The organism is Devosia equisanguinis (assembly GCF_900631955.1).
Taxonomy (GTDB): domain Bacteria; phylum Pseudomonadota; class Alphaproteobacteria; order Rhizobiales; family Devosiaceae; genus Devosia; species Devosia equisanguinis.
The window spans coordinates 1-55,455 of sequence record NZ_UZWD01000026.1; the positions used below are offsets into that span (position 1 = coordinate 1).

Consider the following 55,455-nt stretch of genomic DNA (forward strand, 5'->3'; position numbering starts at 1 on the left):
CCTCCCTCCCCCCCCACGCGAGGGTAGCGTCGCTCGGCCCGAAGGGCGGTAGCAAAGCTGGGGTGGGGGTCGCCTTGGCATTCTCCAGACCGCTCCCCGCGCGACGCAAAGCAAGACTGCAAACCAGTAAACCCCCTCACGGCTTCGCCTCCAGCGGTGTCGCCGGAGCAGCAGCCGAACGGAAAGCCGCTTCGACCAGTGCCATGGTGTGCCAGGCGTCCTCCACCGAGGTGACCAGCACCTCGTCTTCGCCCGCCGCGAAGCGCTGCAGATTGCTCATCGTGCCGATAAAGGCATGCGGGAACCAGCCGCCCTGCAGCGGCACCTGTGCCCATTCCTCTCCCTTGCGGACAATCCAGAACTCATCCGGCTCGCCCTCCGGATAGTTGAGCAACAATCCGAGCTTGACCATGGCCGCGCCGTCGCTGCCTTCGAAGCGGAAGCTCGCATCTTGGAACTTGCGGCCAAAGTCATGGTGGTGGTTGATCGACAGCGTCGTCCGCGCACCCTCGGCAAAATCGATCAGCGCGCTGGTCCGCGTCTGCGCCAGGTCGGTCGATGGATGCCCCATTGTCCGCGCATGCACCCCGACGGGATTGCCCTGCAGCGCCCGCAGCAGATCGAGATAGTGGATGGAGTGCACCGCGATCTCGACGCGCGGCATGCCTTTGAGAAACGGAAACAGCTGCCAAGGCGTCACGAGGTTCAGATGCACCTCGGTATCGATCAACCGGCCGAGCCAGCCGCGCTTGAGCGCATCCTGCACCGCCAGCATCATCGGCGCGAAGCGCAGTTGGAAATTGACAGCCGCCGTGAGCCGCTTGGCCCGACAGAGCTTCAGGATCGCCGTCGCCTCGTCGAGATCGCGTCCCATCGGCTTTTGCAGCAAAACCACCGCGCCATCGGGCAGTCGTTCCAGCACCGACAAATGCGCGGCAGGAGGCAAGGCGAGGTCATAGACCGCGCCCGGCGTCGCAATCGCCTCTTCCAGCGTGGCGAAGGCGGGGATGTCCCACTTGGCAGCCAGGCTGCGCGCCCGCTCACCATCGATGTCGAAGACGCCGGCCACCGGAAATCCGGCCAGTCGATAGGCCGGCAGATGCGCGTCATTGACGATGCCACCGGCGCCGATGATGACGATGGGGCGGGGGGCTGCCGGCAAGGGCCAGCTCTGCAGCAAAGCAGAGGTGTCGACGGGCACGCTGTCCTCCTCCTCGACCTGTCGAGGTTCATTCTTATGTGAATAATCTTTTCACATAAGAATGATTGAGGCAAGCACCAAACGCCGTTCAGAAACCGTTCATATCGCGGTCAGACTCTGCGCCTCCGCGCTCAATCGAGATGAAATACTTCCTCGGTGCCCGCCCACCAGTCGCCCTCGGCGCGTGTCGCTAGCGGCGCCTGCATCGGCATGCACACCGCCCACCATTCCTGCGTCCGCGGATCAGCCGCCATCGCAGCCATATCGGCGTCGTGGTCCGTCCCGACATATTCGTAATAGGCGAAGAGCAGGTTCTCCGGTTCGCGCAGAAAGATCGAATAGTTCTTGATATTGCTGGCTTTTATCTGCGCCAGCACATCAGGCCAGACGGCAGCATGCACCCGCTTGTAGTCCGCAATCTGCTCCGGCTTGAGCCCGATCACCGCGCCATAACGTTTCATTCCCTCGCTCCTCGCTATCGTTCTGCGCACACCGCCAAAGCCGCGCGACCCCGCAGGTGTCCGCGCGAGTTTCGGCTAAGCCTCTATAAAACCTTATAAATCCGTTCCGCATTGCCATGCAGCAGCTTGGCCTGCTCCGCTTCGGAACAATCCCGGATAATCTCCCAGGTCGCTTCTACCCAGCGGGTTAGGCTGCCGGTTAGCGTCACCACCGGGTGGTCGGAACCCCAGACCACCCGGTCCCAGCCGAAGCTTTCAATGACATGTTCGACATAGGGACGGATGGTTTCGACGGTCCAGTCGGCGCCAGAATAGGCCACGATCCCGGAGATCTTGGCATTGACATTCGGTAGCTTGGCGATCTCGGAAATATAAGCTTTCCAAGGATTTAGACCAATTCCAGTGACATCGGGCACGCCGCAATGGTCGAGGATGAAGGTTACCTCCGGCGCCTTCTCAGCCAGCGTCTTGCCGATCGGCAACTGGTCGTGACGCACGCAAAGGTCAAAGCTCAGCCCATGCGCCGCCAGCCGCCTGATATTGTCGGCGAACAGGGCTGACTGGCTCAGCTCATCCGGCGCCTGGTGCAATATGCGCCGCACCCCCTTAACCCCTGGCTTGGTCGCCAGTCGTTCGATTTGCGCCGCAAAATCAAGGCTTTCCGGTCGACATGCCGCAATGGCACCGACGATGCGGGGCAGGGTGAGCACATAATCGGTCTCTGCCTCGATGTCCTTTTCGGCGACGTCGACTTCCATATGCAGCGCCGATTCGATCCCCAGCGGCACCGCCTCCGCGAAATAGGCCGCACTGGTCCATTCCCGATTGATCGCTGGCGCACCAGACAGCCACGGATAGGTGAAGCGATCCGGGTAGACCAGATGCAGATGCGTATCGAGTATGCGCATGAAATTCCTCCAGATTTTTGGGCGGCCGCTGGCCGCTTGCCGCGTTCAGCTGCCGTTGGAGCGTCGCGAAATCTCGTGCCCAGCCTGCTGCAGCAGCTTCAGCACGGTCGGCATATTGGGTGCATCCAGCTTGTCGAGACGCTGCGTATAGGGGCAGGTCAGCACCGCGATCACCGTGCCCAGCGGCCCGAAGATCGGCACCGACAGGTTCGAAACGCCCGAAACCTGGGCGCTGGGCATCATCTCATAACCCTGCTCCCGCACGCCCTCGAGCCGCGCCTCCAACCCCTTCGGCATTTTCTCGGGCGTGCCAAGGTCTTGTTCTTCCAGCATCAATCGCCGCTCTTCCGGCGTCGAAAAGGCCAGGAAGACATGGCCTGAGCCGGTATTGACGAGGCTGATGCGCGAACCGACGCGAATAGACACGTTCCAATAGCCGGGCCCATCCACCTGGGCGATCACCACCAGCAGATTGCGGTCCTGCACCACCAGATGCACCGCCTGCTCGGCATGCAGCGCGAAATTGCGCAGCACCGGCGTGGCCTGGCTGATCATGCGGTGCATGGGCGGCCGCTGATGCGCCAGCTCGAACAGTTTCAGCGTGATTTCATAACGATCTTCAGGCGTCCGCCGGACATAATCGCGCCGCACCAGCCGGTCGAGCATGCGGTAGATTTCGTTCGGTGTGCGGTCCAGCGCCTTGGCGATCTCCGCCTGGCTCAGTCCGTCCGCCGTCCCCGCCAGCAGCTCGATGATGTCGAGCCCCTTGTCGAGCGCCGGTGCGCGATAGCGTTCGCTGTCATCCTCGATGGCCAACTCGTCCTCCAAATATCTGTCCGGCTATCTCACGTTCCCGCCGCTTCGTCACCGCCGCCATCCGCCCCGCCCAAAATACCAATGGTGCTCACCCCACCACAAACCCCTCAAACCGCCGTTGACTGAACTAACATGTTTGTGCTTACCTACGAATAGACTTTTCAAATATGGATGATCAAGCTCAAAACGAGCCGGGCGTCCGAAAGGGTCTGTGGAGGAAAATCTATGGCAAACAAGACTTTGGCCGGGGCGCTCCTGGCTTCGTGTGCGCTTGTCGGACTCGCTGCTGGCGCGTCGGCGCAGGAATTCAACTATGGTTCGTTCCCGGGCTACACCCTCAAGGTCAAGCTGATCGGTGGCACGCAGTACGAAAAGCTCTATACGCGCATTCCCGAATGGGAAGCGCTGACGGGTGCCAAGGTCGAGATTGTTTCGTCCAAGAACCATTTTGATCTGGATCGCGAAATCAAGCAGGATATCGCGACCGGCCAGATCACCTGGTGCGTCGGCTCCAACCACACTAGCTTCGCCCCGCAATATGGCGACCTCTATATCGATCTCAAGGACTATATACCCGCCGAAGAACTGGCGAAATATGTCCCCGGCACGCTGGCCTCGGCCGAGGTCGATGGGCGCCTCGTGCAGATTCCGCGCGTCACCGACGTGTCCAATCTCTACTACCGCAAGGATCTCTACGAAGATCCGGCCAAGCAGGAGGCCTATAAGGCCGAGTTCGGCGTCGATCTGGCGCCGCCTACGACCTATGACGAGTTCAGGCAGCAGGTCATTTTCTTCGCCGAGCCGCCGAACCTTTACGGCACTGCCTTTGCCGGCAAGGACGAAGGCATGACCGGCCGCTTCATGGAAATCCTGCGCGCCAATGGCGGCGACATGTTCGACGAGAACTGGAACCCCATTTTCAATTCGCCCGAAGGCGTGGCTGCCCTGCAGTGGTTCATCGACATCTACAAGGCCGGCGCGGTGCCCGCTGGTACCGTGAATTACACCTGGGATGATATCGGCCAGGCCTTTGCCGCCGGCCAGCTGGCGCTTGACCTCGATTGGCCAGGCTTTGCTGGCTTCTATTCTGATCCTTCCGCCTCCACCGTCTCCGACAAGCTCGGCTTCGCCGTGGCTCCGGTTGGCTCTTCGGGCAAGCGCGGCGCCTGGTCAGGTTCGCATTCGTTCTCGGTTACCGAGGCCTGCGATAACAAGGAAGCGGCTGTTTCTCTGGCCGTGTTCCTCACCAATGACGAAAGCGAATTGATGGAAGCCCAGGCCGGCAATCTGCCGACCCGCTCGGCCACCTTCGACGAAGTCGTGCCGTGGTTCCACGAGAACAACAAGCCCGCGCTGGCCGAGATGTTCTCGGTGTTCCAGGCATCTTTGGCTGAAGCCCGCACGCCGCCGCTGGTGCCGGAATGGATCGAAGTGTCCAACGTGCTCTGGCCGCAACTGCAGGCCGCCATCGTCGGCGAAAAGACCGCCCAGGAGGCCTTGGACAAGGCGGCCGATGATGCGCGTGTCATCCTCGAGGACGCTGGTCGTCTCTAAGGTCTGAAACCATCGAGCAGGCGGCCCTCGCATCGAGGGTCGCTTCGCTCCCGCCTCCAGAGGCCCTCCCGATAGATGGCATCAGTGGCGCGCATTGGCGTGACGCTGCACCGTCGCCCATCAGGGCATGGTATCGATCAAGCCATGCCAGACCCGATCGGGTCATTTTGCAAGGGACTGAAGTGACAGCGACCGCCGAACCCTATTCCCGGCCGACTGCGAAAGAGGGCATTACTGCCTTTTTCCGTTCGCCTGCGGCAATCCCCTATCTGCTGCTCCTGCCGGCGATAGTCGTCATTCTCGCGGTTGTGCTCGTGCCGCTGCTGGTATCGTTCTGGACCAGCTTCACCAGCTACAATCTCACCAAGCCTGATACGCTCTACAATTTCGTCGGCCTGCGCAATTATCAGCGCCTCCTGGGCAATGAGGAATTCTGGTGGGCTTTTGGGCGCACTTTCCTGTTTGTCACCATCACGCTCAATCTTGAAATGCTGCTGGGCCTTGGTCTGGCGCTGCTGATCAACAAGATCACCTGGGGCCAGCGCACCCTGCGCACCATCATGATGTTCCCCATGATGTTCTCGCCCATCCTGGTCGGCTTCCAGTTCAAATACGTGTTCAACGACTCCATTGGCCTCGTGAACAATGCGCTGTTCGATCTTGGCATAATCAGCCAGCCCATTCCCTGGCTGGTCGATGGAACACTGGCAAATTTCTCCATCATCTTTGCCGAAATCTGGATGTCGACTTCTGTCTTCGCCATTCTGCTGCTGGCGGGCCTCATGGCTCTGCCCAAGGAGCCGATCGAGGCGGCAAAAGTCGATGGCTGCAATCCCTGGCAAGTGTTCCGTCACATCACGCTGCCCTTCCTCATGCCTTTCGTCTATATCGCCATGACGATCCGCTCCCTCGATGTGGCGCGTGCCTATGACATGATCCGCATCATGACCAATGGAGGGCCGGCCGGTCGCACCGAGCTGATTTGGACGCTGATGACCCGCACCGGCTACCAGAACAGCCAGATGGGCATGGCCAATGCCATGGGCTACGTGTCGATCATCCTCTCGATCGTCTTTACCTTCTACTTCTACCGCAAGCTCACTGCGGCGCGGACCTTCATGGGAGGTGCGCAATGAGTGCCAACGGCCTGACCATCGAAAAGCCTTGGCAGCGGTGGCTGATCCGGCTTGGCGTGTTCGTCGCCATGCTGATCCTGACCGTACCGGGCCTCTGGGTGGTACTCACCGCCTTCCGCCCGAATATCGAAGTGCTGGCGCGCCCTGCCATCTGGATCCCGCAGAACTGGACACTCGACAATTTTCAGCGTCTCTTCGGTCTATCCACAGCGCAGCAAGGCCTGCCGGTAGCGCAGTATTTCGTCAACTCGCTGGTGATCTCGCTGACCTCCACTTTCGTGGCGATCATAGTGGGCATGGCTGGCGGCTACGCATTCGCCCGCTATCGTTTCCGCGGCAAGGCAACATTGTTCCTCGCCTTCATGCTCAGCCGCACAGTTCCGGGCGTGGCGCTCAGCCTGCCGCTCTTCATCATCTGGGCGCGGTTGGGCATCATCGACACCAGTCTCGGGTTGATCCTGGTGTATATGGCCATCAACATCCCCTTCACCATCTGGCTCACCGATGGCTTCTTCCGCCAGATCCCGGTCGATCTCAGCGAGGCCGCCCAGATCGACGGCTGCACGCCCTGGCAGGCCTTCTGGAAGATCGAATTTCCGCTGGCCCGTTCAGGCCTCGCCTCTGCTGCCATCTTCGCTTTCCTCACCTCCTGGAACGAATATGCCTTGGCCAGCCAGCTCACCCGCACCACGGCCAGCAAGACCATGCCGGTCGGTCTCATGGATTTTACCGCCCAGTTCACCGTGGACTGGACCGGCATGAGCGCCATGGCCGTGCTGATCATCATCCCCGCCCTGGTGCTGACCTTCATCGTGCAGAAGCACCTGATCGCCGGTCTCACCTTCGGCGGCGTCAAGTAAGGAATTCCGATGGCACAGGTACGCCTCGACAAGGTTCGCAAGAGCTACGGCAAGCTGGAGACGGTGCATGGCATCGACCTCGAGATCGCCCATAACGAATTCGTCGTTCTCGTCGGCCCCTCCGGCTGCGGCAAGTCCACCACTTTGCGCATGATCGCGGGACTGGAAGAGATCAGCGGCGGCACGATTTCCATCGGCGACCGGGTGGTCAACGACCTGCCACCGCGGGCGCGCAACATCTCCATGGTATTCCAGTCTTACGCGCTCTATCCGCACATGACCGTGCGCGACAATCTCGGCTTTGGGCTCAAGATTGCCAATATGCCGCCCGCCGAAATCGATAAGCGCGTGACCGAGGCAGCCGAAATTCTTGGCCTCGGACCCTATATGGATCGCCTCCCGGCCAATCTCTCCGGCGGCCAGCGCCAGCGCGTCGCCATGGGTCGCGCCATTGTCCGCAATCCCGACGTCTTTCTCTTCGACGAGCCGTTGTCCAATCTCGATGCCAAGCTGCGCGGGCAGATGCGCGTCGAGATCAAGAAGCTGCATCAGCGGGTCAAGACCACGGTCATTTACGTCACGCACGACCAGGTCGAGGCCATGACCCTGGCCGACCGCATCGTCATCATGCGCGATGGCCATATCGAGCAGGTGGGCACGCCCAGCGAGGTGTTCGAGCACCCGGTCAATACCTTCGTCGCCGGCTTTATCGGTTCGCCGCCGATGAACCAGCTCGATGCCGTGGTCAAGGACGGCAAGGCCGTGCTGTCGGATGGCGTCGCTGTGCCGCTGCCGAGCGGTTTGGCAGTGGGCGAGGGCCAGCAGATCGTGCTTGGCTTTCGTCCCGAAAGCCTCGCGCCGAAGGGGCATTCCCTTCACACCGAAGACGGGGCGCTCACCATTTCGCGCCCGGTGACCATCGCCGAGCCGCTGGGTACTGAAACCATTCTCTTCGTCGAAATGGGTGGCAAGGACGTGCAGGGCAAGATGCTCAATCCGCGCGTCGTGCATCCCGGCGAGGAGCTGACTTTCACCCTCGATCTGACCCGGCTGCACGTATTTGACCGGGCGAGCGGCAAGAGCGTACGGGCATAAAGATGGCCAGAATCGTTCGTGTCGAACTGGTGATGGTGGACCTCAAACCCAAGGTGAAGCGGGTCGACGCAATCCAGAGCTTCGTCAGCCAGGAAACGCCAATCGTGCGCCTCACCGACGCCGATGGTGTCGTTGGCACCGGCTATAGCTATACAATAGGCACCGGTGGGCACTCGGTCATGGCGCTGCTGGAGCGGACCCTGGCACCGGCGATCATCGGACGCGACGCCGACGAGATCGAGGCGATCTGGCGCGATCTGCTGTTTCTCACCCACGCCACTACGGTGGGCGCCATCACTGCCATCGCCATGGCGGCGGTCGACACTGCCCTGTGGGATCTGCGATGCCGCAAGCTGGGCCTGCCGCTGCACAAGCTCGCCGGTGGGGCGCAAAAGGCCATTCCGCTCTATACCACCGAGGGTGGCTGGCTGCATCTGGACGAGGCAGCACTGGTCGAGGACGCTCTCAAGGCTAAGGCCGACGGTTTCGGCGGCTGCAAGCTCAAGGTTGGCCGCCCGATCCATGAGGACGTCAAGCGCATTGCCGCGGTGCGCGAGGCGGTGGGGCCGGGCTTCGAAATTTTCACCGATGCCAACCAGGCCTTCAATCTCGACCAGGCCATCCGCCGCTCGCGCGCTTATGAGCCGCTCGATATCGGTTGGCTCGAGGAGCCGCTACCGGCCGACGACATGTCTGGGCACATCCGGCTCAGCCAGCATACCAGCCTGCCCATTGCGGTGGGGGAGAGCGTCTATTCGGTCAGTCACTTCCGCGAATATCTGCAGCACAACGCTGCCAGCATCGTCCAGGTCGATGTCGGCCGCATTGGCGGCATCACCCCCTGGCTCAAGGTGGCGCATATGGCCGAGACCTTCAACGTGGCTGTGTGCCCGCATTTTCTCATGGAACTGCATGTGAGCCTCTGCGCCGCAGTGCCCAATGCGCGTTGGGTGGAGTATATCCCGCAGTTGGATGACCTCACCACCGAGCGCATGCGTATCGAGGCGGGTAAGGCCATTCCTTCGGAACAGCCGGGCCTTGGCATCGCCTGGGATTTTTCGGCTATCGACCGGCTTGCCGTCGCCGGCAGCCGCAGCACCATTCAATAGGACAAGACAATTGGCTGACCTTACTGGCAAGATCGTTCTCATCACCGCCGCTGCGCAGGGCATCGGTCAGGCCTCGGCCCTGGCCTTTGCCCGTGCCGGCGCCAAGGTGATCGCCACCGATATCAATGCCGCCAAGCTGGCCGAGCTCGAAGGCACGGCCAATATCGACACCCGCGTGCTCAACGTCCTGTCGGATGATGACGTCAATGCTGCTGTGGCGGAAATCGGCCATATCGATGTGCTGTTCAACTGTGCCGGCGTGGTCCATGCCGGAACCGTTTTGGAGATGAGCGACAAGGATCTGGATTTTGCCTGGGACCTCAACGTCAAGGCGCAGATCCGCACCATCAAGGCCATCCTGCCGCAGATGCTTGAGCGTAGGGATGGTGCCATCATCAACATGGCCACCGTCGCCAGTTCGGTGAAGGGCGTCCCCAACCGCGCCGCCTATTCCATCTCCAAGGCTGCCGTCATCGGCCTCACCAAGTCGATTGCGTCTGACTACACCACCTCCAATATCCGCGTGAACGCCATTTGCCCCGGCACGGTGGAAAGCCCGAGCCTGCATGAGCGCTGGCACGCCACCGGCGATTTCGACGCTGCGCGCAAGGCCTTCATCGCTCGCCAACCCATCGGCCGCATTGCCCGCCCCGAGGAAGTGGCCGATCTGGCCGTCTATCTGGCGGGTGCCACCTACACCACCGGCCAGATCCACGTCATCGATGGCGGCTGGACCGCCTGAAGCCGCGCCGCCGGATTTGAGACTGAGCTCGTGCCGCCGCCGGGGGGACGGCGCTCGGGTTGGCCGACAGGCACAAACCAATCATGCCGCCCCTTTTCTCAGTGAGGACAGGGGCGGACGAGCCGACGGCCGGTGCAAATGCCCGACCGTCCCACTTCAGAGAATAGCAGCATGACCAAGATCACCGCCCTTACCACCCACGATTTGCGCTTCCCGACTTCTCAGTCGCTGGATGGCTCGGATGCGATGAATCCCGATCCCGACTACTCGGCCGCCTATGTGGTGCTGGGCACCGATGGCGCCCATGAGGGGCATGGGCTGACCTTCACCATCGGTCGTGGCAATGAGGTGGTGTGCACGGCCATCAAGGCGCTGACCGATCGTGTCGTCGGCCTGGACCTCGCCTGGATCGCCGAGAATCCCGGACGTTTCTGGCGCCATGTCACTGGCGACAGCCAGCTGCGCTGGATCGGGCCGGACAAGGGCGCCATGCATCTGGCCACTGGCGCTGTGGTCAATGCGGTGTGGGATCTCTTGGCAAAGGAGGCCGGAAAGCCGGTCTGGCTCTATGTCGCCGAAATGAGCCCGGATCAGCTCGTTTCCATCATTGATTTCCGCTACCTCACCGACGCCATTACCCCCGAAGAGGCTTTGGCCATCTTCAAGGCAGCAGAGGCCGGCAAGGCTGACCGCATCGCCAAGCTACGTCAGGAAGGTTACCCCTGCTATACCACCTCGGCCGGTTGGCTGGGCTATTCCAATGAGAAGCTGACGCGCCTCGCCACCGAGGCGGTGGAAAGTGGCTTTACCCATATCAAGATGAAGGTTGGCCGCGACCTCGAAGACGACATCAGACGCCTGGAAATTGTCCGTTCGATCATGGGGCCTGATCGATACCTGATGATCGACGCCAACCAGGTCTGGGAAGTCGACCAGGCGGTCGAGTGGGTCAACCAGCTCGAGCGCTTCAATCCGTACTTCATCGAAGAACCCACCAGTCCCGACGATGTCGAAGGTCATCGCAAGATTCGCGACGCCATCGCCCCGGTAAAGGTCGCTACCGGCGAGATGTGCCAGAACCGCATTCTCTTCAAGCAGTTCATCACCCGAGACGCCATCGATGTGGTTCAGATCGATGCCTGCCGCATCGGTGGCCTCAACGAAGTGCTTTCTGTGCTGCTGATGGCGGCCAAATATGGCAAACCGGTTTGGCCGCATGCTGGCGGCGTCGGCCTCTGCGAATATGTGCAGCACCTGTCGATGATCGATTATCTGGCGGTCTCGGGCAGCAAGGATGGCCGGGTGATCGAGTTTGTCGATCACCTGCACGAACACTTCCTTGATCCCTGCACCATCAAGAACGCCGCCTACATGCCGCCGGAGCGGGCCGGCTTTTCCATCGAGATGAAGCCTGACTCCATCGCGCAGAACACCTTTGCAGGATAAGGCTCCGCCACCGCTCACCAAGGTGCCTGTGTGACGACGAGACGCGCTCCCGGCTGGGGAGCGCGCCACAAGACGGGTTGTTCTGTCACCGATCTTGGCTAGGGTCGTTGCGACGATAAACCAAAGCCTTGGGGTGTTCATGGCAGTAAACGCGGCGCCTGCGAAATCGGTGGTCATTGTCGGCGGTGGAGCCAGCGGCGTGCTGCTCGCGGCTCATCTGCTGCGCAGCGACGATCCCGATCTGCGCATCACCTTGATCGAAAAGCAGGGGCGTTTCGGCCAGGGCCTGGCCTATTCGGCGCTGCAGCGCGATCACCGCGTCAACGTCCCGGCACGCGGCATGAGCGCCTTTGCTGACGAGCCTGGGCATTTCTGGACCTGGTTGCAGCAGCATCAGCCCGGCAAATACGCCAGCTCATGGGTCTTCGTTCCGCGCCGCCTCTACGGCACATACCTAGAGGACGTACTGCGCCAGGCCGCCTCGCGCATCCCCGGCCGGCTGGTTGTGCTCTCCGAAGAGGCCGAGGCCCTTGAGACACGAGGCAATGGCGTTTCTGTTCGCCTTGGCAATGGCACAAGCGTAAGCGCACGCTGGGGTGTGCTCGCCGTTGGGCACGAGACCCAGCCGGCACGGGGCAGGGGCATAGCTGTGCGCGCCGGGTCGGATCAGGATACGCCGCTCGATCCCGACGCCCCAGTGATGATCCTTGGATCCGGCCTCAGCATGGTCGACGCCTGGGTGTCGCTCTCCGAAGCGCGCCACCGTGGCCCGATCACCGTGGTGTCGCGCAATGGCCTCCTGCCGCTGGCGCATAAGGACGTGTCGACCCTCGAGATCGACGCGGCTGATGTTCCCTTCGGCAAGAGCCTCTCGGCACTGACCCATTGGTTCCGCAAACTGGTCCGAGATACCGAGGCGCTTGGCGGCAACTGGCGCAGCGTCGTGGATGGCCTGCGCCCATACAACCAGCGCCTTTGGCAGAGCTGGCCCAAGACGGAGAAGCGGCAGTTCCTCCGTCATATCCGCCCGTGGTGGAACGTGCATCGCCATCGCCTGCCGCCTGACCTGCATGAAGGGCTGGTGCGGGCTATCGAGGCGGGACAGGTGCGGCTGGTCGCGGCCGAATTCATGGGGATCGAGCGAGCCGGGGAGGGCGTGCGCGCCACCATCCGACCGCGCGGTTCCGCCGCCAGGCAGTCGCTCGATGTCGCCCGCGTTTACGATTGCGGTGGCGTCAGCGTCGATGTCCGCGCTAGCGCCAACCCGATCATCCAGCAGCTGATCCACACCGGCGCGGCGCGTCCGGACCCCATGCATATCGGTCTCGACGTCGATGACAATTGTGCGCTCATTGCCGAGGACGGCACCGTCTCGCCTCGGGTGCGTGTGGTTGGGCCGCTGACGCGCGGACGGTATTTCGAAATCGAAGCTGTTCCTGACATCCGCGTGCAGTGCGCCGCTCTGGCCAAATCGCTGTTGGCGCCGTCCTGATCAAGGCAAGGCCGTTCTTTCGATCTGTCGGGGGCCAGGCAAAAGGATTTTCTAGCGGAACGGGAAAACTCGGCCGCTGCTTCCTTGTGAAACTCTACCCTGTCGCTAGGGTTTGCTGAGTTCAGCAGCGGCAGGCCGATGACCGGTTCAACAGCGATTTTTCATGACTGCAGCGGGGCAGGGCGATGAGTGCGCGCACCCGGTTTCGCCAGCCCAATGTCATTCCCGGCTTCGGGCTGACCTTTGGCTTCACCCTCGTCTATTTTTCGCTGATCATTCTGATCCCGATGGTGGCGCTGGTCTTGCGCGCCACAGGGCTGGGTTGGAGCGGCTTCTGGGCAGTGGCGCTCGATTCGCGTGTGCTGGCTTCCCTGCGCACCAGCTTTGTCACAGCGCTCATCGCTGCCGGCATCAATGTGGTTTTCGGTACGCTGATCGCCTGGATCCTCGTGCGCTATCGCTTTCCGGGCCGGCGCATTGTCGACGCCTTCGTCGATCTGCCCTTCGCGCTGCCCACTGCCGTGGCAGGCATTGCGCTGACCGCAATCTATGCACCCAATGGCTTTGTTGGCCAACTGGTGGCGCCGCTCGGCATCCGCATCGCCTATACGCCGCTGGGCATCACCATCGCCATGATCTTCATCGGCCTGCCCTTTGTGGTGCGGACCATCCAGCCCATTCTCGAAGAGACCAGCCACGAGGTCGAGGAGGCGTCGGCTACGCTCGGCGCCAACCGGCTCCAAACCATTTCGCGGGTGCTGCTGCCGGGTCTGGCCCCCGCCATCCTCACGGGCTTCGCACTCGCCTTTGCTCGAGCGGTTGGTGAATACGGCTCGGTGATCTTTATCGCTGGCAATATTCCCTTCGTTTCCGAAATCACGCCTCTACTGATCGTCATCCGCCTCGAGGAATACAACTATGCCGGGGCGGCGGTGATCGCGACGATCATGCTGGCAATTTCCTTCTCCATGCTCTTCGTCATCAATCTGATCCAGGCCTGGAGCCGCAGGAGATATGGCTATGGCAACTAGGCTCGCAGCGCGGCGACAGCCTTCGCCCACCAATGAACCGCTCTGGGTCAGAGTGACGCTGATCCTGGTAGGCATGGTGTTTCTGGCGCTGTTTCTGGTTTTGCCGCTGATTGCGGTGTTTTCAGAGGCATTTCGCCAAGGTTTCGGCGCCTATTTCGCCGCACTCAATACCGCAGATGCCCAATCGGCCATCCGGCTGACGCTCTTGGTCGCCGCTATTGCCGTGCCTCTTAATCTCGTTTTTGGCGTCTGCGCCTCCTGGGCCATTGCCAAGTTCGAGTTCAAGGGCAAAGCCTTTCTGATCACGCTGATCGATCTGCCTTTTTCGGTGTCGCCGGTGATCTCTGGCCTGGTCTATGTGCTGCTCTTCGGCACCGGCAGCGTGCTCGGCCCCTGGCTGAAATCCTACAATATCGAAATCTTGTTCGCCGTGCCCGGCATCGTGCTGGCCACGATCTTCGTCACCTTTCCCTTCGTCGCACGCGAGCTCATTCCGCTGATGCAGGATCAGGGCAATGGCGACGAAGAGGCAGCTCTGTCGCTGGGCGCATCAGGCTGGCAGACCTTCTGGCGCGTTACCCTGCCCAATATCAAATGGGGTCTGCTCTATGGTGTCTTGCTCTGCAACGCGCGGGCCATGGGCGAGTTTGGCGCTGTTGCCGTGGTTTCGGGCAAGATCCGCGGCCAGACCACCACCATGCCGCTGCAAGTCGAGATGTTCTACAATGAATATCAAGGCACCGCCGCCTTCGCCTTGGCGTCGTTGCTGGCCCTCCTTGCCCTTGTCACGCTGGTGCTTAAGACCACCCTGGAGTGGCGCTTCGGTGCTGAATTGGCCGCCACCGGCCGCGGCCATTGAGGCGAGGTATCGAGGCCTTGCCGCAGGGTTAGTCCCCGCGACAAGGCGCATTCGATCGTCAGCTCACGCGAACCAGGTCGTTCCCGGATACTGATGCGCCCGCGCCACGTCCTCGTTGAGTTCGAGGCCGATGCCCGGCCGATCGGAAAGCTTGATCTTGCCGTCCCTGATGATGTCGCCGCCATCGGTGATGGTCGACCAATAGTCGCGATGGAACCAGTGGAATTCCAGCACCAGGAAATTGGGGATCGTGGCACAGACATGGGCCGATGCCATGGTGCCGATGGGCGAGGAGACGTTGTGCGGCGCGAAGGGGATTGAGTAGAGATCGGCCAGTTCCGCAATCTTGCGGCATTCCGACAAGCCGCCGCATTTGGGAATGTCGGGCATGATGATATCCACCGCCTGCTGTTCGAGCAGCTTGCGGAAGCCATGGCGCAGATAGAGGTTCTCGCCGGCGCAGATCGGCGTCGACGTGCTGCGCGTAATCTCCGCCATGACATCGATATTCTCCGGCGGGATTGGTTCTTCAAGCCACATGAGCTGGAGATGCTCGAGATCGCGCGCCAGGCGGATGGCGCTGTGCTTGTCGAGCCGCGTATGCAGATCGCAGGCGACCTCGACGTCCTTGCCGGCAGCCTTGACCACCATTTCGGCCAGTTCGACCATGCGGTCATGCTCCCACTTGTTGGGAGTCATGTTGAACTTGTCTTTGACATACCAGCCGGTTTCGCTGCCGGTGTGTCCATAGGCGCGGATGTCGAGATCCACCTTTAGTGCCTTGAAGCCGGCCTCGAGCACCTGGTCCACCTCGCGCTGGACCTCGTCCATGTTCATGCCGGGCGAGACCTCGCAGTCGCAATAGACGCGGATATCGTCGCGGAACTTGCCGCCCATCAGTTCATAGACCGGCACCTCGAGCGCCTTGCCCTTGAGATCCCAGAGCGCGATCTCGACGCCGGTAAGCGCGGTGATCAACGCACCGGCAAAGCCGCCTTCGAACACCAGGCTCCGCCTGATATCCTCAAAAATGGCGTCAATGGCGAAGGGATCGCGCCCGATCAGCATCGCCGCCATTTCTTTCTCGATAATGGCGATGGCCTGGTGGCCGCCATGCACGCATTCCCCCAGCCCGGTAATGCCGGCGTCAGTTTCGACGCGAACCCACAAATGCATGCAATGGCCGACCGTCGCCGCCGTTTTGACGGATGTGATCTTCACTCCGATGTCTCCTCAAAGCCTTGCCTAACCCTGGTCGGACAAATCCCGATCCACGGCCTCCTCCGCCGAATCCTCGAAGAATGCGATGCCGATATGCAGGTGTGACTGCAGGGCATACTGGTATCGGATCCGGTCCCTCTGCTCCAACGCGTCGACCACGGCAGCGTGCTGCTCATAGGTGTCGCCTGTGAAGTTGTGCAGTTCTTTGGCCCGCTCCATGATCCGGATGATCACCGGCTTCATGATCCCATAGACGTCGCGCACCGCGCGATTGTCGAGAATGGACACAATGCGAAGATGGAAGCGGAAATCCAGCTCCGATGCTTCCGCGATTGTCCCGGCGGCGCGCAACTGATCGTTGATGCGACGCATCTCCGCGATATCCTCGGGACGCATGAGGTCGAACAGCGTATCCACCGACCCGACCTCGATCAGCCGCCGAAATCCCTGGATATCATTGAAGGTCCGGCGGGAAATATCGAGCGTATTGAAAGAGAACAGGTCGAGTGCCCGTTCCATGCGGTCATCGATGATGGTGGCGCCAACCTTTGGGCGAACCGACACCACGCCATAGGCCTTGAGGATACGCATGGCTTCGCGCACCGTGTTGCGGCTGGCCTGAAACCGTTCGCACAGCTCGCGCTCGGTGGGCAGGCTGTCACCAACCACCAGGCCACCATCGGCGATCAGGCCGCGGATCTTGAGCACCATGGCATCTACGGCAGAGGGAATGGAGCTGCGCACAACCGAAGCGTTGAGCCCATTGCCGACCATTCCCATCCGCGGCAGATCGGTCATCCCTTGACGGCTCCAACGGTCAGCCCTTCGGACAGGAAGCGCTGGGCATAGACATAGAGGATGGCCACCGGCACGGCCGTAAGAAGCGATGCAGCCATCAGCTTGCCCCAGGGCAGGATGTCGCCAACCACCAGCGACTGCAGGCCGATCGGCAGGGTGCGCAGGGATTCACTGGTGATGAAGACGAAGGCAAAGAGGAACTCGTTCCAGGCGTTGGTGAAGGCGAACAGGGTCACCGAGAGAATGGCGGGTGCCGCCAGCGGCAGGGTGATCCGCCAGAAGATATAGAGGCGGCTGGCGCCGTCAATGCGTGCTGCTTCCTCCAGCTCCACCGGAATGGAGCGGAAGTAGCCCATCAATACCCAGGTCGCGAACGGCAGGAGGAAGGTGGGGTAAGTGATGATCAGCGCCGTGTGGCTGTTGATAACGCCCAGATTGGTCAGCGTCTGATAGAGCGGGATGAATAGCAGCGTACCCGGCAACAGGTAGGTGATCAGCAGCAGCGTGGTCAACAAGCCCGCGCTACGGAAGCGCAGGCGCGAGAGGGCATAGGCTGCCAGCGACGCCAGGGCGACCGAAACTAGCGTGCTCACCGCGGCCACGAAGGCCGAGTTCATCAGCCAGGTCAGGAACGGAGTGTCATTGAGCAGTGAGGTGTATTGGTCCAGCGTCGGGGGATCGGGCCAGAAGATCGAGCGGCGCTCACTGATCTGCGGGGTCGATTTAAGCGAGGTGGTGACGATCCAGTAGAATGGGAAGATCACGAAAGCCAGGAACGGCACCAGCACCAAAAATCGAGCGAACGGGCCGGCATTTGATCGCGCCGCATGGCGCAGGATCGGCTGCGTCGCGGGGCGGCCGGTGGCCACGCGCACGCGCCGCACGATCCATTCCAGACCGGCGAAAATCAGCTGGATGGGCAGGAAGATGATGTCGATGATGACATTGACCAGCCAGGTTGCGCCCGACAGCAGCCGGTCGGCGAAGCCGGGACCACGCTCGGATGCGCCGTCACGCTTGTCGTCCTGGCGCATAAAGCGGGCCAATAACCAGATCAGGATGGCCATCAGCGGTGCCACCGAGAAAGCGATGGCAATGCCTGGACCATATTGCAGCGAGCCCAGGGCCTTTTCATAGGCGAGGATGGAGTAAAGCTTCGTCGCGCCGCTTGGGCCGCCGCCTGTCATCAGAAAGGGCAGGCCAAACTGGTTGAAGGTGGAAATGAACGACAGCAGCAGGGTGACCACGATCACGTAGCGCAAGCTGGGCAGCGTGACGTTGCGGAACCGCTGCACGGCATTGGCGCCGTCCACCTGCGCGGCTTCGATCTGCTCCTTGTCCACGGCTTTGAGGCCGGCAAGCAGCAGCAGGACGAAGAACGGGATGCCCTTCCACACATTGACCGAAATGACGCTGGCCATCGCCATGTTGGGATCGGACAACCAGCCCAGCGGCCGATCGATGATCCCGACCCCTTGCAGGATAGGGTTGAGGCCGCCGAATAGCGGATCGTAGATGCTCTTCCAGGCCAAGGCAGTGACGATTTCCGGCACGATCCAGGGCAACAGCATGATACCGCTCAACAGGCTGCGGAAAGGCAGCCGGCTGTTGAGGATCAGCGCTACTGTCATGCCGATGACGAATTTCAGGGTCAGCGACCAGAACGTGAACTGGATGGTGTTCTGCATGGCCTGCAGAAAATCGCTACTGGTCCACAGCCGCTCATAATTGCGCATGCCGACATTGACGGTCTCGCCCGTGAGATAGTTCAGCGAGGTCGTACTGATGAAGATGGCGCTGACAAAGGGCCAGAAGATCAGCAGCGCCATGATCAGAACCATGGGCAAGACGAACAGATAACCGACTTTCCAGTCGGTTCCGAACAGGTTTTCCAAACGCTTCTTGAAGCTTGGTTGCCTGCGGGCAGAAGCCATCGGCAAGCTCATTCGATCGTCCATGCGTGTCTCCATCGGGTCGGGCGCCCGCCGCAGCGCGCACCAGCCTGAAGCCGAAAGTCCTGAAATTTAAGAGAAAGCGAGCGACGGACGCCGCGAGGCGCCCGTCGAAAAGGCTGGCTACATGATGCCGCCTTCTTCGAAGATCTGGACGATCTTGTTGTGCGCATCCTTGACCGCCTCTTCGGGGGTCATGCGACCGGCGATCACGTTGCCCATCGACTGTTCCAACACGCCCTGGGCGCGGATGGCATCGATCTGGGCAGCCGGCTTGGCAGGCCAGGAGGGGCCGATGAACGGGTCTTCGATGTCGACCTGTTCCTTGATGATCGCATAGTTCGAGTCTGCCGAGAGCAGCTCTTCGGTCCACAGGTTTTCGTAAGCCGGCATGAACAGGCCGCCGGCAACAGCTGACATCGGCGTGAAATTCGCCGGATCGAGCAGGTCCAGAGCCAGCTTCTTGGCCAGATCGACGTTCGGTGCGCCCTTGAAAATCGTCAGCCAGCCGCCGACGGCGCCGCCATTGCGATGGTCGCCATTATTGGCCCGCGGCTGCGGCACGAGAACAGTATGCGGGAAGACCGGATTGTTGTCGCGCTTGGAGGCAGCATAGAGCGAGAAGGCGTTGTGGGTGTAGCCCACCGACCCTGCAAGCCAGGCTTCGTTGTTTGAAATGTCGCCCCAGCTTTCGACACCAGGAGGCAACATGGCAGCATACTTGCCATTGCGGTCGTAGGTTTCGCGCACGAATTCATAGGCAGCGATGGTCTCCGGCGAGTCAAACTCGACCTTGGTGCCGGATTCGTCGGTGAAATGGCCGCCAAAGGCGTTGAGAATGGCTGATGCCACACCCCAGCCGTCACCGGACTGGTTCACGGTCAGGCCCCAGCCATAAAACCCATTATCAGGATCGGAAATCGCCAGAGCGGCTTCGCGGCGTTCTTCCCAGGTGTTCAGCGTCGAGACGTCGATGCCCTTCTCGGCCAGCTTGTCGCCCCGGAAGAATGCGCCTGTGGTGTTGGCGATGAACGGCACGGCGACCCAGCGCCCGTCGATCTTGCCGATGCTCTCGGCATTGATGCCGCGCATGACATTGCCGTAACGCTTGATGGCGTCCTCGACCACGTCGTTGACGTCTTCGAGCAGCCCAAGCAAGTGCATCTGCGGGATGGAAACCGTGCTGGTGTAGGCCAGGTCAGGCGGATTTCCGGCCTTTACCGCTGCAGACATCTTACCGAGGAAGTCACCGAACGATTCCGGGTTGGTCGTGGAGATATCGAGCTGCGCATTGTTGGCCGCAGCGAACTTGGTGACGGTGTCGCGGAACAGGTTCTGCGCCGCTTCGAAATATTCCGTGCGGTGGATGACAGTCAGTTTGCCAGCGGCGCCCTGCGGCAGCTCTTCCTCCGGTTTGTCCTGTGCAAATGCCGGCAGGCCATGCGCAGCTGCCCAAAGGCCCACGCCAGCGGCGCCGCCTTTCCTCAATACGTCACGGCGATTGAACTTGTCCGACGTCATGATGCCATTTCCTCCTGTTGGACCATGCCCGAGCGCTTGCGGAGCCCTGTTCTGGGCCTACCAATCCTCGCAAATTGCTCGTCCTCCCAGGAACAGGGCGACGCCGCCCATGCCCCCGTCACGGTCAAATATGGTCATTTTGTCCCATCATTGACCGCGAATGGCGATGTTTTAGGACTCAAAACGATCAGTCGTCAACCTTTTGTCCCACAAAAGACTTGCTGCATGGAAAACCTGCCTTTAGACAGAATGGGAGCCGCGCTGTGTCGAAACGCGTCCAAAGCCGTCCAGGCTTTGGGGCCGGCCTGCGCTGCGCCTGGTGCGAGCCCCCATCGAAATGAGGGGCGTTAAGAGGCGATTGTCGATCTGGGAGGAAATGATGGGTGCCGTAACGATCCGGGATGTTCGCAAGAGCTATGGCAATGTGGAGGTGCTGCACGGCGTCTCCATCGACATCAATGACGGCGAGTTCGTCATTCTGGTCGGACCATCAGGTTGCGGAAAATCCACGCTGCTGCGCATGATTGCGGGCCTTGAGGATATTACCGACGGCGACATCGCCATCGGGGGCATCGTGGTCAACGATCTTGCCCCCAAGGATCGCGACATCGCCATGGTGTTCCAGTCCTACGCGCTCTATCCGCATATGACGGTCGAGGAGAACATGGCCTTCTCGCTCAAGCTCGGGCGAGTGCCGCGCGATGAGATCAAGCAGCGTGTCGCCAGCGCCGCCACGGTACTGGGCCTCGAACCCTATCTGCAGCGCTATCCGCGCCATCTGTCCGGAGGACAGCGTCAGCGCGTCGCCATGGGCCGCGCTATCGTGCGCAATCCGCAACTCTTCCTCTTCGACGAGCCGCTCTCCAACCTCGACGCCAAGCTGCGGGTGCAGATGCGCAGCGAGATCAAGCTCAACCACCAGCGCCTCAAGACCACCACTGTTTATGTGACCCACGACCAGATCGAAGCCATGACCATGGCTGACCGCATCGTGGTGATGCATTCGGGCCATATCGAGCAGATGGGCACGCCGCTCGAGCTTTACGATCAGCCCAAGAATCTGTTCGTGGCCGGCTTCATCGGTTCTCCCGCCATGAACATTGTCAAAGGTGAGATCGCTGGTTCCAGCTTCAAGCTCGCCGATGGAACCGCGATCGATCTGGGTAGCGTGCCCGCAGGCGTGTCAGATTGTCCCATCACCCTGGGTCTCCGCCCGGAACATCTGCGGCTCGACCCGAACGGCGTACAGGCCGAAATCGTCATCATCGAGCCCACCGGCTCTGAAACCCTGGTCACGCTACGCGTCGGTAGCCAGGATTTGATCGGCGTGTTTCGCGAGCGCATCGCCGCCGGACCGGGCGAGCGCATCGGCATCGCCTTCGACAACACCAAGATGCATCTTTTCGACGCCCAGACCGGCAATCGCATCGCTCGCTGAGCGAAGCTGTTACCGGCAAGACGTGATGCGGGGCAGGGTGCGCAGGCCGGCAAAGGAAGCAAAAGCAATTCCCGCACGCGGTTGAGCGCCGTTTGGAACAGCGGCAAAGCCGGTTGGCCCGGCTTTGCGCGTTAGCGGTCCGATCCAGCAAGATTTTTCATTTCTTCCGAGTTCGGGGCAAGACTGCGCCTTCATAATCACGACCGAGTTGATAGGGTTTAACCATCATAACTCGGGAGGTTCCGATGAACCGGACAGCCAGGATTTTTGCCTACACTGCCCTTGCCGCCTCGCTGGCCATGGGTTTCGCCGTCACCGCCCATGCCCAGGACAAGACGCTCATCAACGTCTCCTATGACCCGACGCGCGAACTCTATCGCGATTACAACGAGGTCTTCATCAAGCACTGGCAGGAAACCAAGGGCGAGACCGTAGCGGTCCAGGTAACCCATGGCGGCTCAGGGTCGCAAGCCCGCACGGTGATCGACGGGCTCGAGGCCGATGTGGTGACGCTGGCGCTCGAAAGCGACATCAACGCCATTTCCGACGCCAACCCGGCTTTGGTGCCGGCAGACTGGCGCACCCTGCTGCCCAACAATAGCGCGCCATATACCTCGACCATCGTGTTCCTCGTCCGCAAGGGTAACCCGAAGGGCATTGCCGACTGGGGCGACCTGACCCAGGATGGCGTCGAAGTCATCACCCCCAATCCGAAGACCTCTGGCGGCGCACGCTGGAACATGCTCGCGGCATGGGCATGGGCCAAGGCACAGCCGGGTGGGAATGACGACACCGCCAAGGAATATGTTACCCAGCTCTACAAGCATGTTCCGGTGCTCGATACCGGCGCGCGTGGGTCCACCACCACTTTCGTGCAGCGTGGCATCGGCGATGTGCTGCTGGCGTGGGAGAACGAGGCCTATCTCGCGCTCGAAGAGCTTGGTCCGGATGCTTTCGACATCGTCACCCCCTCGGTTTCCATCCTCGCCGAACCGCCGGTGGCGGTCGTCAAGGGCAATGCCGAACGCAAGGGTAATCTGGAGCTGGCGCAGGGCTATCTTGAGTATCTCTACTCCGATGAAGGCCAGGCGATCGCCGCCAAGCACTACTATCGCCCGTTCAAGCCGGAAGCGGCCGCTCCGGAAGACATTGCCCGCTTTGGTGATGTGAACCTGATCACCATCGAGGATTTCGGCGGCTGGCGTGAGGCACAGCCCCACTTCTTCGGCGATGGTGGCGTCTTCGACCAGATCTATTCCGGTCCGACCCAGTAGCAGCTCAACTCGCGGTCGGCCCCACAGGCCGGCCGCACCTGTCTTTGGCCCCGCAAACCGCATTGGGAGACTGACATGGTTCACTTCTTTGGAATTTTCGGTCCGGGCAAGCTGGCGCGGCGCGCCCAGGACGACGCTCCCGCCAAGGCCAATTTCTTCGGCGGCCTGCCCGATCCGGCCCAGGGCGCCGTACCTTTGACGCGCGCCGAGCAGGATGCCTGCTTCCTCAATGGCAAGGGACCCGAACCCAGCGCGGACACCGAGTCCTCGGAGCAAGCCGAGGTCCAGGAGTAATTAGGCCATCACCCCGAAGACTGCGCCGATGGCTGCAGTCACCGCCATGGCGAAAGCCCCCCAGAAGGTGACGCGCAGAGCGCCACGCACGAGGCGGGCGCCGCCCGCAGAGGCGCCCAGCCCGCCCAGGATGGCCAGTCCGACAAGGGTGGATGCTGCCACCAGCCAGACCACCAGAGCTGGCGGAGAGAACACTGCCACGAGGATCGGCAGGATGGCGCCGGTGGCAAAGGTCAGCGCCGAAACGAGAGCCGCCTGCACCGGGCGGGTGGCGATAGTCTCGGAAATGCCCAGCTCATCGCGAGCGTGTGCGGCAAGGGCATCTTTGCTGGTCAGTTGTTCCGCCACCTGGCGTGCCAGCGTCCGGTCCAGGCCCCGCGCCTCATAGATACCCGTCAACTCGTCCAGCTCCCCCTCCGGATCGTCCCGTAGTTCGGCGCGCTCGCGGGCCAGGTCGGCCTGCTCAGCATCCGATTGCGAACTGACCGAAACATACTCTCCCGCCGCCATCGACATGGCGCCGGCCACCAGCCCGGCAAGGCCAGCAATCAGGATCGCTTGATGGTTCGAGCCCGCCGACGCCACGCCCACCACCAGGCTTGAGGTGGAAACCAGGCCGTCATTGGCTCCGAGCACGGCAGCGCGCAGCCAGCCGATCCTGTGCACCATGTGCATTTCGCGATGGGTCGTTCTGCTCATTTCGCTTCCCCGTTTCGAAAATTGGCGTCGAAGGTGATGGTGACGGTCATGCCGCTCGCGCTCATGTGCTTGGCAAGAACGGCACCGTTCAGGTGAAGGACTCGCTCGACCACGGTGAGGCCGATGCCGAGCCCTTCTGACAGGGGGGCAGCTCCGGCCCCAGACGGCGCCATGTCGATCACCGCGATCACCGGGCCGGGCCCGGCGCGCACGACGATAGTGGTGCCCGGCGGCGTGTGGCGCACGGCGTTCTCGATCAGGTTGCGGCAGGCGTCGCGCACGAGATTGGGCGCGATGCGGACGCTGTCGGCCCCTTCATTTTCGAACGCAATACTGTCGCCACGTGACAACACCCACGGGGCAATGACGCCCACCAGTTCCTCGCCCAGCAAGCCCAGGTCGGTGGCCACGAATTGGTCCGCCTCCAGTGCCTCGAGTCGCGCCAGTGCCGTAAGCTGCGCCACGAAATCGGATAATTCATCGACCTGAGCTTCGGCGCGCCGGGCCGTCGAGTGATCCAGGGATGACAGTTCCAGCTTGATGATGGAAAGGGGCGTTCGCACTTCGTGGGCAATGGCAGAGGTGAGGACGCGCTGGCTGCGGATCAACTCGCCGCTGCGGGCAAAGGCGCGATTCACCGCACGGGTCAGATGCCCCACTTCTTCGGGCATGCCAGCAATGGGCAGCCCTTCACCCAGTTGCAGGGGATCGAGGCGGTCTGCCGCGCTCGCGGCAGCCTTGACCGGTCGCAAGGCGGAGCGGATTGAAACAATGGTGCCGCCGATCACGAAGACCAGCAAAATGCTCATTGGCACGATCAGATGGTCGAGCACCTCATGCCAGAATACCCCCCATACCAGTCCGTCACGGTCACCCATGGTGGCAAATTCGATCAGCAGCGGTTTGCCGTCGCGCTCCACTCGTCCGCCACCGGCGACATGGAGCGGCTTTCCAGGCGTGATCACCCGTACCCAGAAATCGGGCGGTCGCACCGACAGGGGCAGGAAGTGTTCCTCGCAGGCGGTGTCGCAGGCCGAAAACAAGACCGCGCCATCGGCCGTGCGGACGCGCGCGAAATAGCCGGTTCCGGGGGCAAACAACTCCTCCATCTCGTCGGGCAGGGCATAGCCGATCCGGCCCGAGACACTGGCGGCGCCTTCGCTCAGCATGTCCACCTGTTGCTCCACCAGCAACCTGCCCAGTTCCTCGTCGTTGAAATAATAGTCGCTGAAGACCACCGCCATCTGCGCCAGGGCGGCAAGAAAACCAAAGGCGATGATGCGCGTCGCCGCGAGCTGCCAGAGTGGACGGCTCATGACGTCGTTCTCAGCAGGTAGCCGACACCGCGAATGGTCTCGATCACAAGGCCCGTCTCATATCCCTCCAGTTTTCGACGCAGCCGCGACACCGATAATTCCACCGCATTGCTGCTGTGTTCATCGCCGAATTCAGAAAATGCGTGCTCGATCCTGCGCTTGGACACAACCTGATCGGCCTGGCGCATCAGCATTTCGAGCAGTCCGCGCTCGCGCGGCGCCAGGTCGATGGACTGTTCGCCACAGCGCAATGTCGAGCCGGACAGCGGCAGGGTAAGCTGGCCGGCAACCAGATCCGGCATGACGGCATGCGGGCTGCGCCGCAGCAGTGCCCTGACGCGGGCCAGCAGTTCGCCGTTATTGAAAGGCTTGGTGAGATAGTCGTCGGCGCCCGCATCGAGGCCATCGATCCGCTCGTCCACGGCGCCGCGGGCGGTCAGGACCAGAACAGGGGTCGCCACCGCTCGCGCCCGCAGGCCGCGCAGCAGATCGAGCCCGTCAATATCGGGCAGGCCCAAATCGAGCACGATGGCATCATAGGGCACCTGTCTCTGCGCCTCGATGCCGTCTTCGCCTAAAGCAAAATCGTCGACCAGCCAGCCCGCATCCCGCAAAGCCTGGCTGGTCAACGCCCGCAGGCGCTCATTGTCCTCGATCAGCAATATGCGCATCAGAGCCGTCCAGTGGCCGTTTCCATCCGGTAATCATCGCCAAAGGCAGGTTTTCACGGTGTCGCACGCTTTCTATCATGGCCGCAGCGATATGCAGAATGGCAAGGCCAAGAACGGCATTGGCCATCACATCATGCAGCGTTTCCAACCACTTCTCGCCCCAGAACGCGTCGAGCCCCATCATCCAGCCAGTGACACCGAGCCCAGCCAGCAATGCCATCAGGCTCAACATCATGACGGCGCCGAGCGGCGAATGACCGAGGGTGCGCGGATCGGTGCCGGCGAGCAACTGTCGAACATGGTTCACCACACGCCGCGGCGTTGGAAAGAAGTCCGAAAAACGTGCATGCCGCGTTCCGACAATGCCCCAGACCAGGCGAATGGCCAACGCGCCGACGACGACATAGCCGGTCACCTTGTGCCAATATTTGCCGTGCTCCAAGACCCAGAGGTTGAGCACGACGCCGGTGACGATGGTCCAGTGGAACAGGCGGACAAGCGGGTCCCAGACCCTGACGGGGGCGGCGGATTGCTCCGCCGCCGTGCCAATTGGATGCGTGTCAGCCATCGATCTCGGCCTCGACGACGTCGCCGGTCACCGGGTTGAAATAGACCTCGGCGCGCTTTTCGTCCTTGGTGAAGCCGTAGATCTCGTAGCAATTGCCACTGACCTGGAAGGTCTTGATGGTATAGCCGAGTTCGGCAACCTTGGCCTTCATGGCATCTTCGCTCATCCACTTGTCCTGCGCTTCAGTGGTGCAGTTCGGGCTGGCCATGGCCAGGGTGGGCGACAGGAGGACGAGGGCGGCGACGACAGCAGCTTTGAGTTTCATGGGTGTTCTCCATTTTCGGGGCCGCACCATCGCGGCCATGGTCATGGATTAGCCGGGCCAAGCTGTCGGGATGCTGTCGAAGCCATCAAATAGTCGACCCGAGCCGTTTCGCCGACGGCGCCAGACTCAGCTAGGGTGCGGTCGCGCAATACGGGGCTTCCAAAATATCCATGTCCGAAACCGACCTTTATCTCCCGCTCAAGGCCTTCATGGAGGGCGCCGGTTATTCGGTCAAAGGGGAGGTGAATGGATGCGACCTGGTCGGCGTGCGGGACGACGATCCGACCGTCGTCGTTGTCTGCGAAATGAAACTGTCCCTGACGCTCGAACTGGTGATGCAGGGCGTCAAGCGCGCGGCTTTCTGCGACGAGGTGTGGCTGGCGGCCCGTGCGGCAAAGACTGGCCGTGGTCGCGAGCATGATGCGCGGTTCCGTAATCTCTGCCGCCGGCTGGGCTTTGGTCTGCTCACTGTTTCGGCCTCCGGGGCCGTCGAGATCATTGTCGCCCCCTTTGCCGCGACACCGCGCAAGGACGCAAAGCGCCGCTCGCGGCTGCTGGAGGAGCATCGGCGCCGGGTTGGCGATCCGCAAAAGGGCGGTGGACGCGGCAAGCCGATCATGACCGCCTATCGGCAGGATTGCATACGTTGCGCTGCGGCCCTGTTGTCCGGGCCGCAAAGTCCCCGCCAGCTCAAATCCGTTGTCGAACGCGCGCCGACCATTCTGCGCAGCAATGTCTATGGCTGGTTTGTCCGCGTGAGCCGCGGCATCTATGATCTCACCGAACTGGGTCGAGCGGCAGTACTCCCGGCCCAAGAATAATGGGCGCCCTCACTGTGAGGACGCCCATTATCAGGTCTAGTAATCTGACAGCGCCGACGTACTCCTCGGCCCTACCGCTTGATTAGGCGCGCATCTTCTCCCGCGTTTGGAAGCGCTTGCCGGTGGCTGAAGGCAGGGCCAGCGTGACGAGAACGAAGATCGCCGTCGCCAGTTTGAGGTCACTGGGCTGCAGGCCGATGGACAGGCCAAGTGAGACGAGCTGGTAATACACCGCCGCACCCAGCACCGGCGCCAGCAATTGCCGGGTTACCGTATGACGGCCGACAATGGTTTCACCGATCACCAACGATGCAAGGCCGTTGATCAGCACGCCCAGGCCCATGCCGACATCGGCATAACCCTGCAACTGCACGATCAGGGCCCCACCCAGCGCCGTCATGGCATTGGCCAGGGCGAGGCCGACAATGGTGTAGGTCCACAGGTTGATGCCCAGCGACGGCGCGAGGTCTGGATTGACACCCACCACCCGCAAAGCCGCCCCTGCTTGCGTGGTCAGGAACCAGCGCAGCGCCAGCAGCAAGGCAACGACCAGTACGCCGAACACCAGGATCTGCATCCAAACCGTGGTGACGATACCCGGATGGATCATGTTGAAGATGTTGTCGGCGTTGAACAAGGCCGCATTGGACTTGCCCAGGATGCGCAGGTTGATGCTGTAGAGGCCGGTAAACACCAGGATGCCGGCGAGCAGCGAGTTGATGCCGAACCGCAGATGAATGATCGCTGTGCTGGCCCCGGCCAGGCCACCCGCCGCCACGGCGACCAGCGTCGCCAGGATCGGATTGTAGCCGGCAAGGATCAGCGCCGCGCACACGCATCCGCCGAGCGGAAAGGCCCCCTCGCTGGTGAGGTCGGGAAAGCTGATCAGCCTGAAAGGGATCATGATGCCCAGCACCAGGAACGAATAGATCAGGCTTTGGGCAAAGGTGACCGGGACGAGATTTATGTAGGACGAAACAAAACTCATCTCAGGCTCCCAGCAGCATGCGGTCGTTGTCGAGCTTGAACTTCTCGATCAGGTCGGCAGGGGTGAGACCGGCTTTCTCGGTTCCGCCGATATCGAGCTTGATCTTGCCGGCATCCATCATGATCAGCCGGTTTCCCGTCTCGATGGCCTGGCGCATATTATGCGTGACCATGAGTGTGGTGATCGCATTGCTGGCGACGGTGTCGAGCGTTGCCGCCATCACTCGGTCGGCTGTGCGCGGGTCGAGCGCCGCCGTATGTTCGTCCAGCAGCAAGAGCTTTGGACGCGACAAAGCCGCCATGATCAGCGACAGCGCCTGGCGCTGGCCACCGGACAAGGTCGCGACCACCGCATCGAGCCGGTCTTCCAGCCCCAGTTGCAGGCTGGCCAGCTGCTCCCGGTAGAATTCCCGCCGGCGGGCGGAAATCAGCTGGGCAAAGCCATGGCCTTTACCGCGACGCTCGGCCAGCGCCAGGTTTTCCTCGATGGTCATGGCGGCGGCCGTGCCGATCATCGGGTCCTGGAACACGCGGGTGACCAGACCTGCACGTCGGTGTGGTGCGAGGCGGGTAATGTCCTGTCCGTCGAGCACGATCTGGCCGGCATCGACGAAGAAGCTGCCGGCAATGGCGTTGAGCAGCGTCGACTTGCCCGCGCCATTGCTGCCGATTACCACGACAAAATCACCGCGCGACAGCTTCAGGTCCACGCCATCAAGGGCGGGTCGACCGCCGGGCAGCCCGGTCGAGAAGCTCTTCTTCAGGCCCTGGCAGTGGAGCAGAGACGCAGGTGACTGCGTCTCCTTTCTTAGAGGAACGGGTTCGCTCACTTGATGATCCAGGGGCTGTCCTTGAGCGCTTCCGGCAGGGTCAGGCCGACTGCCTCGAGACCCTTGACGCTGATCAGCTTGTCGAAGTCTTCCGGCTGGGGAATATAGGTGGCGATATCGGCCGGCTTTTCGCCTTTGAGGATACGGTCGGCGATGTCGGCCGCATGCTCGCCATTCTTCCAGTAGGAGATGGCGTGGAACCCGGCCAACTGGTCCTTGAGGTCCGGCGCATAAACCGAATTGAACAGCGGCAGCTTGATCCGCTGGGCGGCCTGGGCCACCACTGGCACTGCGGTCTGCACGATGTTGGACTGGATCAGGAAGATAGCATCCACCTGGCCGGCAAAGCTCTGTACGCGCTGCGGCAGATCGTTCTGATTGTCGACCGGCACCGCGACGATTTCGATGCCTGCTTCGGCAGCAGCTTCGTTGATCAGCTTGATATTGGTCGCGTCATTGTCTTCGCCGGGATTGAAGAGCGTACCCACTTTCTTGATGCCGGGAATGACTTCCTTGAGGAAGGACAGAGATTCCTTGAAGTTGGGGAGCATGGCCGCACCGGCACTCCATTCCGAACCGTGCTCCCAGTCGGGCACGATGCCAGCGACGACGGGGTCGACGACGGCGCCGAATACGATGGGGATGGATTTGTCGGTGATGCCGCGCACGGCCGCCTGGTTGAGGCCCGTGGTGATGGCGAAGATCAGCGCCGGCTTCTTGGCTTCGACCTGCTGCAACACCTGCGGGATGAGACTGCGGTCGAAATTGGCGTGCTGGAAGTCATAGACGACATCAGTGCCCTCGACATAGCCGAGCTCTGTCATCCGGGCCTTGAAGCCATCGGCGGTCTCGGTCAGCGCCGGATGTTCGCCGAAGCTGGCGATGGCGATGAGCTTGGGTTCGGCATGTGCCATTGTGGTAGCGGTCGCAAGGGCAGCGGCAGCCAGAAATAGTCTTTTGAGCAGCATGGTTTTCCCTCCGTGTGCTGTCATTTTGCTGGCGCGATGCGCCAGTTTTCGCGGGCAACGCGGAGAAAGTTCTCTCCGAGAATGCCCTTGATTGCGGGCTCGCCATAGCCAAGGCCGATCAGGGCCTCGACCAGGTCGGGCAGAATTTCGGGTTTCACATCGGCCCAGGGGGGGCGCGGATAGCCGCGCTGCGCCATCATCGGTCCGGCGTCGTAAAGCTTGGTCATGAAGTCTTGGTAGAACACCACGTCGAGCCCCAGCCCCACATGGTCTGGGCCAACCAGTTGCACCACGTGATCGATATGGCGCACCAGCGGCTCGAGGCCGGACTGGTTGTCCTCGGTCAGGAAGGCACCGATAGAATTGATGCCCACCACGCCATTGCGTGCCGCCAGAGCCTTGACCTGTTCGTCGGTCACATTGCGTTCGTGATCTTTAAGCGCGCGCATGCTCGAATGCGAAATGACAATAGGCTTTTCCGACAGCGCGATCATGTCGAGACTGGTCCGGATACCCGCATGCGAAGCGTCGAGCAGCATGCCGCAGCGGTTTGCCTCGGCTACGAAGGCGCGTCCCAGCATGGACAAGCCGGCATCGGACGGTTCGTGGCAGCCATCGCCCAGCGGGTTGCGGGTATTATAGGCCAGGATCATCCAGCGGATGCCCAGGCGGTACCAGAAGTCGATCAGGGTCGGCTCATAGCCAAGCGGGCCGGCTCCCTGCAGGTGAAAGCTCACCGCCATCTGCCCATCGGCCTTAGCTGCGCCGATGTCATCGACCGTCTCAATGATCCGGTAGCGGTGCTGCCGTTCGATCCAACGGCGTTGCTGGGCAAAATGCTTGAGCGTCGCTTCGGGCTTGTCCCAATCCGCGCCGATGGTCAGAGATACGAAGGAAAAGCCAGCCTTGTCGAAACGGGTCAGCATTTCCGGCCCGTTATCTAGGCATTCGGGCGTCCAGCCGACCACGCTTTCCCAAACGATCGACTGCGCAATGAGGTCCTTCGCGGACATGGGATCACACTCCGGAAAATGCGGGGAAGCGGCTGAGAGAAAAGGCAGAAATATCGATGGCGCTCTGCCCGGTGGTCACCAGCTGTGCAGCAATCTCGCCGATGGCCGCTGAATGCTTGAAGCCATGGCCGGAGCAGGGGGACACCACCAGGATCCGCTCATCGTTCGGGTGCCAGTCGATGACGAAGGCGCTGTCCGGGGTTGCGGTGTAAAGGCAGGTCACCGCCTTATGCCGCCGTTCCGATACGCCCTTGAGGCGCGGCGCCAGATGGCGGGTATATTTTTCGGCAGACGCCGAAAGCGGCACGTTGCGGTCCACTTGGTCGGGATCGATGGGGTTGCCATAGGCTTCGTCGGCGATCTTGATGGCGCCCAGCCCATCGATCTCGGGAAAGCCGTAGAAGAAGTCGTCGGCGCTCTCGCCATGCGGCCAGATAAACACCGGGCCGCTCGCCCATTCCTGCCGCAGCTCCGGTTCGAGTTCGAACCAATGCATGGACTGGCGGGTGGGAGAGAGAATGGTCTCGAACGCGCCGCCTAACAGGCTCGGTGCGCCGCTGCCTGCCGAAAGCACTAGCTTCTGGGCCAGGATATCGCCCAACGTTGTCTTGAGCAGGACGCCATCCGGCGTGTGTTCGATGGCGGTGACCTTCGTGTCGAGCACCGTCTCCCCGCCTAGCGCCTTGCCCAGCGTTAACTGGGCGGCAACGCAGCGCTCGGGTTCGACATAGCCGGCTCCCGGCTCGAAATAGCCAATTTCATCGTCGGCGACTGCGAACTGCGGAAAGCGCTGGCGGATCGCATTGGCGTCGAGAATTTCGTGCGGAATGCTGTAGCGGTTGGCCGCCTCGCGCGTACGCTGGATAAAGCCGGTTCGCCCTGGGCGTTCAACGGCATCGTCGGCGCGTGAGATGATGAGGCACCCCACTTCGCTGAGCAGGGTCTGCCCGGTTTGGCCCTCAAGGTCGCGCCAGATTTCGTGGCTGCGGCTGACCAATGGCACATAAGCCATGCCTTCGCCGATGGCGCGCCGGGTGATGCGGCTTTCGCCATGAGTAGATCCATGGGGATGGGGCGGATTGTAGCGGTCAATACCGATGACATCGGCCCCGGCCTTTGCAAGCTGGTAGAATGCCGCGCTCCCCATAGCCCCGAGCCCCAGGACTGCATACTCACAACGACGCATTCTGCCCACCCTCTCGTCACAGCCGAGCGGTCGTCAACCTAGATGCATGCCTCTGCATTGGTATAGACCTAAAATTTTAAGCTCCACCGACCCGTGAGTTTTGTTTTTTGAGCGACCCACTTGGCCGGGGTTTGGTATGCCTAGCGAGCCACAGGCTGAGCGGGTCGTCAATCGCATTTATGTGCGCAATCGGCACTTAAAATAGAAAATATTGCCTTCATGAAATCTAAAAATAGCAAGTGATGCTACGATATGCATCGTGAGTAGAATTTGGTCACTTCTGCGACCTGGCGCCGTCTGTCGCGCTACGCCGCAGAAGCCAACTGCTGCGCGCCGCTTTCCCAGATTGCCTGTTGGCCCTCAGCCATCACCCGTTGGTCGCTTCGACACAAACAATCAGCGATAAGTGCATAGTGCATGCACTGGCTGCATAGCGCCGGATGACGGATTTGCGACGATCCCATGCAGTCCATGAGGGTGGACAAGCAAGGGAACACGAAAATGCGAAAAATCGGAATTGTTGGCGCCGGTCAGGCCGGCCTGCAGCTGGGCCTGGGGCTGCTCAAGAATGGCTACCAGGTGGTCATTACCTCTAATCAGACGCCGGACCAGATCCGCAATGGCCGCGTCACCTCCAGCCAATGCATGTTTGACCGCGCGCTGGAAAACGAGCGCGCCCTGGGCATCGACTTCTGGAAAGACGCGCCGCCCGTGGAGGGAATCCAGTTTTCCCTGGTCCCGGGCGGCCAGACCGCGATGCAGTGGTCGTCCCGCCTCGACAGGCCGGCTCAGTCCATCGACCAGCGTGTGAAGATGCCGCGCTGGATGACAGAATTCGAAAAGGCCGGTGGCGAACTGCGCATCGCCGATGTCGACATGGCCGGGCTGGAAGCGCTCGAGCAGGAATGCGACCTCGTCATCGTCGCCTCGGGCAAGGGTGAGATCGGCAAGCTGTTCCAGCGCGACGAAACGCGCTCGCCTTTCGACAAACCCCAGCGGTCGCTGGCGCTGACCTATGTGCACGGCATGGAGCCGCGCAAGGAGCATTCGGCGGTCAATTTCAACCTGATGCCGGGTGTGGGCGAGTATTTCGTATTCCCGGCGCTGACCCTTAGCGGCCCATGTGAGATCATGGTGTTCGAAGGCATTCCCGGTGGCCCGATGGACAATTGGGCCAATGTGAAGAGCCCGCAGGAGCATCTGGCCGAGAGCCTCCGCATCCTCAAGGAATTCGTGCCCGAGGAATATGCCCGCTCAAAGGATTGCGTGCTGACTGACGACCTCGGCATATTGGCTGGCCGCTTCCCGCCCACCGTGCGCAAGCCGGTTCTGGCGCTGCCCAATGGCGCTGTGGCACTGGGCATGGGCGACTCGGTCTGCCTTAACGACCCGATCACCGGCCAAGGCTCCAACAATGCCAGCCACTGCGCGGCGGCCTATCTCACGGCGATTCTCGAGCATGGCGATCGTCCCTATGACGCCGCCTTCATGCAGGCGACGTTTGATCGCTACTGGGATTATGCCCAGTTCGTCGTTGGCTGGACCAACAACATGCTGCTGCCGCCGCCCGAGCACATGGTCAAGATCCTCGGCACGGCCCAGCAGAACCAGAAGGTGGCCCACTGGTTCGTCAACGGCTTCAACGACCCCCGCACCTACTTCCCGACTATCACTGACCCGGCTCTCACCGACGCCTTCTTGGCTGAGGCCATGGGAGCAGCAGCATGAGTGAACCCATCAGCAATATCGACCCGGCGCAATTGCGCCGGGCCTTTGGAATGTTCGCCACCGGAGTGCTCATCGTCACCACCCGCTGGGGCGAGCGCATCCACGGCATGACGGCGAATTCGTTCACCTCGGTCTCGCTCAACCCGCCACTGGTCCTGATCTGCATCGACCACAAGGCTTCGATGAAACAGGCGCTGCACGATAGCGGCCATTATGGTCTCTCGGTGCTAGCGCATGACCAGCAGCATCTGTCCCGTCACTTCTCGTCGCGAGGCAGTTCTGATCTGGAGGTCAGCTTTGACGAGCTCGGCGGCATGCCGGTGGTGCAGGGGGCGCTGGCCCAGTTCTCCTGCCGCATCACCCAGGCGCCGGATGCCGGCGACCATCTGATCTTCATCGGCGAAGTCACCGACTACAAGCACAATACCGGCGAGCCGTTGCTCTACTTCGGCGGCGGTTACAAGCAATTGCACAAACCCCAGGTGATGGAGGCCTGCCAATGAGCGAGTTCGAAGGAAAGGTGGCAATCGTCACGGGTGGCGCGGCCAGCATTGGCCTCGATATCACCAAGGGACTCGTAGAGGCCGGCGTAAAGGTCGTGGTTGGAGCACGCAGCCGCGAAGCCGGCGAGGCTGTAGCCAGGCAGTTCGGCGACAAGGTGCGCTATGTGGCTGCCGACATCCGCAAGGACGAAGACCTCGATGCCCTCGTTGCTGCGGCCGCGGAATGGGGTCGGCTCGACATCGTCGTCAACAATGCCGCCGTCTATGACGACAATGGTGCTCAATCGAGCCGCGAGTCCTGGCTCAATACGCTGAACACCAATGTGGTCTCGAGCGCGCTGCTGTCGGAAAAGGCGCGGCCGCATCTTGCGAAGCAGGGGGGCTCGATCGTCAATATCTCCTCGATCAGCGCCTATGCGGCTCAGTCCGGCCGCTGGACTTACCCGGTCTCCAAGGCCGCCATCCTGCACCTGACACACTCGCAGGCGCTGGATTATGCCAAGGACGGTATCCGGTCCAATAGCATCATTCTCGGCTGGACCTGGAGCGATCCCATTGCCGGCCTGTCCGGTAACGATCAGGAAAAGGCCGACAGTGTCGGCGCAAATTTCCACATCCTGGGGCGAGTCGGTCGCGGGCCGGAAGCGGCAGCGGCGGTACTGTTCCTGTCATCCAAGGCAGCCAGCTTCACCACCGGCTCTGAACTCAAGGTCGATGGCGGCTACACGGCGCTGGGGCCGGAAGGTCCGGGCCAGGCGATTGCCCTGCTCACCGGCGGCAGCGCCTCGGTCCGCTGAACCATGTGGCCGGCCCAGCGCATCAGCGATAAGGGTCGGCCCAATCCAGCATCAGCGGCGGCGGCGTGTTTCCGACGGCGACTCGCCGAATGTCGCCTTGTAAAGCGCCGCGAAGCGCCCCAGTTGATAGAAGCCCCATTGTGTGGCCACGGACGTAACCGTTTCCTCGTCCCCGCCTGTGAGCAACTGCTCCCGCACACGATTGAGGCGTACCATGCGCAAATGGGCCAGCGGCGAGGTGCCGCGAAAGTGACGGAAACCATCGAACAGCGCGCGTCCGCTGACGCCGCTCACCGCGATCAGGTCCTGAAGGTCGAGCGGCTTGTCCGCATTCTCTTCGATAAAGCCCTCCACCAAGCGCACATGTCGCGGCGCGATGGCATTGCTGCGCTGGGCCAGCCTGGCGGTGAAATTGTTGGCCTGATGTTCGAGCAGGCTCACCATGAGCAGCGATTCCTGCAGGCTCGCCGCCAGCGGATTGGGCGGCTCTTCGGAAAGCTCCAACCCATCCATCAGCAGGTTCACCATGCGCCACCAATGCGCGCTCGCACCCTGCACCGGCATCGCCAGGTCGAAGCGGACGCCCTTGGCTGGTGCGCCACCGAGCATGGCCGACAATTGCTGCTCAAGTGCCCCGCGATCGATGCGCACCATCAATTTGGCGCAGTCGGCACTCCAGCGCATGCGCGTGGCATCATCTGGGTTGAGGACTGTCGCCTGTGCGGAAGACGCCTCGGCCTCATGACGCCCTTGCTTGATCCGCGCCTGGCCGGAATAGGGGAGCATCAGCAGAAAAAAGTCATCGAGGGCGCCCGGTTCGATCTCGACGTCCGCGCCATAGCTCATCGCGCCCACCGCGATGGCTCCTGTTCGCGCCATGGTCTGCCACGCCCCGACGGTACGGGCGCCGGAGAGCGGACGCAGACGATGGTCACAATAAACGCGGGCGACCTGTTCTCTCGCCTCGTCCACATCGGTGGTGGAGAAGCGTTCATAGCGGGCGAGCGGTTGCTGCAAAGCAGTCATCGACGTCACTCCCGTTCCGGCCCGCGAGCAGTGCCGGAAAACAGTTTAAGCCTAAACATTAAACAGTGCCCGCGTCATGCGCAAGAGCTGTGCAGGTCACGCTCACTTGCCCGCCAGATCCTGGGCCAGCATGAATCCCGAGCCGACGCCGGTTCCGGCGCCCGGCCAGGTCGAAGCGCCTACCTGATAGAGGCCGGACAGTGGTGTCTTCCAGCGCGACCAGCCGTGCACTGGTCGGAACAGGAAATTCTGGTCCAGGTGGTGGCTGCCGGAGAGGCTGTCGCCGCCCACCAGGTTGGGGTTCATCCGCTCGAGATCGAGCGGGGACTGCACTGCCATGCCCAGTATCTTGCCGCGAAGTCCCGGCGCATACCGTTCGATCAGGTCGATGGCGCGCTCGGCATAGGGCCCCTTGGCTTCATCCCAATTCTGGGCGCTGATCTTTCCGGCTGCGTCGCCGGCAATATCGTAGGGCAGGGTGCGGACCTGCACCCAAAGGACATGCTTGCCCTCTGGCGCGCGGCTGGGATCGAGGGCCGTCGGTTGACCGACGACGAGGACAGGCTCGTCGGGCAAAAGTCCAGAGATGGACTGCTGATAGACGCGCGACATGGTGGCATAATCCGGCGCCAGATGCACATAGGCGAAGCGCTTGAGGTCCTCTCCGGCTTGCCAATCCGGCAGGCTGTCGAGCGCCATATGGATCATCATCGTACCGGGACCGGCGCGGAACTTGCTCGCCGGGGCGGTGAACCGCGCGGGCAGGTCGGGAGCAAGGCGGATGAGGTGGCGCGGATGAAGATTGGCAATGACGGCTCGGCTGGCGCTGATTTCGCGGCCATCGCTCAGCCGTACACCAATTGCCTTGCCGTTACGCGTGGTGATGGCGGTGACCTCGGCATTGCATTCGATTCGACCGCCCCTGGCCCCGATGACGCCGCTCATGGCGCGGATAATGGCATCGGCGCCGCCTTTGCCGAGCACCATCCCAAATGCCTGGTTGGCCATGCTTTCGAGATAGGGGAATACCGCGCCGCCGGCGATGTCGGGACCGAAGTCGAGATGCATGCCCCAGGCGGCCATCATGGCGCGCAATTGCGGGCTTTCGAAATGCCTGTCGAGATAGTTGCGCGGCGAGGAGACCAGCATGCCTGCCATGTCCCGCATCCAGTCCAGCCCTTTTTCGCGCCAGGCCCTGAACATCAGCTTGACCACGGCAAGCGACGGCATCGGCTTGCCAAGAAGACCGCCGATATAGGCAGCATCCGAGGGAAAGCTTGCTGCCATCGCGCGCCAGGCGGCTGCGTCAGCGCTGGAAAACTCCGCAATGCGCGCACTTGTCGCCGCAAGGTCGGTGCTGACGCCCAGCCATCGACCATCGACGAAAGGGGTGGCGAAGCTGTCCGCTACGCCGACGAAGTCCAGCCCCTGCGCGTGCAACGCCTGCTTGTGGGTGGCGTAAAAGGCAGAGCCCGCAAACATGGACAGGTTCATGGCGCAGAGATCGTGCCGGAAGCCGGGCAGGGTGGCCTCCTCGGTGCGCACCGCGCCGCCGGGGGCATCGGCCTTTTCCAGCACCAGCACGCTCCAGCCTCGCTCGGCCAGGTGGGTGGCGGCTGCCAGCCCGTTCACGCCCGCGCCAACGACAATGGCGTCTACCTGTTGCATGGCCACTTCTCCCCGCGTCAACCAACAAGGAGTGCAGCCTGTCACAATAAATATGCATATGTCGATATTTTCGACCTAAAATATCTTTCCAAAGCCTGCAATGCAGGTATTCTATGGTCAGGAAACTCCATGCAGTTGCCTGATAAAGTGCCCGCGGGGGAGACGCGGGTGGGAACGCAGTTTACGCAAGCCTCACGAGGAAAATCCGCCATGAGCTCACTTCAAGCCCTTGCCAACGTCGCCGGCGCCCTGGCGTCCGGCGCCATCGAAATCGTCGACCTGACCGCTCCGCTGGGGCCGAATACCCCGGTTCTCTATCTGCCGCCCGACTTTGCCAAGAACACGCCCGCGTTCAAGATGCACAAGATCTCGGCCTATGACCAGGACGGTCCCTGGTGGGCCTGGGGTTGGATGGAACTGGGTGAACATACCGGCACCCATTTCGACGCCCCCAGCCACTGGATTTCCGGCAAGGACGTGCCGAACAATTCGACCGACACCATTTCTCCGCAGACCTTTGTGGCGCCGGTAGTCGTCATCGATAAGTCCAAGGAAGTCGCTGCCAATCCCGATTTTCTGCTGACTGCCGATGACATCAAGGCCTGGGAAGCCGAGCACGGCGCCATTCCCAAGGGCGCCTGGGTCGTACTGCGGTCAGACTGGTATCCGCGCAATGTCAGCACCGAGCAGTTCCTCAATGCCGATGAGAACGGCCCGCACACGCCGGGGCCGAGCGTCGATGCCGTCAAATACCTTGTCGAAAAGCAAGTTCTGGGCTGGGGCAATGAATGCGTCGGCACCGACGCCGGCGCGGCCGCGACATTTGATCCGCCATTCCCGGCCCATGCCCTGTTGTTGGGCGCCGGCGCCTACGGCCTGGCCAGCCTCGTTAACCTCGACAAGCTGCCGGCAACCGGCGCGCTGCTGGTCGTCGCGCCGCTGAAGATCGTCGGCGGCACCGGCAGCCCGGTGCGCTGCTTCGCGCTCGTCCCGCGCGGCTAAGCAAACAGGGAGAGGTGGATCATGAGCCAGCTCGATTACATCGTTGTCGGCAGCGGCATCAATTCGCTAGTTGCCGCCGCCATGTTGGGCAAGAGGGGCAACAAGGTGCTCGTACTCGAGCGCAATGCTGTCCCGGGTGGCTGCCTGCGCACCGAAGAGGCAACGGTTCCAGGGTTCGTCCATGACGTCATGGCGACTACCTTCGTGCTCTTCACCACCTCTCCAGCCTTTGCCGCGCTGGGCCCAGATCTCGCCCGGCACGGCCTCGAATTTTGCAACACCAAGGCACCCACCGGCGTGGTGCTCCCAGATGGTCGCCATCTGATATTGACCGGTGACCGTGCCGCCAACATCGCCGCTTTCGACGCCGCAGCCGCCGGCGATGGCGCCAGCTTCCAGCGCGAAATGGATCGCTTCGGCGCCAATGCCGGCTTTGTCTTCGGCCTGTTGGGAGGCCAACTCTGGTCGCTCGCGACTATGAAACTGGTGGCGCGTGAAGCCTGGAAACGCGGGCTGCGGGGTCTTGCCAGCTTCTTCGGCGAGGCGCTGGTCTCGGCGCGCCCCTATCTTGAAACGCGCTACCGCTCGGAACTGGTACGGGCTCTGTTTGCACCCTGGGTGCTGCATTGCGGGCTCAACCCGGACAACACCTATTCCGGCGAAATGCTCAAGGTCATCGGCTTTGCGCTGGAAATGGCCGGCGCCCCCATCGCTAGGGGAGGCGCCATCAATGCGGTGCGCGCCTTCGAAGGCCTGATCGCCGAACAGGGCGGCGCGGTGCGCACCGGCTCTGAAGTTGCCGAGATTACCATCGACGCCAATGGGCGGGCTAGTGGTGTCCGCCTGGCGAATGGTGAGGTCCTGACGGCGCGAAAGGGCGTCATCTGCTCGGTCGCGCCCGGTCAGCTCTATGGCAAGCTGCTGCCGGCTGCCAAGGTACCAGCGGAAGTCGCTGAAGGCGTCGCCAATTATCGCTATGGCAAGGGCGACATGCAGATCCATTACGCGCTCAAGGGCAAGCCGCAATGGGCGGCCGAAGGAATGGCTGACGTCGCCCTGATCCATTTGACGCCTGGGCTCGACGGCGTGTCGCGCGCCGCCAACGAAGCCGAGCGCGGTCTATTGCCTGCCGTCCCCACGATCTGCGTGGGACAGCCTGCCGCCCTCGACCCTAGCCGTGCGCCCGAGGGGCAATCCATCCTCTGGCTGCAACTGCCCGAAGCGCCGAGAACGATTCTCGGCGACGCAGCGGGCGAAATCGCTGTTGATGCTGATGGCCGCTGGACCGAAGCCGTGCGCGAAGCCTTTGCCGACCGTGTTGAGGCCATCCTTCGCCGGCACATCGTCAACTTCGACGAGATCGTCATCAAGCGCCGTAGTTATTCGCCGGCCGACCTCGAGTCGATGAACGTCAATCTGGTGGGCGGCGATCCCTATGGCGGCTATTGTGGCATAGACCAGTTCTTCATCTGGCGACCCTTGAAGAACACCGTCAACCATAATACCCACGTGCCTGGGCTCTATCACATTGGTGCGGCAACGCATCCGGGGCCGGGACTGGGTGGAGGCTCCGGCTTCCTGCTGGCCAAGGCCCTTCGTTAATCACCAGCCAAGGGTGACTGCGTGCCAAAGCACCTCATGGGCTCGTTGCGCGAGCCGGAAGATACCAGCCGAATCCCCAGCCTGGGTGAAATCGGGCTCAACCAGTTCGCGCCATTCCTGATCAATCGCATTTCGGTGACCTACAACACGTTCCTGCAGGAGCGGCTGAAGTCCTATGATCTGACGACGCCCAAAATGCGCGCGCTGCTGTTGCTCACTATTTCGCCGGGCCTGACGGTCAATGACCTGTCCTATCTGGCGGTGGTCGAGCAGTCGACAATGAGCCGCAATCTGGATGCACTCGAAACTCAGGGCTATGTCCGTCGGCAGTCCCGCGCCGACGACATGCGCGTGCGCGAGCTTCATATCACCGAAGAGGGTAGGGCGGCGGTGCAGGATTTCTGGCCGGTGCTCTACCAGCTCTATGCCGATCTGTTCGAAGGCGTGCCGGCCGACGAGTATGACCGCTTTGTCGATACCTTGCACAAGGTCATGCGGAACATGCTCAAGATTGCGTCCGGCGAGTCCAAAGAGGACACGCCGGACTGATCGCACAAGGCCTATGCTGCCTCGGAAAAGCTGTGGATCGTCGCCAGCGCACCGTCGAGCGTCTTGCCAGCCTCGTCGGCCAGTGCGGCGTCCACCAGCCGCCCCAACCACACGCCGCCATCGGCGCGATCGGCAAGCAGCGGCACCGCCGACATGACCTTGTCGAACTTGGTCTGGCCACGCGCATGGGTATCCGAATAGCCCTTGATCAGCCGCCGAGCGCCCAGCGCCGCGGTGGCGAGATCGTAATTTGTCGGCAAGACACCGTTCGCCACCTCGAGCCAACGGGCGATATGGGCCATTTCCATGTCATGGCGCATCATGCCGCGCCGCATGGGCTTCAGCGCCGATACGAAATAGAGCCCGGCAAACCAGAAAAGCGTGCCGGTCTTGACGTGGCGGCCCTTGCTGACGAAGCGGTCCAGGCCCTCATAGAGCCCCTTATTGCCGGTCAGCCAGCGGCCGATCCCGGCGGGAAGGGCGCCGGCCACTTCTTCCATGCGCGGATGCATGTATTCGGTGGTGTAAACCACCTGTTCGGCTTTGGCGCCAATCTCCTTGCGCACGCGCTCGAAGCGGGTGGCGCGGGTCTTTAGGTCGGCGACGCGCACGACATCGTCATAGGCCATCGCATTGGCGAGATATTTGGCCGCCGCCTGAGTAAAGCCGAAATCCCGCGCAGCCCCGCCAGCCTTCATATCAAGGTCATGCAGCGCGATCAGGCGGTCGAGATATTCGTCGCCATAACGGGGGTCCTGCCAGTCGACCACCTTTTTGAGGCCGGCAAAGGCAATGGCCTGCGCGCTGTCTGGCAGTGTTGAGCGCAGCCGGTTCAGCAGCGCGTCGAGCTTGGGATGGCCGGCACTGGCTGGCAAGACTGCTGCCGTGACGGCGGGCTTGCGGCTCACCGGGTCAGTTGCGCCCCCTTCAGCACGATCGAACGCAGCGGCGAAGGCGCGCAAACTGGCTTCCACGCCCTTACCACCGGCCCGAACCGCATTCTCGAACGCGGTGCGCGAAAATGGCAGCACGCCAGCGCCGGCCAATGCCCCGAACATGGCTGACGAAATGACGCTGCCATTCTTTTCAGCCAGCGTCTGCATGTCGAATACGATGCTCTTTCGCGCCGCGATTCCAGACGCTTCCGCGACCTTTTGCGGGTCGCCGGTGCCGTCGCCCGGCACTTCCTTTTCGCCCACGGCATAGGACCGGTGGGTCGACGCAATCAGAGTAGTCTTTTCCGGCGTAACCAGTCCGCGCATCATCGAGCGACCGGCTTCCATGAACTCGGCTGCCAGCACGATATCCACATCACCCTGCGTCGGCATCAGCGACAGCACCGGCATCTTGCCCTCGGCGCTTGGTCGCAGCAACTCGACATAATAGATGGTCGCGCCTGTACGCTGCGCCACGCCGGGAACCGAGGTCGACTGGGCGGCCCAGCCCTCGGCCTCGGCCATGGAGACGATCCAGTCGGCCAAGACGCCGCCGCCCTGTCCGCCCATGGCGAGAATGGCGATGGCAATGGGTTTTTCGAAGGTTGGGGTCATGTGAGCGTTCATCATTCCCACCTCAGACAAAAGCCACGCGCTTGGCGGCGCGGCGGGACTGGAAGAAGCCGATCACGGCGGAGCGGAAGCGCGAGACGAAACGGTCCCAGCCGGTGGGATTATAGATGATATCGGCGCGATAAAAGGACGGGCAGAGCACAGCAGCCTCCGAGACTTCCCCGCAATTGCCGCAACCGACACAGGAATTGTCGATGGAGGCCACCGGATCGTCGCGCAGCGGATCGTCGAGATGCTTGAGCGACAGCGACGGGCAGCCGGACAGGCGAATGCAGGCGTGATCGCCGGTGCAGGTATCCTCGTCGACTCCAAAACGCTGGCGCACCATGCGCTTGCCATCCTTGACGCTCTTGGAAAACAGCGGTTTTTCGCGGCGCTGCTTGTTGAGCATGCATTCCGAGGAGGCGACGATGACCTTGGGGCCCTCCACATCGGAGGTCAGCGCTTCCTTGAGCGTATCGCGCATCTTCGACACGTCATAGGTGCGGTCGATCTGGCGGACCCATTTCGCGCCGATGCCCTGGACGGCCTTGGTGATGGAGTTGTTGGTCGACCGCAGCGGGTTCTGGGCGCGTGAGGACAGGATATCCTGCCCCCCTGTGGCCGCCGAATAGTGGTTGTCGACGATCATGATCACGCCGTCATGCTTGTTGTAGACGGCATTGCCCACGCTGGTATTGAGCCCATTATGCCAGAAGCCGCCATCACCCATCACCGAGATGGGGCGTTTGCCGGCCGGCACGTTGAAGGCCGACGCGGATGCTGGGCCCAAGCCATAGCCCATGGTGCTGCCGCCTATATTGAAGGGCGGCAGGATGGAGAACAGATGGCAGCCGATATCAGCCGAGATGTGGTGCTGACCCAGCTCCTTCTCGACCAGCTTCATCGCCGCAAAGATCGGACGTTCCGGACACCCAGTGCAGAAGCCGGCTGGGCGGGCCGGAACCACTTCTGCCAGGGCCTTGACCTCGGGGCTCGACAGCACCGCATCGGCGCTTGGCAAAGGCGGGCGATTGCCAAGCATCGGCGGTTCGAATTCCTCGAGGAACGACTGGATGCCTTTCATCAGCACGCCGGCGGTGTAGTCGCCGCCCATCGGCAGGCGATCCTTGCCGGCCACACGCGTCTGCACATCCTTGCGGCGCAGCGCCGTGTTCACCGCCTGCTCGAGATAGTCGGGATGGCCTTCCTCGACCATCAGCACTGCGCGCTTGCTCTGGCAGAAGCGCACCACTTCGTCGTCGAGCAGGGGATAGGTGACATTCAGCACATAGAGCGGCACAGCCGTGTTGCCATAGCTGTCGGCCAGACCCAGCAACTGCAGCGCACGGATAACCGAATTATACATTCCGCCCTGCATCACGATGCCAACCGGACCATCTTCGGGTCCGAAGAACTCGTTGAGCTGACGCTCGCGGATGAAGTCGAGCGCGGCGGGCCAACGCTTTTCCAACTTTTCCTTGTCATGCACGGTGATCGACTGCGGTGGCAGCACGATGCGATTGAGGTCGCGCACCGGGTTTTCCAGGGCCTCCTTCAGCGTGTAGCTGGGTTTTCTGTTGTCCTTGGCGACGAACTGACCATGGACATGGCAGGCGCGGATGCGCACTTGCAGCATGACGGGCGTATTGGAGGCCTCGGACAGCTCGAACCCGTCCTCGACGGCCTTGACGATGGATTCAAGGTTCGGCCGCGGATCGAGCAGCCACATCTGTGACTTCATCGCAAAGGCGTGGCTGCGCTCCTGTGGAATCGACGATCCCTCGCCATAGTCCTCGCCCAAGATGACTAGGGCGCCACCTTTGACGCCGGATGAGGCCAGGTTGGTGAGCGCATCGGAGGCCACATTGGTGCCGGCGGTGGACTTCCAGGTGACGGCGCCGCGCAGCGGATAATTGATCGAGGCTGCCAACATGGCCGCAGCTGCTGCCTCTGAGGCAGAGGATTCGAAGTGAACGCCCAAATCGTCGAGCACCGGCTTGGCATCGGCCAGCACATCCATGAGGTGCGAAATCGGTGACCCCTGATAGCCTCCGACATAGGAGACGCCCGACTGCAGCAGCGCCTTGGTTATGGCGAGAATGCCTTCGCCGCGAAAAATGTCGCCCGCGCCGAGCTTGAGGTCTTCGACCTCCCGCGCGAATGATCTCTCTGCCATCGTCGTTCTCCCAACCTTGGCGACTGCCCTTTTCTCGCCCCCTCAGGCCGCAAACGGGCATTGATATATGCAAATGCATATTTAAATAGATCAGCCCCTCTGTCAATTGGCCAGTTTTCTGCTCTGGGCTATGGGGCGAAATCAGCATTAACCGCTTGAAAAACCGTCAGTCTTAGTACGGTGGAGCCCTCAAGAGGCAGCTGCCACATTAACATGACAGAAAACATCAGAATAAATGCGCGTCGCTTAGGCAGGCGCTTTTACTTGCCTAAAATATGGAAATAGCCCCTAGATGCATGCAAAGGAATATGTTTAGGTATGAAGTATAAGTCGGTGCGCTGAGGGGCTAGCCGACTTAAGGGAACGCATAGAGGGAATACAAATATGCTGTCACGCCGTTCATTCTTGGCGGCCGGTTCGGCCGGGCTTGTCGCAGCTGCTCTTGCAGGCACCTTGCCGGGCCTGGCGCAGGATGCCGATACGCTGACCATCGCCTTCAACGTCAATCTGCCCAGCTTTGACCCCACGACCGGGGCCTCCGCCGTCAACCCGACCATCCAGGCGATCTACCGCACTGTATTCGACCAGTATATCGGGCAGGCGCCCGATCTGCAGTTCGTTCCTGGTCTGCTGACCGACTGGGGCTTCAATGACGACAAGACCAAGGTCTGGTTCGACGTCCGCGAGGGCGTGACCTGGCATGATGGCAGTCCGCTGACCCCCGATGACGTGGTGTGGTCGCTGACGCGCGCCGCCGATCCGTCCAATGGCAACCCGGTCTCCGGCGTTTGGGCTTCGATCGGCAATTTCACCGTCACCGGCAACCGCATCGATGGCGACGTCGTGGCCTTCGATCCCACCATCTTCAAGTGGATGGCCTTCCTTACGGGCTATGTGTTGCCCAAGGCCTATTACGAGAAGGTCGGTGCTGAAGGCTTTGAGCGCGCACCCATCGGTACCGGTCCCTATATGGTGGACGCCTTTGAAAGCAACGGCTTCCTGCGGCTCAAGGCCAACGATGCTTATTGGGGCGAAAAGCCCAATTTCCGCACCGTCATCTTCAAGTTCGTGACCGATGCCACGAGCCGCGCCGCCGAAGTGGAAAGCGGCGCCGCCGATGTGACGCTGGAAGTCTCCTATGAGGACTTCGACCGCCTGCGCGTCAGCGAAGGCCTGGGCGGGGTTGCCGTGCCGATTTCCGATATCGGCATGATCTTCCTCAACAATATCGACGCCATGCTCGACAAGAATGTGCGTCTGGCTGCCCACCACGCCATCGACAAGAAGGCGATCATCGATCGCTTGCTTCGCGGCTATGGTATTCCCATCGACACGTTGCAGGCCCCCGAATACGAGGCTTACGACGCTTCTATCGTCGTGGGCTACGATGAGGCCAAAGCCAAGGAATTGCTGGCCGCCAGCGGCTTCTCACCGGAAAACCCGGTCAAGTTCGCCATCCAGACCACCCGCGGGCTGAAGCCCAAGGACTATGAGATGGTCCAGGCTATTGTCGGCATGTGGCGCAAGGTCGGCATCGAGGCCGAGATCGAGGTCTACGAGATCGCCAAGCATTATGAGCTGCGTGCCGCCGACCAGCTGGCGCCGGCCGCCTTCTACAACTGGGGCGATGCCATCGGCGATGCCTCCGCCTCGACCGGCTTTGCCATGTTCGGGCCGTCGCCGCACTCGGTTTGGGACACCGAAGATCTCGACGCCATGATCGCCCCGCTCTGGACCGAGAAGGACGAAGCCAAGCGCATCGCCGGGTGGAAGGCCGTGGACAAATACATTGCCGAAGAAGGCTATGTGATCCCACTGCTGCAATATGTGCAGCCGATCCTGTTCAAGGCTGGGCTCAAGGTTATCCCGAATACTTCGGGCGCCTTGCAGCCGTCGCTCATCTCTCGCGTCTGATCCAATCGGCAGCGCCGCAGGCTCTGCGGCGCTGCTTCCGAGGAGTTGGGCCATGATTTGGTCAATTCTCAATCGTGCCACTATGGCCGCGATCACGCTGTTCGGCGTGGCACTGGTGGTGTTCCTCTTGCTGCGTCTGGCGCCCGGCGATCCCATCGCCATGATGATCGGGCCGAGCGCGACTGCCGAGGATATTGCCCGGTTGCGCGCCAGCTATGGTCTTGATGAGTCACTGTTCAATCAGTTCTGGATCTGGCTGGGCAATCTGGCTCAGGGTGACTTCGGTACCTCGATTTCTCGCCGCATCGGCGTCGGCTCGCTGCTGCTCGAGCGGTTGCCCGTGACTCTCGAATTGGCTTTTTCAGCTCTCATAGTCGCACTGCTTCTGGGCGGCGCCATCGCTATCAGCGGCACGCTCTGGCGCCGCAACTGGGCCTCGGGTGCGCTGGATGGCGCGACCGGCCTGATGCTGGCCATCCCGGAATTCGTTTGGGCGCTCGGCCTGGTGCTGCTGCTGGGCGTCACCTTTCCAATGCTGCCGCTGTCGGGCCGCATCAATCCCTCGCTCAGCACCAATTTCGTCTCCGGCTTCTATCTCTTCGAATCCATCCTGACGGCTCGGTTCGATCTCGCCTGGGACCTCATCCGCCACATGGCCATGCCGGTGCTGGCCCTCGCTTTGCCGCTGGCCGCGATCATTGCCCGTGTGCTGCGCGAGGCGCTGGGCGAGGCGATGATGCAGGACTATGTGACCCTGGCTCGCGTCAAGGGCATGAACGAGACCCGGCTGATCTTCTCGGAAACCCTGCGCAACGCTATCGGCCCGACGCTGGCGCTCGCCGGTGTGCAGTTCACCTTTCTCATTGGCGGTACGGTGATCGTCGAAAAAATCTTCGCCTATCCAGGACTGGGCAGCATGGCCATCGACGCGGTGATCAATCGCGACTTTCCCTTGATACAGGGCCTCGTGCTGATGTTCGGGCTCATCTTCATCATCGTCAATCTTCTCGTGGACGCCGCCATTGTCGCTTTCAATCCCCGGCTCCGTCATGGCTGACACCGCCAACTCCGCTCCTATTTCCCGCAATTGGGGGCCAGCCATCCGGGCTGCACTGTCCAATCCGCGCGTCATCATTGGCGGCGGCTTCATTCTCTTCCTGATCGTCCTGGCTCTGGGCGCTGACTGGATTGCGCCGCACGATCCGTTGGCACAGGATCTGATGCTCGGCTCGCTACCGCCGGTTGGCATGAACGGGACCGAGTCTGGTTACTGGCTGGGTACCGACGATCTCGGCCGCGACGTCCTCTCCCGTTTCATCCACGGCACGCGCATTGCGCTGACCGTGGCCTTCACCGCTGCCACTATTGCCGCAGTGCTGGGGACAATAGTCGGCCTCCTGGCCGGCTATTTCGGTGGCTGGGTGGATGTGGTCGTGTCGCGGCTCATCGAAATCTGGATGGCCTTTCCGGCGGTGCTCCTCTCCATCCTTATCGTCGCCATTCTCGGCTCTGGCGTGCATTCGGTGATCTTTGCCATCGCCATTATCGATTGGACGCGCTTTGCCCGTGTGGTCCGCGCCGAAACCCAGGCGCAGCGCAACAACGATTATGTCACTGCCGCCGAGGTGCTGGGCTTCTCCCGCCTTGCCATCCTCGCCGGCGAAATTCTGCCCAACGTGCTCTGGACCATTTTGGGGCTATTCACGCTCGAGCTGGGCCTGGCCGTCGTCATCGAGGCCATCCTGTCCTTCGTTGGTCTCTCGGTCTCTTCCGACACCCCGACCTGGGGCGGCATGATCGCGCAGGGCCGTACCATCATCTACCAGGCCTGGTGGGTCTTCGCCCTGCCGCTGGCCGGTCTCTTGGCCACGGTGCTCGCCTTCAACCAACTCGGCGCCGGCCTGCGCGCCAGCTTTGATCCGGTGATGCAGCGATGAACAAGCCTCTGCTCTCCATTCGCAATCTCAATGCCGTCTCGCGCCGCGATGGCAAGCCTATCCTGCGGGACGTGTCGCTCGACGTGGCGGCGGGCAGCATTCATGGCCTGGTCGGCGAAAGTGGTGCCGGCAAGTCGACGATCTCCAAGGTTATTCTCGGCATCCTGTCGCGCGGCGTGATCATCACCTCCGGCACGGTGACGCTGGCCGGGCGCGACCTGCTCGGCGGCAACGAAGCCGAGCGGCGCAAGCTTATTGGCTCGGAAGTGGGTCTCATCCCGCAGGACCCTTTGACCGCCCTTAATCCCGGTCGTCGCGTCGGGGACCAGTTGATCGACAGCCTGCGCCTTTGGCGCGGCCTCAGCAGTCGTGCCGCCTGGCAGCGTGGGCTCGAACTGCTCGATCAGGTTGCCATCCGCGAGCCGGAGCGGGTGATGAAGCAGTTTCCGCATCACCTGTCCGGTGGCATGCGCCAGCGGGTTCTGATTGCTGCAGCGTTCTCCATCGAGCCGCGGCTGCTGATCGCCGACGAGCCGACGACCGCTCTCGACGTCACGGTGCAGAAGCAGGTGCTGCTGCTGCTCAAGCAGATGCAGGCCGAACACGGCACCGCCGTGGTTTTCGTCACCCATGATCTGGGCGTCGTGGCGCAGATCTGCGACGAGGTCACGCTACTCTTCCAAGGCAAGGTGATGGAGCGGGGCGGCATTGATGCCGTGTTCCATCATCCGCAGCATGCCTATACGCGCGCGCTTTTGGCGGCGAGCCCTCGTTATGACGATCCGGCGGCGGGGCTCCATCCGATCGACGACGCTATTATCGCCGCATGCCGCGCCGAAATTGCACAGTTCGACGGAGCACGCCATGCCTGAACATGCCTTGTTGGAAACACGCGGCCTCGTGGTGGATTATGCAGCGCGGCGCTCCTTTCTCGGTCCCGCCAACACGTCCACCCGCGTGTTGCGGGGCGTCGATCTCTATATCGAGGCTGGGGAGATCGTCGGGATCGTGGGCGAGTCTGGCTCCGGCAAGTCCACTCTCGGTCGCGCCATGCTCGGCCTGGTCCCAGCCACTGAGGGCAGTGTTCTGTTCGACGGCTTCGCCCTTGCCGATTTTCCCGGCGGTGATATCGCGCGCAAGCGTCACATGCAGATGATTTTTCAGGACCCGATGAGCTCGCTTAATCCGCGACACACTATCGGTGCCATCCTGACCCGGCCGCTGCTGCTGCACGGCGTGGCGTCCGACCAGCGCCAGGCAGTCGGCATTGCCGCCGCCATGCTCGAACGCGTCGGCCTGCCTGTTGCCGTGCTGTCGCGCTACCCGCATGAGCTCTCCGGCGGCCAGCGCCAGCGCGTTGGCATCGCCCGCGCTGCCCTGTTGCGCCCACGTTTCGTCCTCGCCGACGAGGTGGTGTCCGGACAGGACGTGTCCACCCAGGCGCGCGTGCTCACCCTATTGCGCGAACTCTGCCAGGAAATGGGCATGGCGCTAGCTTTTATCAGCCACGACCTCTCGGTCATCCGCGCCTTCTGCAATCGCCTCTACGTGCTCAATGGCGGCGTGGTAGTGGAGGAGGGGGCAAGCGAAACCGTCTTCGCCAAACCAAAACACGCCTACACACAGGCGCTTATCTCCGCCATTCCCATCCCCGATCCGTCGGTGCGCTGGTAAACAAAAGGGCCGGAAACCGGCCCTTTTCATTTTTCATTTTGGTTCGGGATAACTGCAGCGCCTTTGAGCTAAAGGCCTTTGTCGCTCCGACTACGCCTCAGTCCTTGTAGATGCCGGTGGCGCTGGCCACGTGCCGATAGGCGGCGCCGGCGGTAAAGCCGCCATCGATGACAAAATCTTCGCCGGTTATGAAGCTTGATGCGTCGGACACGAGGAACAGCACCAGTTCGGCGATCTCCTCCGGCTTGCCGCTGCGCTTCATCGGCGTGATGCCGATCATCGGTTTGAGGTGCGGGCTGTCGGCATTGAGTCCCGTGACCACGAGGCCCGGGCAAATGGCGTTGACGCGAATGCCTTCGCCGACCATTTCCATCGCCGCGCTGCGGGTCAGCCCGCGTAGGCCCCATTTGCTGGCAGTATAGGCCGGGTCGTAATGGCCGGAAAATCCGCTATTGGACGAAATATTGACGATTGCGCCACCCTTCTCAGCCATCAACGGGCGCACGGCCTGGATGCCGAGGAAAGCGCCGGTCAGGTTGACCTTGAGCACCTTTTCCCACGCCTCGAGCGTGGTGCTGGCCACGGTCGTGCGGTTGATGATCCCGGCATTGTTGACGAGGATATCGACGCGGTGCTTCCACGCAGCGGCAAGGTCAATCACCTTGGCCCAGCTCTCCGGATCGGTCACGTCGAGGCGGATGAAGCGCGCTTCGTGGCCTGCATTGGTCAGGTCGTCAGCCAAAGCCTTGCCTTCGGCCTCAAGCACATCGGCGATGATAACAGCCGCACCTTCACGGGCGAGCAGGCGAGACTCCGCCTCGCCCTGTCCACGTGCACCACCGGTGACGATGGCAAGTTTTCCGTCCAGTCGGCCCATGCTCAGTCCCTCGCTGTGATGGTGTGTTGCTGCTGTTCGCCCAGGCCAGTAATGCCCAGACGCATGGTCTGTCCGGCGCGCAGGAAGACGGGCGGCTTATGACCGAGACCGACCCCCGGAGGCGTGCCGGTAGCGATGATGTCGCCGGGCTCCAGCGTCATGAACTGGCTGATATAATGGACGAGGAAGCCAACGCCGAAAATCATGGTCTTGGTATTGCCGGTCTGGCGCCTGACGCCATCGACATCGAGCCAGAGGTCAAGATTTTGCGGATCGGCGATCTCGTCGCGGCTGACCAGCCAGGGGCCGATTGGCCCAAATGTATCGTGGCTCTTGCCCTTGGTCCATTGGCCGCCGCGCTCCGATTGGAACGCGCGTTCCGACACATCATTGACCAGGCAATAGCCGGCAACGTGATCAAGCGCCTTGGCTTCGCTGACATATTTTGCGCGTCTGCCGATGACGATCCCGAGCTCGACCTCCCAGTCGGCCTTTTCCGAGCCCTTTGGAATTTCGACATCGTCATTGGGTCCGATGATGGCGCTGGTCGCCTTCATGAAGAGGATCGGTTCGGCCGGCGGTTCCTTGCCGGTTTCCTTTGCATGGTCGGCATAGTTGAGACCAACGCAGATGAACTTGCCGACCCCGGCGATGCAGGGGCCGATACGGCTGCCAACCGGTGCTGCCGGCAGGGTGGAGGCGTCCAGACTGCGAAGCCTGTCAAACTCCGCCGAGGCAAGCAGCGATCCGTCGATATCGCTGACCACCCCGCTCAGGTCCCGCAACACGCCATGGTTGTCCACCAGTGCCGGGCGCTCGGCGCCGGGCGCGCCGTATCGAGCAAGTTTCATCTTCGTCCCCGATCAGGCGCGCGAAAAGCCGACAAGCACGGAGTCGTCGACATCGGGCAGGTTGACCACGATATTGTCGGGCGTGCGGGTGGTCAGCCAGACGAGTTCATCGGTGGTCGACATATTCACCTCGATATGCGGCCAATAGGGGGGCACAAAGATGAAGTCGCCTTCTTCCATGTCGAGATATTCGCTCCAGTTCTCGCCGAAATAGATGCGGGCCTTGCCCTTGAGGACATAGCCGCCGGTTTCCGCCTCGCCATGGTGGTGGGGCAGGGAGCGATAGCCGGGATCATTGCTGACGCGGCCGAACCAGATCTTGGTGGCGCCGGTGTGCTGCGGGCCGACGCCCGTAACGCGGATGCAACCGCCGGACTGAGCCGTGCCGGTATGTTCCTGGCCCTTGCGGGTAACGACGGGCTGGAGTGTGGCAGCCATGGTATTCTCCTCGATGACGCTGGCTTTCGATCTATGCCAATGCATTTAACTGGCGCTCTTTTAGTTTAGGTGTCAAGTAATTTCTGGCTGGACGCACTTGCAAACCGCTCTCTGGGCGAGCTAACAAGATAGCGCGAGATCGAGGGGAAGTTCATGAGTGAGGGGCAGGGCCGCGTCTGGATCGATGCCGAGACCAAGGTCGCCGATGCGCCGGAGGATCACCACGACCAGCTGCGTCTATGGCTGCGGTTGTTCAGCGTCACGCGCCTGGTGGAGAACGAGGTGCGCAGCCGCTTGCAGAGCGAGTTCGACGTCACTTTTCCCCGTTTTGATATCCTCTCGCAGATTTATCGCATGCCCGAGGGACTGATCCTGGGCGAGCTGTCGCAGCGCTTGATGGTTTCGCCCGGCAATATCACCTCGGTCATCAAACGGCTCGAGGAAGATGGACTGATCCTGAGGACGCAAAACCCCAATGATCGGCGCGAAAGCATCGTGCAGATGACGCCGCTGGGCCGCGAAAAATTCAAGGAAATGGCGGCGGCCCACGAAGAGTGGATCCGCAACCTCACTGACGGCCTCAACGCCGCCGATGTCAAATCCTTGCTCGGTCTTCTGCAGAAGACCAAGACGTCGGTGCGCCGGGCCTTGGTCGACGACACACGGCCCTGACCCGGCGCATTATTCGGCCTCAGTCTTCGTCCGGCACCACGGCCAGGGCGACGATCTCGATCTTGGCGCGATCTTCCATCAGCGCCACGACCTGCACCGCTGCCATGGGCGGAAAATGACGGCCGATGATCTCGCGATAGGCCGCACCCACCTCTTTGAGCCGCGACTTGTAGGCATGGCGATCGGTAAAGTACCAGGTCAGCTGGATGATATGTTCCGGCTTGGCGTCGGCCTTTTCCAGCACGGCGACAATATTTTTCAACGTCTGGCGCACCTGGTCGACGAAGTCGTCCGAGTGAAATTCGCAGTTCTCGTCCCAGCCCACCTGGCCGCCGACCTGCACGATGCGACCGCGCGTCGAAATGCCGTTGGAATAGCCGATGGGCTTGGCCCAGTTGTCGGGCTGGATGAACTGGTGGGTCATGGTGTCGGCTCCAGGTAACGGGAAAGACCGGCACGAACATCGTCGGGCCAGCGTGTGGATTTGTGATCGGTGAGCGAAGTGGCGACGATGCGCTGCTGGATGGTCCAGATAACGTGCTCGCCAACGCTGACAATCGTTTCGAGATCGAGCGAGGCACCGCCGACCTTGCGCACATGCACGGCGAAGTCGAGCACGTCGCCATAGGTCGCGGGACGCTTGAATTCGATATGCATGGTAACGGTGGGCAGGCCCATCTTGCGCTCGAACATCAATTCCTTCCAGGTGACCCCGAAGGAAGCGAACATGGCCTCGTTCACGTCGACCAGCATGGAGAGATAGGCGGGGTGATAGGCGATCCCGGTCAGGTCGCAGTCCCCGAAGCGCAGGGGTTTGGAAATCGTGAATGCCATTATGTCCTCCTATCCAGCCAAGACTTCACCGCCAGCAACGGCGATGGCCTGGCCCGTTATGGCCGAAGCCGATGGTTGCGCCAGCCACAGTACCGTGTCGGCGACCTCTTGCGGCGACACCAGTCGTCCCTGCGGATTGGCCTTGGCCAGCTCAGCCCTCGCGTCTTCCGGGGTGCGCCCGGTCTTGGCGACAATGGCCTCGATCGAGCGGGTGATGAGTGGCGTATCGGTAAATCCGGGGCAGACCGCGTTCACCGTTGCGCCCGTGCGCGCCAGTTCCAGGGCCAAGGATCGGGTCAGTCCCACCACACCATGCTTGGCGGCGGCATAAGCACTGACATAGCGATAGCCGGTCAGTCCCGCCGTCGAGGCGATATTAATAATCCGCCCGGCTCTACTGGCCTTAATATCGGCCAGAAACGCCTGGGTGACCAGGAAGACACCTGTGAGGTCAGTCAGAATGACCTTGTTCCAGAAGGCCGGTGTCATCTTGTCGAACGGCGCGCTGGGAGCCTCGCCGGCATTGTTGACGAGGATCTCCACCGGGCCGAACCCATCATGTGCAGCGATCACGCCCAGCGCGATGGCATCGGCATCGGTGACGTCGAACCGGTCCACCAGATGCACTCGGTCCGGCGGCAGGCTATCTGCCGCCGCTTCCAGCCGCGCTTGGTCGCGACCGGTCATCGTCACATTGGCGCCGGCTTCGAGCAGGCTGTGCACGATGGCAAGGCCTATGCCGCCCGAGGCGCCGGTCACCAGCGCATGGCGACCGGACAGGGTCTGCGTGGGTCCGCTCATCGGGCCGCTCGCTCCAGATTGTTCTCGTATTGCGCCTTCGCCGAATAGTATTGCTTGGGCCAGGCCACCGACTTGATACCGATCTTTGCGGTTTCGTGCATCAGCCAGCTTGGATCGGCCAGGTGCGGACGAGCCACGGCGCAGAGATCTGCGCGGCCGGCCGCAATGATCGAATTGGCGTGGTCTGCTTCCGAAATGGCGCCCACTGCAATGGTGGGGATGCCGACTTCGTTGCGCACCTTGTCGGAGAACGGGGTCTGGAACAGGCGCCCATAAACCGGCTTCTCCTCTTTCCAAACCTGACCGGATGAGCAGTCGATGAGA

55 protein-coding genes (1 of these 55 only partly in view) are annotated in these 55,455 nt (G+C 61.8%); 26 read left to right on the forward strand and 29 right to left on the reverse strand.

Annotated features, from left to right (window positions below):
* Positions 1 to 136 precede the first annotated feature (136 nt).
* The 4 genes from DEVEQU_RS10635 to DEVEQU_RS10650 form a co-directional block, all read right to left on the reverse strand.
* Positions 137 to 1,201, reverse strand: a complete 1,065-nt coding sequence (locus DEVEQU_RS10635; protein ID WP_126150558.1) for a Gfo/Idh/MocA family protein — start codon at positions 1,199 to 1,201, stop codon at positions 137 to 139.
* Between the two features lie 131 nt (positions 1,202 to 1,332).
* On the reverse strand, positions 1,333 to 1,662 hold the full coding sequence (locus DEVEQU_RS10640; protein ID WP_126150559.1) for an L-rhamnose mutarotase: 330 nt from the start codon (positions 1,660 to 1,662) through the stop codon (positions 1,333 to 1,335).
* An 83-nt stretch (positions 1,663 to 1,745) separates the two neighbouring features.
* Positions 1,746 to 2,570, reverse strand: a complete 825-nt coding sequence (locus DEVEQU_RS10645) for an amidohydrolase family protein (protein ID WP_126150560.1) — start codon at positions 2,568 to 2,570, stop codon at positions 1,746 to 1,748.
* 45 nt (positions 2,571 to 2,615) lie between these two features.
* Positions 2,616 to 3,386 (reverse strand): IclR family transcriptional regulator, encoded by a 771-nt coding sequence (locus tag DEVEQU_RS10650; protein ID WP_329601460.1) that lies wholly within the window; start codon positions 3,384 to 3,386, stop codon positions 2,616 to 2,618.
* 225 nt (positions 3,387 to 3,611) lie between these two features.
* Here DEVEQU_RS10650 and DEVEQU_RS10655 point away from each other — a divergent pair, with 225 nt between their 5' ends.
* From DEVEQU_RS10655 to cysW, 10 genes are all read left to right on the forward strand, one after another.
* Entirely contained in the window at positions 3,612 to 4,940 is a 1,329-nt protein-coding gene (locus DEVEQU_RS10655; RefSeq protein WP_126150561.1) for an ABC transporter substrate-binding protein, read from the forward strand.
* A gap of 260 nt (positions 4,941 to 5,200) precedes the next feature.
* Positions 5,201 to 6,076 (forward strand): carbohydrate ABC transporter permease, encoded by an 876-nt coding sequence (locus tag DEVEQU_RS10660; protein ID WP_206437828.1) that lies wholly within the window; start codon positions 5,201 to 5,203, stop codon positions 6,074 to 6,076.
* Positions 6,073 to 6,936, forward strand: a complete 864-nt coding sequence (locus tag DEVEQU_RS10665) for a carbohydrate ABC transporter permease (RefSeq protein WP_126150562.1) — start codon at positions 6,073 to 6,075, stop codon at positions 6,934 to 6,936. The genes DEVEQU_RS10660 and DEVEQU_RS10665 overlap by 4 nt, the downstream gene beginning before the upstream one ends.
* Positions 6,937 to 6,945: 9 nt before the next feature.
* Positions 6,946 to 8,031 carry an ABC transporter ATP-binding protein gene (locus DEVEQU_RS10670; RefSeq protein WP_126150563.1) on the forward strand — a complete coding sequence of 362 codons (1,086 nt, stop codon included), beginning with the start codon at positions 6,946 to 6,948 and terminating at the stop codon, positions 8,029 to 8,031.
* Positions 8,032 to 8,033: 2 nt separating this feature from the next.
* Positions 8,034 to 9,140, forward strand: a complete 1,107-nt coding sequence (locus tag DEVEQU_RS10675; RefSeq protein ID WP_126150564.1) for a mandelate racemase/muconate lactonizing enzyme family protein — start codon at positions 8,034 to 8,036, stop codon at positions 9,138 to 9,140.
* A 10-nt stretch (positions 9,141 to 9,150) separates the two neighbouring features.
* On the forward strand, positions 9,151 to 9,882 hold the full coding sequence (locus tag DEVEQU_RS10680) for an SDR family oxidoreductase (protein ID WP_126150565.1): 732 nt from the start codon (positions 9,151 to 9,153) through the stop codon (positions 9,880 to 9,882).
* 171 nt (positions 9,883 to 10,053) lie between these two features.
* Positions 10,054 to 11,328 (forward strand): L-fuconate dehydratase, encoded by a 1,275-nt coding sequence (locus DEVEQU_RS10685; protein ID WP_126150566.1) that lies wholly within the window; start codon positions 10,054 to 10,056, stop codon positions 11,326 to 11,328.
* Positions 11,329 to 11,467: 139 nt separating this feature from the next.
* Positions 11,468 to 12,820 (forward strand): FAD/NAD(P)-binding protein, encoded by a 1,353-nt coding sequence (locus tag DEVEQU_RS10690; RefSeq protein ID WP_126150567.1) that lies wholly within the window; start codon positions 11,468 to 11,470, stop codon positions 12,818 to 12,820.
* Between the two features lie 185 nt (positions 12,821 to 13,005).
* A complete protein-coding gene (gene cysT / locus DEVEQU_RS10695) occupies positions 13,006 to 13,851 on the forward strand; it encodes a sulfate ABC transporter permease subunit CysT (RefSeq protein ID WP_126150568.1) in 846 nt (281 codons plus the stop codon).
* Complete coding sequence (gene cysW / locus DEVEQU_RS10700) at positions 13,835 to 14,710, forward strand: sulfate ABC transporter permease subunit CysW (protein WP_126150569.1); 876 nt, start codon at positions 13,835 to 13,837, stop codon at positions 14,708 to 14,710. The genes cysT and cysW overlap by 17 nt, the downstream gene beginning before the upstream one ends.
* A 63-nt stretch (positions 14,711 to 14,773) precedes the next feature.
* Here the strand turns inward: cysW and DEVEQU_RS10705 are convergent, their stop codons facing one another.
* From DEVEQU_RS10705 to DEVEQU_RS10720, 4 genes are all read right to left on the reverse strand, one after another.
* Entirely contained in the window at positions 14,774 to 15,931 is a 1,158-nt protein-coding gene (locus DEVEQU_RS10705) for a mandelate racemase/muconate lactonizing enzyme family protein (protein WP_206437826.1), read from the reverse strand.
* Between the two features lie 24 nt (positions 15,932 to 15,955).
* Positions 15,956 to 16,729, reverse strand: a complete 774-nt coding sequence (locus DEVEQU_RS10710) for a FadR/GntR family transcriptional regulator (protein WP_126150570.1) — start codon at positions 16,727 to 16,729, stop codon at positions 15,956 to 15,958.
* Positions 16,726 to 18,687, reverse strand: coding sequence for an ABC transporter permease (locus DEVEQU_RS10715; RefSeq protein ID WP_164550352.1), 1,962 nt, complete (start codon positions 18,685 to 18,687; stop codon positions 16,726 to 16,728). The genes DEVEQU_RS10710 and DEVEQU_RS10715 overlap by 4 nt, the downstream gene beginning before the upstream one ends.
* Before the next feature lie 117 nt (positions 18,688 to 18,804).
* Positions 18,805 to 20,202: an ABC transporter substrate-binding protein gene (locus DEVEQU_RS10720; RefSeq protein ID WP_126150572.1), complete on the reverse strand. Its 1,398-nt coding sequence runs from the start codon at positions 20,200 to 20,202 to the stop codon at positions 18,805 to 18,807.
* A 379-nt stretch (positions 20,203 to 20,581) separates the two neighbouring features.
* Between DEVEQU_RS10720 and DEVEQU_RS10725 the strand changes: the two genes are divergently transcribed.
* The 3 genes from DEVEQU_RS10725 to DEVEQU_RS10735 all read left to right on the forward strand — a co-directional run bounded on the left by DEVEQU_RS10725 (position 20,582) and on the right by DEVEQU_RS10735 (position 23,208).
* A complete protein-coding gene (locus DEVEQU_RS10725) occupies positions 20,582 to 21,640 on the forward strand; it encodes an ABC transporter ATP-binding protein (protein WP_126150573.1) in 1,059 nt (352 codons plus the stop codon).
* Between the two features lie 245 nt (positions 21,641 to 21,885).
* Positions 21,886 to 22,914, forward strand: coding sequence for a sulfate ABC transporter substrate-binding protein (locus DEVEQU_RS10730; protein ID WP_126150574.1), 1,029 nt, complete (start codon positions 21,886 to 21,888; stop codon positions 22,912 to 22,914).
* Between the two features lie 75 nt (positions 22,915 to 22,989).
* Complete coding sequence (locus DEVEQU_RS10735; RefSeq protein WP_126150575.1) at positions 22,990 to 23,208, forward strand: hypothetical protein; 219 nt, start codon at positions 22,990 to 22,992, stop codon at positions 23,206 to 23,208.
* Here the strand turns inward: DEVEQU_RS10735 and DEVEQU_RS10740 are convergent, their stop codons facing one another.
* From DEVEQU_RS10740 to DEVEQU_RS10760, 5 genes are read right to left on the reverse strand one after another with little or no spacing between them, the layout of a single operon-like run.
* A complete protein-coding gene (locus DEVEQU_RS10740) occupies positions 23,209 to 23,907 on the reverse strand; it encodes a VIT1/CCC1 transporter family protein (protein WP_126150576.1) in 699 nt (232 codons plus the stop codon). It lies immediately after the preceding gene.
* Positions 23,904 to 25,223 carry a sensor histidine kinase gene (locus DEVEQU_RS10745; RefSeq protein ID WP_126150577.1) on the reverse strand — a complete coding sequence of 440 codons (1,320 nt, stop codon included), beginning with the start codon at positions 25,221 to 25,223 and terminating at the stop codon, positions 23,904 to 23,906. The genes DEVEQU_RS10740 and DEVEQU_RS10745 overlap by 4 nt, the downstream gene beginning before the upstream one ends.
* The gene (locus tag DEVEQU_RS10750; protein WP_126150578.1) at positions 25,220 to 25,894 is read right to left on the reverse strand and encodes a response regulator transcription factor; all 675 of its coding nucleotides are present in this window, start codon (positions 25,892 to 25,894) and stop codon (positions 25,220 to 25,222) included. The genes DEVEQU_RS10745 and DEVEQU_RS10750 overlap by 4 nt, the downstream gene beginning before the upstream one ends.
* Positions 25,866 to 26,462: a cytochrome b/b6 domain-containing protein gene (locus DEVEQU_RS10755; RefSeq protein ID WP_126150579.1), complete on the reverse strand. Its 597-nt coding sequence runs from the start codon at positions 26,460 to 26,462 to the stop codon at positions 25,866 to 25,868. The genes DEVEQU_RS10750 and DEVEQU_RS10755 overlap by 29 nt, the downstream gene beginning before the upstream one ends.
* Complete coding sequence (locus DEVEQU_RS10760; protein ID WP_126150580.1) at positions 26,455 to 26,727, reverse strand: PepSY domain-containing protein; 273 nt, start codon at positions 26,725 to 26,727, stop codon at positions 26,455 to 26,457. The genes DEVEQU_RS10755 and DEVEQU_RS10760 overlap by 8 nt, the downstream gene beginning before the upstream one ends.
* 170 nt (positions 26,728 to 26,897) lie before the next feature.
* Here DEVEQU_RS10760 and DEVEQU_RS10765 point away from each other — a divergent pair, with 170 nt between their 5' ends.
* Positions 26,898 to 27,548, forward strand: coding sequence for a DUF2161 domain-containing phosphodiesterase (locus DEVEQU_RS10765; protein ID WP_126150581.1), 651 nt, complete (start codon positions 26,898 to 26,900; stop codon positions 27,546 to 27,548).
* 82 nt (positions 27,549 to 27,630) lie between these two features.
* Here the strand turns inward: DEVEQU_RS10765 and DEVEQU_RS10770 are convergent, their stop codons facing one another.
* Genes DEVEQU_RS10770 through solA form a run of 5 tightly spaced genes read right to left on the reverse strand, consistent with a single transcriptional unit; the run spans position 27,631 to position 32,532 of the window.
* Positions 27,631 to 28,536 carry an ABC transporter permease gene (locus DEVEQU_RS10770; protein WP_126150582.1) on the reverse strand — a complete coding sequence of 302 codons (906 nt, stop codon included), beginning with the start codon at positions 28,534 to 28,536 and terminating at the stop codon, positions 27,631 to 27,633.
* Between the two features lies 1 nt (position 28,537).
* Positions 28,538 to 29,317, reverse strand: a complete 780-nt coding sequence (locus DEVEQU_RS10775) for an ABC transporter ATP-binding protein (RefSeq protein WP_126150624.1) — start codon at positions 29,315 to 29,317, stop codon at positions 28,538 to 28,540.
* 44 nt (positions 29,318 to 29,361) lie between these two features.
* Complete coding sequence (locus DEVEQU_RS10780) at positions 29,362 to 30,333, reverse strand: ABC transporter substrate-binding protein (RefSeq protein ID WP_164550353.1); 972 nt, start codon at positions 30,331 to 30,333, stop codon at positions 29,362 to 29,364.
* A 20-nt stretch (positions 30,334 to 30,353) separates the two neighbouring features.
* Positions 30,354 to 31,346, reverse strand: coding sequence for a dipeptidase (locus DEVEQU_RS10785; RefSeq protein WP_126150584.1), 993 nt, complete (start codon positions 31,344 to 31,346; stop codon positions 30,354 to 30,356).
* A gap of 4 nt (positions 31,347 to 31,350) precedes the next feature.
* Positions 31,351 to 32,532 carry an N-methyl-L-tryptophan oxidase gene (gene solA / locus DEVEQU_RS10790; protein WP_126150585.1) on the reverse strand — a complete coding sequence of 394 codons (1,182 nt, stop codon included), beginning with the start codon at positions 32,530 to 32,532 and terminating at the stop codon, positions 31,351 to 31,353.
* 501 nt (positions 32,533 to 33,033) lie between these two features.
* On the opposite strand from solA, the gene DEVEQU_RS10795 reads away from it, so the two are divergent.
* Genes DEVEQU_RS10795 through DEVEQU_RS10805 form a run of 3 tightly spaced genes read left to right on the forward strand, consistent with a single transcriptional unit; the run spans position 33,034 to position 35,560 of the window.
* On the forward strand, positions 33,034 to 34,260 hold the full coding sequence (locus DEVEQU_RS10795; RefSeq protein WP_126150586.1) for a styrene monooxygenase/indole monooxygenase family protein: 1,227 nt from the start codon (positions 33,034 to 33,036) through the stop codon (positions 34,258 to 34,260).
* On the forward strand, positions 34,257 to 34,763 hold the full coding sequence (locus DEVEQU_RS10800; protein ID WP_126150587.1) for a flavin reductase family protein: 507 nt from the start codon (positions 34,257 to 34,259) through the stop codon (positions 34,761 to 34,763). Before DEVEQU_RS10795 ends, DEVEQU_RS10800 begins: the two co-directional genes overlap by 4 nt.
* Positions 34,760 to 35,560 (forward strand): SDR family oxidoreductase, encoded by an 801-nt coding sequence (locus tag DEVEQU_RS10805; protein WP_126150588.1) that lies wholly within the window; start codon positions 34,760 to 34,762, stop codon positions 35,558 to 35,560. The genes DEVEQU_RS10800 and DEVEQU_RS10805 overlap by 4 nt, the downstream gene beginning before the upstream one ends.
* 51 nt (positions 35,561 to 35,611) lie before the next feature.
* Here DEVEQU_RS10805 and DEVEQU_RS10810 read toward each other — a convergent pair whose 3' ends face one another.
* Both DEVEQU_RS10810 and DEVEQU_RS10815 read right to left on the reverse strand, forming a co-directional pair.
* A complete protein-coding gene (locus tag DEVEQU_RS10810; RefSeq protein ID WP_126150589.1) occupies positions 35,612 to 36,586 on the reverse strand; it encodes an AraC family transcriptional regulator in 975 nt (324 codons plus the stop codon).
* Positions 36,587 to 36,688: 102 nt separating this feature from the next.
* Complete coding sequence (locus tag DEVEQU_RS10815; protein ID WP_126150590.1) at positions 36,689 to 38,254, reverse strand: phytoene desaturase family protein; 1,566 nt, start codon at positions 38,252 to 38,254, stop codon at positions 36,689 to 36,691.
* A gap of 210 nt (positions 38,255 to 38,464) precedes the next feature.
* On the opposite strand from DEVEQU_RS10815, the gene DEVEQU_RS10820 reads away from it, so the two are divergent.
* Genes DEVEQU_RS10820 through DEVEQU_RS10830 form a run of 3 tightly spaced genes read left to right on the forward strand, consistent with a single transcriptional unit; the run spans position 38,465 to position 41,407 of the window.
* Positions 38,465 to 39,256 (forward strand): cyclase family protein, encoded by a 792-nt coding sequence (locus DEVEQU_RS10820; RefSeq protein ID WP_126150591.1) that lies wholly within the window; start codon positions 38,465 to 38,467, stop codon positions 39,254 to 39,256.
* A gap of 21 nt (positions 39,257 to 39,277) precedes the next feature.
* Positions 39,278 to 40,858 carry a phytoene desaturase family protein gene (locus DEVEQU_RS10825; RefSeq protein ID WP_126150592.1) on the forward strand — a complete coding sequence of 527 codons (1,581 nt, stop codon included), beginning with the start codon at positions 39,278 to 39,280 and terminating at the stop codon, positions 40,856 to 40,858.
* Between the two features lie 21 nt (positions 40,859 to 40,879).
* Entirely contained in the window at positions 40,880 to 41,407 is a 528-nt protein-coding gene (locus tag DEVEQU_RS10830; protein WP_223214182.1) for a MarR family winged helix-turn-helix transcriptional regulator, read from the forward strand.
* An 11-nt stretch (positions 41,408 to 41,418) separates the two neighbouring features.
* On the opposite strand, the gene DEVEQU_RS10835 is transcribed toward DEVEQU_RS10830, so the two are convergent.
* The gene (locus DEVEQU_RS10835; RefSeq protein WP_223214183.1) at positions 41,419 to 42,957 is read right to left on the reverse strand and encodes an indolepyruvate oxidoreductase subunit beta family protein; all 1,539 of its coding nucleotides are present in this window, start codon (positions 42,955 to 42,957) and stop codon (positions 41,419 to 41,421) included.
* 22 nt (positions 42,958 to 42,979) lie between these two features.
* Positions 42,980 to 45,133, reverse strand: a complete 2,154-nt coding sequence (locus DEVEQU_RS10840) for an indolepyruvate ferredoxin oxidoreductase subunit alpha (protein WP_126150594.1) — start codon at positions 45,131 to 45,133, stop codon at positions 42,980 to 42,982.
* A 384-nt stretch (positions 45,134 to 45,517) separates the two neighbouring features.
* Here DEVEQU_RS10840 and DEVEQU_RS10845 point away from each other — a divergent pair, with 384 nt between their 5' ends.
* From DEVEQU_RS10845 to DEVEQU_RS10865, 5 genes are read left to right on the forward strand one after another with little or no spacing between them, the layout of a single operon-like run.
* A complete protein-coding gene (locus DEVEQU_RS10845; protein WP_126150595.1) occupies positions 45,518 to 47,047 on the forward strand; it encodes an ABC transporter substrate-binding protein in 1,530 nt (509 codons plus the stop codon).
* 52 nt (positions 47,048 to 47,099) lie between these two features.
* Complete coding sequence (locus DEVEQU_RS10850; RefSeq protein ID WP_126150596.1) at positions 47,100 to 48,104, forward strand: ABC transporter permease; 1,005 nt, start codon at positions 47,100 to 47,102, stop codon at positions 48,102 to 48,104.
* A complete protein-coding gene (locus DEVEQU_RS10855; RefSeq protein WP_126150597.1) occupies positions 48,097 to 48,984 on the forward strand; it encodes an ABC transporter permease in 888 nt (295 codons plus the stop codon). Before DEVEQU_RS10850 ends, DEVEQU_RS10855 begins: the two co-directional genes overlap by 8 nt.
* Positions 48,981 to 49,856 carry an ABC transporter ATP-binding protein gene (locus DEVEQU_RS10860; RefSeq protein WP_126150598.1) on the forward strand — a complete coding sequence of 292 codons (876 nt, stop codon included), beginning with the start codon at positions 48,981 to 48,983 and terminating at the stop codon, positions 49,854 to 49,856. Before DEVEQU_RS10855 ends, DEVEQU_RS10860 begins: the two co-directional genes overlap by 4 nt.
* Entirely contained in the window at positions 49,849 to 50,658 is an 810-nt protein-coding gene (locus DEVEQU_RS10865; RefSeq protein WP_126150599.1) for an ABC transporter ATP-binding protein, read from the forward strand. The genes DEVEQU_RS10860 and DEVEQU_RS10865 overlap by 8 nt, the downstream gene beginning before the upstream one ends.
* A gap of 97 nt (positions 50,659 to 50,755) precedes the next feature.
* Here DEVEQU_RS10865 and DEVEQU_RS10870 read toward each other — a convergent pair whose 3' ends face one another.
* Genes DEVEQU_RS10870 through DEVEQU_RS10880 form a run of 3 tightly spaced genes read right to left on the reverse strand, consistent with a single transcriptional unit; the run spans position 50,756 to position 52,824 of the window.
* On the reverse strand, positions 50,756 to 51,535 hold the full coding sequence (locus DEVEQU_RS10870; protein WP_126150600.1) for an SDR family NAD(P)-dependent oxidoreductase: 780 nt from the start codon (positions 51,533 to 51,535) through the stop codon (positions 50,756 to 50,758).
* Positions 51,536 to 51,537: 2 nt separating this feature from the next.
* A complete protein-coding gene (locus DEVEQU_RS10875) occupies positions 51,538 to 52,386 on the reverse strand; it encodes a fumarylacetoacetate hydrolase family protein (RefSeq protein WP_126150601.1) in 849 nt (282 codons plus the stop codon).
* A gap of 12 nt (positions 52,387 to 52,398) precedes the next feature.
* Complete coding sequence (locus tag DEVEQU_RS10880) at positions 52,399 to 52,824, reverse strand: cupin domain-containing protein (protein ID WP_126150602.1); 426 nt, start codon at positions 52,822 to 52,824, stop codon at positions 52,399 to 52,401.
* A gap of 153 nt (positions 52,825 to 52,977) precedes the next feature.
* Between DEVEQU_RS10880 and DEVEQU_RS10885 the strand changes: the two genes are divergently transcribed.
* Positions 52,978 to 53,496 (forward strand): MarR family winged helix-turn-helix transcriptional regulator, encoded by a 519-nt coding sequence (locus DEVEQU_RS10885; protein ID WP_126150603.1) that lies wholly within the window; start codon positions 52,978 to 52,980, stop codon positions 53,494 to 53,496.
* A gap of 19 nt (positions 53,497 to 53,515) precedes the next feature.
* On the opposite strand, the gene DEVEQU_RS10890 is transcribed toward DEVEQU_RS10885, so the two are convergent.
* The 4 genes in view from DEVEQU_RS10890 to DEVEQU_RS10905 are tightly spaced (at most 9 nt apart) and all read right to left on the reverse strand, a layout consistent with a single transcriptional unit that may run on beyond the window.
* Positions 53,516 to 53,920, reverse strand: coding sequence for a RidA family protein (locus DEVEQU_RS10890; protein ID WP_126150604.1), 405 nt, complete (start codon positions 53,918 to 53,920; stop codon positions 53,516 to 53,518).
* A complete protein-coding gene (locus DEVEQU_RS10895; RefSeq protein ID WP_126150605.1) occupies positions 53,917 to 54,330 on the reverse strand; it encodes an acyl-CoA thioesterase in 414 nt (137 codons plus the stop codon). The genes DEVEQU_RS10890 and DEVEQU_RS10895 overlap by 4 nt, the downstream gene beginning before the upstream one ends.
* Positions 54,331 to 54,339: 9 nt before the next feature.
* Positions 54,340 to 55,131 carry an SDR family NAD(P)-dependent oxidoreductase gene (locus tag DEVEQU_RS10900; protein ID WP_126150606.1) on the reverse strand — a complete coding sequence of 264 codons (792 nt, stop codon included), beginning with the start codon at positions 55,129 to 55,131 and terminating at the stop codon, positions 54,340 to 54,342.
* Positions 55,128 to 55,455 carry the final stretch of a bifunctional salicylyl-CoA 5-hydroxylase/oxidoreductase gene (locus DEVEQU_RS10905; RefSeq protein ID WP_126150607.1) on the reverse strand. It continues 1,979 nt past the right edge of the window, so only the last 328 of its 2,307 coding nucleotides appear in the window; its start codon lies off the right edge, out of view — the gene reads right to left on this strand; the stop codon is at positions 55,128 to 55,130. The genes DEVEQU_RS10900 and DEVEQU_RS10905 overlap by 4 nt, the downstream gene beginning before the upstream one ends.

Excerpts from the sequence above, each read along its gene's own strand:
- DEVEQU_RS10855 (WP_126150597.1), top strand. The coding sequence starts at position 48,097 with ATGGCTGACACCGCCAACTCCGCTCCTATTTCCCGCAATTGGGGGCCA.
- DEVEQU_RS10740 (WP_126150576.1), bottom strand. The coding sequence starts at position 23,907 with ATGAGCAGAACGACCCATCGCGAAATGCACATGGTGCACAGGATCGGC.
- DEVEQU_RS10825 (WP_126150592.1), top strand. The coding sequence starts at position 39,278 with ATGAGCCAGCTCGATTACATCGTTGTCGGCAGCGGCATCAATTCGCTA.
- DEVEQU_RS10805 (WP_126150588.1), top strand. The coding sequence starts at position 34,760 with ATGAGCGAGTTCGAAGGAAAGGTGGCAATCGTCACGGGTGGCGCGGCC.
- DEVEQU_RS10815 (WP_126150590.1), bottom strand. The coding sequence starts at position 38,254 with ATGCAACAGGTAGACGCCATTGTCGTTGGCGCGGGCGTGAACGGGCTG.
- DEVEQU_RS10735 (WP_126150575.1), top strand. The coding sequence starts at position 22,990 with ATGGTTCACTTCTTTGGAATTTTCGGTCCGGGCAAGCTGGCGCGGCGC.
- DEVEQU_RS10665 (WP_126150562.1), top strand. The coding sequence starts at position 6,073 with ATGAGTGCCAACGGCCTGACCATCGAAAAGCCTTGGCAGCGGTGGCTG.
- DEVEQU_RS10895 (WP_126150605.1), bottom strand. The coding sequence starts at position 54,330 with ATGGCATTCACGATTTCCAAACCCCTGCGCTTCGGGGACTGCGACCTG.
- solA (WP_126150585.1), bottom strand. The coding sequence starts at position 32,532 with ATGCGTCGTTGTGAGTATGCAGTCCTGGGGCTCGGGGCTATGGGGAGC.
- DEVEQU_RS10865 (WP_126150599.1), top strand. The coding sequence starts at position 49,849 with ATGCCTGAACATGCCTTGTTGGAAACACGCGGCCTCGTGGTGGATTAT.
- DEVEQU_RS10670 (WP_126150563.1), top strand. The coding sequence starts at position 6,946 with ATGGCACAGGTACGCCTCGACAAGGTTCGCAAGAGCTACGGCAAGCTG.
- DEVEQU_RS10725 (WP_126150573.1), top strand. The coding sequence starts at position 20,582 with ATGGGTGCCGTAACGATCCGGGATGTTCGCAAGAGCTATGGCAATGTG.
- DEVEQU_RS10885 (WP_126150603.1), top strand. The coding sequence starts at position 52,978 with ATGAGTGAGGGGCAGGGCCGCGTCTGGATCGATGCCGAGACCAAGGTC.
- DEVEQU_RS10845 (WP_126150595.1), top strand. The coding sequence starts at position 45,518 with ATGCTGTCACGCCGTTCATTCTTGGCGGCCGGTTCGGCCGGGCTTGTC.
- DEVEQU_RS10645 (WP_126150560.1), bottom strand. The coding sequence starts at position 2,570 with ATGCGCATACTCGATACGCATCTGCATCTGGTCTACCCGGATCGCTTC.
- DEVEQU_RS10785 (WP_126150584.1), bottom strand. The coding sequence starts at position 31,346 with ATGTCCGCGAAGGACCTCATTGCGCAGTCGATCGTTTGGGAAAGCGTG.
- DEVEQU_RS10770 (WP_126150582.1), bottom strand. The coding sequence starts at position 28,536 with ATGAGTTTTGTTTCGTCCTACATAAATCTCGTCCCGGTCACCTTTGCC.
- DEVEQU_RS10880 (WP_126150602.1), bottom strand. The coding sequence starts at position 52,824 with ATGGCTGCCACACTCCAGCCCGTCGTTACCCGCAAGGGCCAGGAACAT.
- DEVEQU_RS10745 (WP_126150577.1), bottom strand. The coding sequence starts at position 25,223 with ATGAGCCGTCCACTCTGGCAGCTCGCGGCGACGCGCATCATCGCCTTT.
- DEVEQU_RS10780 (WP_164550353.1), bottom strand. The coding sequence starts at position 30,333 with ATGCTGCTCAAAAGACTATTTCTGGCTGCCGCTGCCCTTGCGACCGCT.
- cysT (WP_126150568.1), top strand. The coding sequence starts at position 13,006 with ATGAGTGCGCGCACCCGGTTTCGCCAGCCCAATGTCATTCCCGGCTTC.
- cysW (WP_126150569.1), top strand. The coding sequence starts at position 13,835 with ATGGCTATGGCAACTAGGCTCGCAGCGCGGCGACAGCCTTCGCCCACC.
- DEVEQU_RS10860 (WP_126150598.1), top strand. The coding sequence starts at position 48,981 with ATGAACAAGCCTCTGCTCTCCATTCGCAATCTCAATGCCGTCTCGCGC.
- DEVEQU_RS10750 (WP_126150578.1), bottom strand. The coding sequence starts at position 25,894 with ATGCGCATATTGCTGATCGAGGACAATGAGCGCCTGCGGGCGTTGACC.
- DEVEQU_RS10710 (WP_126150570.1), bottom strand. The coding sequence starts at position 16,729 with ATGACCGATCTGCCGCGGATGGGAATGGTCGGCAATGGGCTCAACGCT.
- DEVEQU_RS10810 (WP_126150589.1), bottom strand. The coding sequence starts at position 36,586 with ATGACTGCTTTGCAGCAACCGCTCGCCCGCTATGAACGCTTCTCCACC.
- DEVEQU_RS10655 (WP_126150561.1), top strand. The coding sequence starts at position 3,612 with ATGGCAAACAAGACTTTGGCCGGGGCGCTCCTGGCTTCGTGTGCGCTT.
- DEVEQU_RS10890 (WP_126150604.1), bottom strand. The coding sequence starts at position 53,920 with ATGACCCACCAGTTCATCCAGCCCGACAACTGGGCCAAGCCCATCGGC.
- DEVEQU_RS10715 (WP_164550352.1), bottom strand. The coding sequence starts at position 18,687 with ATGGACGATCGAATGAGCTTGCCGATGGCTTCTGCCCGCAGGCAACCA.
- DEVEQU_RS10900 (WP_126150606.1), bottom strand. The coding sequence starts at position 55,131 with ATGAGCGGACCCACGCAGACCCTGTCCGGTCGCCATGCGCTGGTGACC.
- DEVEQU_RS10795 (WP_126150586.1), top strand. The coding sequence starts at position 33,034 with ATGCGAAAAATCGGAATTGTTGGCGCCGGTCAGGCCGGCCTGCAGCTG.
- DEVEQU_RS10720 (WP_126150572.1), bottom strand. The coding sequence starts at position 20,202 with ATGACGTCGGACAAGTTCAATCGCCGTGACGTATTGAGGAAAGGCGGC.
- DEVEQU_RS10690 (WP_126150567.1), top strand. The coding sequence starts at position 11,468 with ATGGCAGTAAACGCGGCGCCTGCGAAATCGGTGGTCATTGTCGGCGGT.
- DEVEQU_RS10870 (WP_126150600.1), bottom strand. The coding sequence starts at position 51,535 with ATGGGCCGACTGGACGGAAAACTTGCCATCGTCACCGGTGGTGCACGT.
- DEVEQU_RS10800 (WP_126150587.1), top strand. The coding sequence starts at position 34,257 with ATGAGTGAACCCATCAGCAATATCGACCCGGCGCAATTGCGCCGGGCC.
- DEVEQU_RS10765 (WP_126150581.1), top strand. The coding sequence starts at position 26,898 with ATGTCCGAAACCGACCTTTATCTCCCGCTCAAGGCCTTCATGGAGGGC.
- DEVEQU_RS10850 (WP_126150596.1), top strand. The coding sequence starts at position 47,100 with ATGATTTGGTCAATTCTCAATCGTGCCACTATGGCCGCGATCACGCTG.
- DEVEQU_RS10730 (WP_126150574.1), top strand. The coding sequence starts at position 21,886 with ATGAACCGGACAGCCAGGATTTTTGCCTACACTGCCCTTGCCGCCTCG.
- DEVEQU_RS10755 (WP_126150579.1), bottom strand. The coding sequence starts at position 26,462 with ATGGCTGACACGCATCCAATTGGCACGGCGGCGGAGCAATCCGCCGCC.
- DEVEQU_RS10675 (WP_126150564.1), top strand. The coding sequence starts at position 8,034 with ATGGCCAGAATCGTTCGTGTCGAACTGGTGATGGTGGACCTCAAACCC.
- DEVEQU_RS10840 (WP_126150594.1), bottom strand. The coding sequence starts at position 45,133 with ATGGCAGAGAGATCATTCGCGCGGGAGGTCGAAGACCTCAAGCTCGGC.
- DEVEQU_RS10685 (WP_126150566.1), top strand. The coding sequence starts at position 10,054 with ATGACCAAGATCACCGCCCTTACCACCCACGATTTGCGCTTCCCGACT.
- DEVEQU_RS10760 (WP_126150580.1), bottom strand. The coding sequence starts at position 26,727 with ATGAAACTCAAAGCTGCTGTCGTCGCCGCCCTCGTCCTCCTGTCGCCC.
- DEVEQU_RS10835 (WP_223214183.1), bottom strand. The coding sequence starts at position 42,957 with ATGACCCCAACCTTCGAAAAACCCATTGCCATCGCCATTCTCGCCATG.
- DEVEQU_RS10640 (WP_126150559.1), bottom strand. The coding sequence starts at position 1,662 with ATGAAACGTTATGGCGCGGTGATCGGGCTCAAGCCGGAGCAGATTGCG.
- DEVEQU_RS10875 (WP_126150601.1), bottom strand. The coding sequence starts at position 52,386 with ATGAAACTTGCTCGATACGGCGCGCCCGGCGCCGAGCGCCCGGCACTG.
- DEVEQU_RS10820 (WP_126150591.1), top strand. The coding sequence starts at position 38,465 with ATGAGCTCACTTCAAGCCCTTGCCAACGTCGCCGGCGCCCTGGCGTCC.